The sequence below is a fragment of the Kribbella sp. CCNWLW201 genome (genome assembly GCF_037203805.1).
In the GTDB taxonomy this organism is placed as follows: Bacteria; Actinomycetota; Actinomycetes; order Propionibacteriales; family Kribbellaceae; genus Kribbella.
In genome coordinates this window covers 1-56,344 of the sequence record NZ_JBBCBQ010000001.1, presented here as the reverse complement: position 1 = coordinate 56,344, position 56,344 = coordinate 1, and the positions used below count along the sequence as shown (strand labels likewise).

The window sequence follows — 56,344 nt, the reverse complement described above, 5'->3', positions numbered from 1 at the left end:
CTGAAGCTTTGCTGCGCAGCAGCCTGACGCATCCGCAGGCCGGCGCGGCCCTCCGCGAGCAGGTCATGACACCAACACAGACTGCGGTTGCCGCGACGATCGGAGGCCAGGATGCCGAGTTGCGCGCCGCACTCCTCAACGCATGCACACTGGGCGTGACGATCTCCCGCTACCTGCTCCAGGATCCGACTCTCGCGCAGGCCGATCGCCAGGACATCGAACGAATCCTGCAACCCGCCCTTCAGGCCATCGTGGGAACGGTCAGCGACAGCCGACAGGCCAATGGGCGCTGACCAACGAAGATCGGCAGGCACCTGGGCGTCTGGTACAACAAGCAGCCCTTCGCCCCTCGCCCTCGCGGGTGTGGACTACTGCCGACTCGGCTGAACGCCAGGCGCCGCGAGACGGGTTGCTTGACCACCGACCGGCCGTGTGAGCGCTGCCAGAAGGAAGCCTGTGAGCATGCTGAGCACGACGACCCCGGCCCACATCTCAACGCCCCAGCCCAGTTGGCCGTCCAGTGCCAGTCCGACGAGCTGCCCACTCCAGACGACCGCTGGGACAGCAACACCCAGAGCTACCGCCGATGCACTGGGCCACGACCGAAGCGCCATTTCCAGAAGCAGACTCGCGACCACTGCCGCTACCGCGGGGGTGGCCCAGCGCATCTCGGACAAGGCCGCGGCGGGAATGGCGACAAAGCCGACCACGACCGCGACCGTTCCGGTCGAGAGCGGTCCCTGCCGGCGCACCAGGAGCAGGGGTACGGCGATCAGCGCCGTGCCGACGAGGTATCCGGCCAAGCCGACGGTGGCCGGCAGTTCCGCTTCGAGGTGGCCGGGGGCACCCTCCGGAATTGTTGTCAAGGGCAATGTCGCTGTGGGCTGCGTGAACACCGACAGGTAGCTCAGGAAGAAACCGGCCAAGGCAGTCACCGTCCCCAACGACACCATCGCCGGCCACGCCTCGGCGAACCGCCGTGGCAGTGCACTGTTGCGCCGGAGTGTGGCGCGCAGTGGGCTCGACAGCAACAAGGCGCCGCCGACGAGCAGCACGAGATGAGTTGGGCTGACGAGGGCATCGACTCCTGCCTCGATCCCGAACGCGAGGTGCCACAGCATGTCGCCGAGTCCGCCGGCGGCGAACACCGCGATGCCCGCGAGTCCTCGCCCGTATCCGTTCGGAACGGCGCTGAACAGACTCCGGCCCTGCCGCCGGCGCCGCCAGATCATCCAGCCGAGCCAGATCGCCGATGCGGTGAATCCGCCGTACAGAACGCCATGCCAGGGTGTGAAGAAGTCGTCCAGTCCACCCACGTTGAGGTGCGCCCAGCCATCGGCATAAACGCCGCCGATCAGCCACACACCCAGCAGTGCTGCGACGCCATCCTCGCCGGTACTCGAGCCTTCGGTCAGCCGACCGGTCCTGCTGCCACCTGTCCGCATCACACCACGCCCCTCTCCAGAAATACCCCCGCGGGGTAATTTCTATACACCCAGGGGGTATCTGTCAAGCGTACCGCCGGCCTGGTGGCCGTCAGGCTTTGCGGAAGACGGTCTGAAGGTCTTCACCCTGCCCGGTGCTCAGAAGTGACCTGGCGCGACGGCAAGCCGGTTCACCGTCGACGACTTGGTCTTCAGCGTTGAGTTCTGCCGCAATCACATGGAGGGCGACTGAGGCAGTGTCGGAGGGTGGGACCGGTGGCTGTTGTCGCGACCGATCCGCAGAACTCCTTGACAGCTCAGGTATCCCGAGATCGATAATCGATCACGATCTATTATCGACCGAACGGACAGCAGTGAGACTCATCAAGGATGTCGGGCAGCGGGACTCGGGCCGAACCTTCAGCGGTGAGGTCGTCGTCGACGGCTCGGTCTGCTACGACTTCGTCGTCAGCCTGCGCGCCCTCTTCAATCCACGGACGTTCACGAGGACTCGCCGTTGGAGCGCCAGCCAGCTCCCGCAACTGCCGGCGGCTCTGCTGCCGAAGGCCAAGTTCCTCTTCCAGGGCTTCGACACTTCGCTCGGGTACGGCGCCACGCGCCTCATCGGCCGGTTGCCGCCCGGGGCAAAACCTGCCGACCTGATCCGCGCCGTCGGCCAGTCGCCGTCGGCGGAGTTGGCGCTGTTCATGCTCGACACGGGCGAGACCAGCCAGGATCGACTGGACCTGTACCGCGCCGTGCTGATGGGCGACGACTCCCAGACGACTCGTGCTCTCGCCGGGCTGCCGGCGGGATGGGCCACTCGATGCCGTCAAGTCCTTCAGGATCCGGACCAGGCCCGATCCGATCTCGTCGACGTCCTCAGCGCATATCTGGACCGCATCTATTCACACCATCTCGAATCCGTCCAGGGCCGCATCACAGCCGCCGTTCCGGTCGCCGAGAAGATACTCGGCATCCTTCCGCCATCGGCGGCCATCGAGCAGCTCACCGGTGGATACACCATCGGCGCCGATCTGGGACTGAACAAGATCACCATGGCACCGTCGGTGTTCATTCACCCCTACATGTCGACACGGCTGGACGAGAGCACTGGTGAGGCCCTCGTCATCTACGGCCTCCCCAGTGACATCTTCGACGCCTATGACCCCGTACCGGTTCGCCACGAGCTCATCGCCGCACTCAAGGCGATGGCTGACCCCAATCGGCTGGCGCTGCTGGAGATCCTCAGTGGCGACGAGGTCTACGCCACCGAGCTGACCAGCCGGCTCGGCCTGGCCCAACCGACCGTCCACCATCATCTGGCCCAACTCCGAACCGCCGGGCTGATCCGCCAGGAACGCGACCGGCACGGCATGAAGTACTCGATCCGGCACGATTCCGCCGACGCGGTGCTGCGCTCGCTGCGCGACCTGCTCGGATCCCCACCCACGACCTGAATTCCCTGGAGGACCGACATGACCCGCCACCGTCATCGTCACGTATTGTTGCTCGCGGCAACTCTGCTCCCACTCGTCCTGTCCACCGGCTGCGGCAGCGGCACCCCGGTCGGCGTCGACAACCTGCCCGCGGCGGGACAGACACGCGACGGGGACGTCTTGGCGACCGCGCGCTCCAAGGGAGTGCTGCGCGTCGCCAACACGCAGGCGAACCCGCCGTACAGCCTGGTCGACAAGGCCAACCAGGTCGTCGGTTTCGACGTCGACGTCGCGAACGAGATCGCCAGGCGCATGGGAATCGGCAAGGTCGAATTCGTCGTCGGCACCTTCCAGACTTTCATTCCGGGTCTCCAGTCCGACAAGTGGGACGCAGTGATCGCCGGGCTGACGATCACCGACGAGCGGAAGAAGCAGGTCGACTTCAGCTGTCCGTACCAGGTCAACGGGGTGAGCATCTTCGTTGCCGACCGCAACACGACGATCTCCCAGGAGGCCGACCTGGCCGGGAAGCGAGTGGCCGTCAGCGCCGGGGGGACGCAGGAGCAGCAGGCGCGGGCGATCAAGGGCGCCAAGGTCCTCACCTATGACAACTCGACCTTGGCCCTGAAGGACGTGGCGACAGGCCGCGCCGATGCCTACATCGGTTCGAAGTTCACCGGCGCCTACCTGGCCGAGCAGAGCGGGCTCGCGGTCGAGCCCGTCGCGGAGTACCTGTCCAGCGAGCTGAACGGCATGGCTTTCCCCAAGGGACAGGAAGAGCTCACGAAGGCCGCCGACAAGGCGCTGGCGGACATGATCTCCGACGGCACCCTGAGCAAGATCTCCAAGCAGTGGCTCGGCGGCCTCGATGTCGCCGAGGACCTGCGCCGGCAGCCGGCCTGCTGACGCCCGTCAGCCCGCCCAGGACGGAGACCTTCGATGGATCTCATCTCGCGCACCATCCCCCTGCTCGGCCAAGCGGTGGTCATCACCCTGCTCCTCGGTGTCACGTCGTTCCTGATCGGATCGATCATCGGAATGATCGTGGCTCTGGGCAGGCTGTCCAGCCACCGCGTCCTCAGATATCTGGCTGTCGCCTACGTGTCGGTCGTCCGCGGTACCCCGCTGCTGATCCAGGTTCTGCTGATCTACTTCGGCCTGCCGCAGCTCGGGATCGTCGTCCCACCCATCCCCGCGGCGATCGCCGCACTGTCGATCAACGGCCCTGCCTACCTCAGTGAGAACTTCCGCGCCGGCGTACTGTCCGTCGACCGCGGCCAGCGGGAAGCCGCCCACTCGCTGAGCATGACCTACGCGCAGTCGCTGCGCCGCATCATTCTCCCGCAGGCTGCCCGGATCGCCCTGCCCCCGGTCGGAAGCCGATTCATCGCGATCATGAAGGACACGTCCCTGGCCTCGGTCATCACCGTCTTCGAACTCACGCGGCTGGCGAACATGGTGGGCTCGGCGACGTTCCGGTACATCCAGATGTTCGTCATCGTCGCCTTCGTCTACTGGGTCATCAACACTCTCCTGTCCGCCGGCCAGGAGGTGCTGGAACGCCGACTCGCCCGGCCGTACTGACCATCCCCACCGCAACCCGAGGGAGTCACCATGCCTGTCGCACCGACCGTCGAGATCACCGGCCTGCGGAAACGCTTCGGCACGCTGGAGGTGCTCAAGAGCGTCGACCTGACCGTCGCCCGCGGCGAGGTCGTGGTCGTCATGGGAGCCTCCGGCTCCGGCAAGACGACGTTGCTGCGCTGCATCAACCTGCTCGAGACACCTGATGCGGGCAGGATCATGGTCTGCGACTGCACGGTGGCGTGTGGACGCGGCGGCGTCAATGGGCGGACCTGGACGAAACTCGTCCGAACTGTCTGCCTCCACGCCGCGATGGTCTTCCAGCAGTTCAATCTGTTCCCGCACAAGACGGCGCTGCAGAACGTGATCGAGGCACCGATCACCGTCAAGGGCATGAACAAGGCAGACGCCACCGCGCTCGGAGAGCGGCTGCTCGCCCGCGTCGGGCTCGCCGACAAACGCGACGAATATCCCTCCAGGCTGAGCGGCGGCCAGAAACAACGGGTCGCCATCGCCCGAGCACTCGCGATGGAACCCGACGTCATCCTCTTCGACGAGCCGACCTCGGCCCTCGACCCCGAGCTGCACGAGGAGGTGCTCCAGACGATGCGCGATCTCGCCCGGGGCGGGATGACCATGATCGTCGTGACCCATGAGGTCCAGTTCGCCAGAGACGTCGCCGATCGCGTTGTTTTCATGGACGGCGGCGAGATCGTCGAAAGCGCACCGCCGGCCGAGTTCTTCGCCCGCCCCCGCCATGCCCGGGCCAAGCTGTTCCTCCGTCTGGTCGCGAGGGACGACGACGCGCCCGCGAATGACCCCACCAACGCGAAAGGGACCAAGGCCGAGCTGTGAACAGCTATCTGAGCCATCTCACCTGCGTCTACTGCGGTACGCCGTACCCGGCACAACCGATGCCCGAGGGCTGCCCCGCCTGCCGGTCCGACAGCTTCGCCTCGGGCCTGACGGCGGTCTACGACTACGACCGTCTGAAGACGGACCTCGGCGACGCCCCACTGTCAGAACGTGGAGAAGGCCTGTGGCGCTACCGCCGGCTGCTGCCCGTCCGGCAACAGGCCGCTGAGATCAGCCTGGGCGAGGGAGGCACTCCCCTGGTGACCCTGCCTGACCTTGCGGACGAGCTGGGCGCGGAACAGGTATGGATCAAGGACGAGTCGCGCAACCCGACCTGGACCTTCAAGGACCGGAACGCCGCGGTCACGATCAGCAAGGCCGTCGAGTTCGGTGCCGGCGCTGTCGTCGTCTCGACGTCCGGAAACCACGGCGTCGCGATCGCGGCCTACGCCGTCCGGGCCGGCGTCGAGTGCGTCGTCCTCAGCTACCCCGGCCTGCCGGAGAGCCAGCAAAGCCTCATCCGGGCCTTCGGTGCGCGCCTGGTCATCACCGAACCGGACAAGCGCTGGGAGGTCATGGAAGAAGGTATCCGTGAACACGGCTGGTACCCCGCGTCGAACTACACCAGCATCCCGACCAACGGTGCCTACGGGCACGAGGGGTACAAGACCATCGCCTACGAGATCGCGGACGTCCTGGGCACGACACCGGACGTCGTCTGCGTGCCGACGTCGTACGGCGAAGGGCTGTACGGGATCTGGAAGGGCTTCGACGAGCTCGAGCGCCTCGGCAGAGCCGACCGAGGGCCGAGGATGGTCGCGTGTGAGCCCGCCGGCGGGCCGCTCGGACTCGCCGTCCGCACTCCGCGGCAACCGATCGTCACGGTCCCTCGCACACCGACCGTCGCGCGCGGCATCGGCGGATCGGTCAACAGCTACATCTCGGTCGCGGCGCTGGCCGCATCCGACGGGCTGGTGGCCCAGCCGACCGACGCGCAGATCATGGCCGCCCAGCGCAGATTGTCGGCGGCCGGGTTCTTCGTCGAACCCGCCAGTGCGGCTGGACTCGCCGGCCTGCGTATTCTCGCCGCCGAGCGGCGGCTGCCGCCAGGTTCCCGCATCGTCTTGGTCAACACGTCGAGCGGCCTGAAGAATCTCGAGAGCATGCGCGACCAGCCTGCTGCGTTGTCCTCCGGGCCATCGACCGACCAGGAAGCCGTGTCCGCCTGACTGCCAACGGGCGAGGTCTCATGGGTTGCGTCCGTGCACACTGGTCGTAGTCTCCAACCCGTGCCTCCGGCAGGCGGGCGGTCCACTTCTCCGTTGCCGCCGTAGCGCCGTGCGGGGCACCACGAAGCAGCCGGGCCCGCACAGGTGCAGTGAGAGCACCGAGGCACCGCGACCGGGTGGGCTGACGCGACGGTGACCGGTTGCCTATGGCAATCCCGCGGCGGCAGTCAGTCCGAGCAGCGCCGCCGGTCGGACGATCGACCGCGGCGCTAGGGCGTGGGGCACCGTACGGCGGGTGATCCACTTTCCCCGCGAGGCGCGCAAGTCACGACCACAGCGGCGTAGACGAAAGGGCAACCGTGACGCTCATCGGCGGTTCGACCCGTTCCGAGGCGCTCGCCGGCCGCGAAGCGCCTTTCGCAGGGCCTCGGCCTCCTCGGTGGTCATCTCGTCGACGAATCGCAACAGTGTGGTCGCGTTGTCGCCACTGCTGTCCAACGCCTGGCGCATCAATTCAGCGCTGTACTCCTGCCGCGAGGAAACCGGACTGTAGAGGTAGGCGCGGCCGTCCAGTTCCCGTGTGACCCAGCCCTTGCGGTGCAGGTTGTCCAGCACCGTCATCACCGTGGTATACGCGAATTCACGGTCCTTGCGCAGATCGTCGAGCACCTCCCGCACCGAGGCCGGCCGCTCCCACGACCACAGCCGGTCCATCACGGCTGCCTCGAGCTCGCCGAAACCGCGCACCCTGCCCTCCTCAGCTCCACGTCGCTAGGGCACATGGTAGTCGTGTACGGCGACCTAGAGCGGGCCGCGCGGACCAGTCCAGTCCGAGGTGAGCAACTCGGCGTGGAGTTGCTGGCGCCCCGACCACAGCCATCAGCCCGGCTGCCGCCAGCCCGGCAATACTCACGATCGTCATCCGCCGATGGATGTCCACTGGTTCGAACGACACCGAGGTGCGAAGCCGACCGCCCGCCGTACCCTCTGAAGTGCCGTCGTGAGTCGACATACCTGACCTCTCACTGCATATGTACTATCGCCCCTAGTACTAACCACCATCGAACCACAATCGAAAGCCGGAGGGATGCCGGATGAGCCGACCGGCGCCGGGCGGGACCCGTCGTACTGGCGGGCCGAAGTCCAGGCCGTCGCCGAAGCCGACGCCTACGGTCAGGCGGCGGCTGAGAGTGGCGTTGCTGATCGGTTTCGCGGTCGTTCTGATCGCAATAGGACTGATCCGGATCCTTGGCTCGGGCGGCGACTCGCGCCCGGCGGCGGGTGAAGGCAACGATCCGGGCGTCGCGCACGTTCATGGACTAGGCATCGACCCACAGGACAAGACTCTGTACGCCGCGACCCATTTCGGTGTGTTCCGGATCCCCGCTGACGGCACGCCGAGCCGGATCGCGGACCGGTACCAGGACACGATGGGCTTCACCGTCGTCGGCCCACAGCACTTCCTCGGCAGCGGTCACCCGGACCCGATGGAAGGCAAGCCGGCGAACCTGGGCCTGATCGAGTCCACCGACGGCGGCGAGACCTGGCGTGATCTGTCCCTCAGTGGCCAGGCCGACTTCCACTCCCTCGAAGCCATTCACGGCCAGGTCTTCGGTTACAACAGCGGCACCGGCCTGCTCATGGTGAGTAGTGACAAGGTCACCTGGGATGAGCGCGCTGAGCTCCCCATGGCCGACTTCGCGGTCAGCCCGGCCAGCGCGGACGTCCTCATCGCGACGACCGAGAACGGGCCTGCGGCGAGTAACGACGGCGGCCGCACCTTCACAGTCGCCCAAGGAGCGCCACCACTGATCTTCGTATCGTGGCCGGATTCGGCGGCCTTGTACGGCGTCACCACTTCCGGCGCGGTGCTCCGCAGCGCGGATCAAGGCAAAACCTGGCAACAGGAAGGCGCCCTGGATGGCCGCCCGGCTGCGCTTACCGCCACGGACGCCATGACTGTCTACGCCGCAACCGACACCGGCATCTACCAGTCGACCAACGGCGGCAAGTCCTTCGAGCAGCGCTACCGCATCACTGGGTAGCGCCAGACGGACGCGTCAGCCGCCCGATCCGCATGCGTCAGGAGCGGACGAGGCGGGCGATGGCTTCGGAGGCTTCCTTGATCTTGCGGTCGGCCTCGCGGCCGCCAGCCGCCGCGGCGTCCACCACGCAGTGCGCGAGATGGTCGTCGAGCAGGCCGAGCGCCACCGACTCAAGTGCCTTCGTCATTGCCGAGATCTGGGTCAGGATGTCGATGCAGTACTTCTCGTCCTCGACCATGCGCTGCAGGCCGCGGGCCTGGCCCTCGATGCGCTTCAATCGCCGCAGGTACGCCTCCTTGTCCTCGATGTATCCATGTGCTGCCTGCCCGGCCATGCTCACCACTTCCTTCCTGGCGACGGCCGGACCCCAGCGGTCGGCGACGCCCCTCCAGCGTACCCAGGTAGGGTATAAAACTCGACAGGTCTATACGGAATACCCCTATGGGGTATATTGTTCTGCAGGGTGACGGCCGGGGCTTGCAGGCCCGGCGTCGTACCGATTCACCGAACGCTGAGAGGACACATCATGGTGAAGGCCACAGACCTCGGCCAGGACCATCAGCACGCCGGCGAGCATGCACATCCGGCACCGGATGGTCACCACGGCAACGGTGAGCACGGGTCGCACGCGGCACACGGCGGGCATGACCAGCACTCGGGGCACGGCGGGCACGACAAGCACGCTGGGCACGACCCGGAGATGTTCCGGCGGAAGTTCTGGCTCAGCCTGCTGCTGACGCTGCCGATCGTAGCGACCAGTCACATGGTGATGGACTGGTTCGGCTACACACTCGACTTCCCCGGCATGAGCTGGGTCGGGCCGGTTCTCGGCACGTTCGTCTTCTTGTACGGCGGCTGGCCGTTCCTGGTCGGCGGCGTCCGGGAGGCCCGGGACCGCGCTCCTGGGATGATGCTGCTGATCTCGATGGCGATCACGGTCGCGTACGTCGCCTCGCTGGCGACCAGCCTCGGGGCATTCGACCTCGACTTCTGGTGGGAGCTTGCCGCGCTGGTCACCATCATGCTGCTGGGTCACTGGCAGGAGATGAAGGCGATCGGCCAGGCACAGGGTGCACTGGCCGCGCTCGCGGCGCTGCTGCCGGACGACGCCGACCGCGTCACCGCTGACGGCGTCGAGACGGTCCCGGTCGCTGAGCTGCAGGTAGGCGACGTAGTACTCGTGCGGTCCGGAGCCCGGGTCCCGGCCGACGGCGAGATCGTCGAGGGCGCTGCCGAACTGGACGAATCGATGATCACCGGGGAGTCCCGGCCGGTCTCCAAGGCCGCCGGGGACCGAGTGGTCGCGGGCACGGTCGCCACCGACTCCGCGATCCGGGTCCGGATCGACGCCGTCGGCAACGACACCGCGTTGGCAGGCATCCAGCGGCTGGTCGCCGAGGCGCAGCAATCGAGCGGGCGGGCCCAGGTCCTCGCTGACCGGTTCGCCGCGATGCTCTTCTACATCGCCACTGCGGCCGCCGCGATCACCTTCTTGACCTGGTGGGCCGTCGGGGATCTCAACGAGTCCGTCGTACGAACCGTGACCGTCTTGGTGATCGCCTGCCCCCACGCACTTGGCCTGGCCATCCCGCTGGTGATCGCGCTCTCCACGGCGGTCGCAGCCAAGGGCGGGATCCTGGTCAAGGACCGGCTGGCGTTGGAGCGGATGCGGACCGTGAACGCGGTGCTGTTCGACAAGACCGGCACGCTGACCAAGGGGGAGCACGTCGTGACCGGCGTCGCTGGTGAAGGGATCGACGAGCAGCAGGTACTGCGGATCGCCGGAGCCGTTGAGGCCGACAGCGAGCACCCGCTGGCCAGGGCAATCGTCACGGCCGCCGACGAACGCGGCGACCGGGCCAAGGCGAGCGAGTTCAAGTCGCTGACCGGGCGCGGTGTCCAGGCGGTTGTCGAGGGCAACGTCTATGCCGTCGGCGGACCAGCGCTACTGCGTGAGCTGGACGCTACGGTGCCGAGCGTTCTCCGGGACCGGTCCGAGGAGTGGTCTGCTCGAGGCGCCGCGGTGCTCTACCTGCTGCGGGTCGAGGGCACCAACTCGGTGGCGACCGGAGCGATCGCGCTCGAGGACGAGGTACGGCCGGAAGCCCGCGAAGCGATCGAGCAGCTCCGTGCCGCGGGCGTCGAGAAGATCGTCATGATCACAGGCGATGCCAAGCCGGTCGCCCAGGCGGTCGCGGCCGACCTGGGATTCCGCGACGGCATCGACGAGGTGTTCGCGGAAGTGCTGCCGGCCGACAAGGACAAGGCGGTCAGCGAACTGCAGTCCCGCGGACTGACAGTGGCGATGGTCGGTGACGGCGTCAACGACGCACCTGCCCTGGCTCGGGCGGACGTCGGGATCGCGATCGGCGCTGGGACGGACGTGGCGATCGAGTCCGCCGGGGTCGTCCTGGCCTCGTCGGACCCGCGTGGTGTGACGGGAGTCATCCGGCTGTCCAAGGCGTCGTACCGCAAGATGATCCAGAACCTCACCTGGGCAGCGGGGTACAACGTGGTCGCAATCCCGCTCGCGGCGGGCGCGCTGGCCTGGGCGGGCATCACGCTCAGCCCGGCTGTCGGTGCGGTCCTGATGTCCGTGTCGACGATCGTGGTCGCCCTCAACGCGCAGCTTCTGCGTCGAGTGCGCCTGACCCCGAACCGCTGATCACAGCCAAGGCCCGGCTGCTGGCGTTGCACAGCCCAGCAGCCGGGCCTTGCCACGACTCAGAAGGCGTGGCGGGCCGCTTGCGGCGGCGGACGGCGAAGCGGGCCAGGGAAACATGGGTGGCGACGAGGAGGCCCTTCACGACGACGAGGGCAAGGATGACGTTGACACCCCACTTCGTCCACGGCGAATCGGCCACGCCGGCACCGAACACGCTCTGGCTGCGGCCGGCAGCCTGTACTCCGCAGCTGCGGTCCGCCGACAGGTCACGGTCACTCTCGACGGACTGCCTGCCCCGATCAGCTGAGGCTGCAGTAGTCCATGCCGGCGAGGACGAGGGCTGGGAGTGCCGCCACGATGGCTGGTGCGATCAGTACTGCGGCGACGAGGGCGCAGAGGATGCTTCGCGTGGCTCGGCGCATCGGTGGTCGCCGGCCGGTGAGTCGCTGCAGGCGTAGGTGGACGGCTTCTGCGCCTAGCGCGAGTGCGGCGGCCGGTGCCGCGGAATCGGCCAGTTGAAGTATCGCGCTCGCGATGGCGGATCGCGGGTGATTGCGGCAGGCCCGGTCATCGGCAACCAGTTCGACGAGGCGTCGTACCTGCTGATCGCCCCAGTTGAAGACCGGGACACCGGGGAACGCGCGAACCAGGCCATGCGAAACGGCGAGTAACAGATGGTGTCGTCCACGCAGGTGTGCTTTCTCGTGCGCGACTACGGCGTGAACTTCCTCCCGGCTGAGCACGGCCAGTGCGCTGCTGGTGACGACGATGTTCCGGTTGCGGCCGGGCAGGCAGAATGCGGCCGCCGTCGGGTGCTCGAGAACCAGTACGTCGAGTTCCGCGTCGCGTCGGGCCACGAGCTCAAGGATCCGCAGTTGACGCCGGCGCTGCCGGACCGCTTGCCTCAGTGTCGTGGCGACGCCCCACACCGCTCTGGTTGCTACCAGAACGAGGGCGGCGAGCGCGATGGTCGTCGTGGTAGCCCCGCCCGGTGTCGCGTAGGCGGCGCGCAGATTCGTCACGCAGAGGTGGAACAGCTCGGCCAGGTCGGTGCTGACCAGGTGCAGTCGTACAGACAGCGCGACCGCGCCGAGCATGACCGACAGCAGGACGGAGGCGGCCAAGGCTTGCCATACGGCGATCGCAAGACGCGGCGCCTGCGCGGGCCAAGCGGACTCCCGGAGCAGCCAGGCGCCGCCGGTCGCCATCAGGGCCGCGTAGCCGAAGAGGGTGATGGCGATGATCATCCGGACTCCCTTCGACTGCGGCCGCGCGTGCCTTGCCCGTGGAGCAACGTGCGCAGCCGGGAGGCCTCGCCGGCAGGCATCTGCTCGACGGAGCGCAGCAGGGCGGCCTTGGGATCGCCGCTGTCGGCGAGCGCTTCACCCATCAGCTCGGCGGCGTACTCGGCACGACTTCTGGTCGGCTGGTAGGCGTACGCGCGACCCGCACGTTCGCGAGCGAGGAATCGCTTGCTGTGCAGGTTGTCCATCACCGTCAGAACAGTTGTGTATGCCAACGGGCGCGCAGTCCGCGTGTCGTCCAGGACTTCCCGGACCGTCGCCGGGGAGTCCAGACTCCACAGCTGGTCCATGACCACCGCCTCGAGATCACCGAATCCGCGCATGACACCTCTCTCTTCTGCCAGCCGATGATGCCTCACCCACGATGATTTGGTCATGATCGGTTCGCCTGCCGGCTCGATCCTGTGCACCAGGTCTGCGCCGGTGCCGGGTATCGCCGCTGACAACTATCGTGCATAGTAGTCGCCGTGCAGTTCAGGGCGTGCGGAGGAGCGCGGTGAAGGCGTTGGCTGACGATGCCGCCGAGCGGAAGGTCGTCTCGGCCACCGTGGACGAGACAGCTGACGTCGACGTCAGTGCCGAGCCGGCGCCGCCGGGTCATGCCCGTCGCCCCGTCGTCGCCGTACGGATTGCTTTCGTACTCGGTCTCCTCATGCTGGGCGTGTTCATCGGGGCTGAAGCGGGCTTGTTCGGTCACGAAGCGGTGAAGCGTGGAGCCGTGCATGGTGCCGCCGAGGGCAGTGTCGCCACCGGTCTGACCCGGTATACCGCCGATCGACCTGAGTCTCCGCCGTTGCAGGGAACGACGCTTGACGGCGGCAGGTTCGACCTTGCGGCTCTGCGAGGCGAGGTCGTTGTGATCAATACATGGGGATCGTGGTGCAACCCGTGCCGGGCGGAGTCGCCGGACCTGGTCCGAGTGGCAAACGAGACCAAGCGGAGCGGGGTCCGATTCGTGGGCATCGACACCCGGGACAACGCGCCGGCGGCGCGCGCGTTCGCCCGTGGGTTCAAGATCCCGTATCCGAGTGTGATCGACACCGACGACCTGGTGTTCTTCGGGCCGTTGCTGCTCGCGATCCCCATCGCGATGGCGGCCGGTCTGGTCTCGTTCCTCAGTCCGTGCTGCCTACCTCTGCTACCGGGCTATCTCGCTTACGTGACCGGTAACGCAGGAGCCGAGGCGCAGCGGGCCTCTCGGCAGGGCGAGACAGCGGCCTCTGTCGACCGGCACCGGCAGCGCGGGCAGAGGCGCTGTGCTGTCGTTCGCCTACAGCCTCGGGCTGGGCATTCCGTTCATCCTGGCCGCGGCCGGGGTTCAGCGCGCGTTCAAGCTGTACGCCGTAGCGCGCCGGCATGCCCGCACGGTGATGCGCATCGGCGGTTGCTTGCTGATCCTGGTCGGTCTCCTCGAGGTCACTGGTGTGTGGGCACAGCTCATCTACCGGCTTCAAGGCGTGGTGGCGAACTGGCAGGCGCCACTGTGATCCTCAGTCGTCAAGCATCGAATGGAGCAGATGATGAGTGAGACCGATTCCCGCGGCCGGCAGAAGCGGACCGGGCCGCGACCGCGCTGGCACAGGGCGATCGGAATCGTCCTGCTCGTCGTCGGCTTGGCGATTGTGGGCCTGAATCTGGCTATGGAGTTTGGCGCGCCCAAGCTGCTGCCCTTCGGTCACAGCCTCATGTCCTTGGGCTTGGGAATCGCCGTTGCCGTGAGCAGCGCGTGGCCGTTCGGCCGGATGGATCGCTAGTTGTCCCCGCTCCCTACGCCTCCCGAGGTCTCTTTGTGACGCAGCCACGATCGGCCCGGGAGCACGCCAAGGATCGCAACCTGCCGAGTAGCCGCCGACCGCGCGGCGCTACAACCGCGCGACATCGGGTGCCTCGTCGTACTGCGCCGGGCAACGCGCAGCTGGTCGGATTGGCCGCCGCGCTGGCGGCAGCGGCGGGCAGCGTCGGCTTCGGGCCGCACCTCCTCGGATCGCCGGGATCCGCGAACTCGACGGTGGATGCGGCGGCGTCGAACGCGACCACTGGCGAGACCCGATTGTCCGCGCTGGCGACAGCCCGCATTCAGCGTCGGCAACTGGGCACCCGAGGAGATGATCGGCCTGAGCTGACGGATACTCAAGCCGGCGCCAGGCAGGCTGCTGCCGCCCGCCTGGCGGTGGCGAGGGCCGCGAAGCTCGACGTCTACCGGGTGCAGACCCTGCGGCGTGCAGTTGCACTCGCAAGAGCAAAGACAGCCGCAAAGCGCGCAGAGGCCGAGGCTGCGGCGCGGGCCGAGGCGGAGGCACGAGCGGCTGCGGCGGCCGTCGAGTTGCCCGTGTCCGGCTATCGCATCACAGCCGTCTTCGGTCAGGGCGGTGACCGGTGGGCACGCAATCACACCGGCACCGACTTCGCGGCCCCGACGGGTACGCGGGTCGGCGCGCTGATGCAGGGAGTCGTCATCTCGGCCGGTTGGGCCGGGCCATACGGCAACCAGATCAGGATCCGGCACGCGGACGGCACCGAGAGTTGGTACAACCACCTGTCCCGCATCACCGTCTCGTCTGGGGAGCAGGTGGATGCCGGAGAGCAGATCGGTGCCGTCGGCTCGACCGGCAACTCAACCGGCCCGCACCTCCATCTCGAGATCCGGCCCGGTGGGGGAGGCCCAGTCGATCCGCTGCGCTGGCTGCGCGCGAAGGGCCTCGACCCCTGAGCCGGCGCCCCGACGGGGGTCGCTCGGCGGCCATCTGCGACAGGGTTGCAGGTACGATCGCCATCGCGACCGGACCGGGCTTCTGAGGGGTGGCCTGGGATCGAGGTGAGGGTCGCGTCGCCGGAGCTGAGCAGGAGGTGCCGGTCGCGAGCACCATGGCAACGGCGAGCACGAACGTCGACCGGCGTGGAGACATGTGCACGCACATCCTTGTCAGCGACCGGCAACCGGTGGCACGGAGCGACCATCTACTATCGAGAATAGTTGACGGCTTGGAGGACCTGTGAGAGAGCGGCTGCGGCGATGGCCAGGAGTCGTGATGGCCATTGCCGGGGGCATCGCTCTCGATCTGGCGTTTCCCGGTGTCGGCTGGTGGTGGTTGCCGCCAGTTGCGGTCGCAATGCTGGTGATCGCTCTGGACGGGCGTGGGATCCGGTGGGGCGCGTTCGTAGGCTTCGTGTTCGGAGCAGCGTTCTTCGTGCCTCACCTGGCCTGGTCAGGCATCTATGTCGGAAAGATGCCGTGGCTAGCGCTGGCCACGTTGGAGACGCTGTACTTCGCCGTGTTGGGAGCTGCCGCGACGGTGGCGCTGAGGTGTAGCCGTCGGAGCGCCATGCAGGCGGTGGCCTTCGGGTGCCTCTGGGTCGGCCAGGAGGCAGTGCGGTCCCGCACTCCATTCGGTGGGTTTCCCTGGGGGCGCCTGGCGTTCTCCCAGTCAGATGCCCCGAGTGTGGGACTGGCTGCCATCGGGGGAGCGCCTCTCGTGTCGTTCGCCGTCGCGGTATCCGGAGCTCTTCTTGGGCAGACGATTCTGGTCGTGTCGCGGCGCGGCCACCTCACGGCCTCAACGGTTCTGGGGGAGCGCGCCGGCGCCGTGGTGCTGCTGATCGCTGCGGCCGTGGTATTCAGCGCTGGTGGATTGGTGCCCCGCCCGGGCGCAGGAGACGCAGCAGCGGGGGATCGGCGTGTCACGGTCGGGGCAGTTCAGGGCAACGTGCCGACCGCAGGCCTGGACTTCAACGCGGAACGCCGTGCGGTGCTGCGGAACCACGCCGACGCGACCGGACGCCTCGCCGCGGACGTCGCCACCAGCGCGATGACACGGCCCGACCTAGTGCTGTGGCCTGAGAACGCCAGTGACATCGATCCGCTCCGCGACACCGCTGCGGCAGACATGATCTCCGAGGCGGTTGACCAGGTCGGTGTACCGGTCCTAGTGGGCACTGTCCTCCAAGAGCCGGCGCCGAAGATCAGCAACACGAGCATCGTCTGGAACCCAGGCACCGGGCCGGGAGAGCGGTACGTGAAGCGCAGGCCGGTGCCTTTCGGTGAGTACATTCCCTACCGATCCTTCTTCCGCAAGATCACGGCCAAGGTGGACTTGGTCAAAGCGGACTTCACCGCTGGACGCGGGCCGAACGTGCTGAAGGTCGGTCCCGCGACAGTGGGCGTCGGCATCTGTTTCGAGGTGGCCTTCGACGACCTGCTCAAGGATGCCGTGGACAACGGCGCCGACCTGCTGGTGATCCAGACCAACAACGCGACGTTCGGCCGGACCGATGAAAGCGTGCAGCAGTTGGCGATGTCCAGGCTGCGGGCCGTCGAGTACGGCCGATCGGTGGTCCACATCTCCACCGTTGGTGTCAGTGCCTTGATCGGCCCGGACGGAGCGATCCAGCAGAAGTCCGGCCACTTCACACAGGAGATCCTGACCGGGACGTTGCCGTTGCGCACGGACCGCACGATCGCGACCCGGATCGGAGCGTGGCCCGAAGCGCTCCTGATCGCTATTGGCCTGATCAGTGTCGCGGCCGGTGGTTTGCGCATCGCGGCACGCCGCCGCTGAGGAGCGCGGACTCGTTGTCAGGCGGTCTCAGATCAGCCGCCGAACTCGTCGTCGCGCCGTTTCGGTGAACATGGCGATCTCGCCGATGCTCAGGACACGGGCCGAGACGGCAAACATGACGAGGAAGCCGAACGACCCAGCGACGACCGCAAGCAGCGACGCCGAGGCGCCGTAGCCGATCCATGCCGCGACTCCTCGTCCGATCGCGAACGCTGTGAGGGCCGGGACCATGCCGGCGAGTAGGAGCAGGGCGTGATGGCGCACGGCATCGCCGACTCCGAAGCCACCGATACGGGCGTGCAGTTTCCGGGCCGTGATCGCCAGCCCGACGGCGTAGGCGATCCCGTATCCGGCGGCCATACCAGTGACTGCCCAGCGAGTCGGCAGCGTCATGAAGGCGAGGATCGTCAGCCACCCGTGGACTGAGGTCGTCACGACCGCGATCGCCAGGGGTGTCTTGGTGTCGTGCAACGCATAGAACACCCGTACCAGAATGTACTGCGCTGAGAACGGGATCAGACCGAGCGCGAACGCCATCAGCATGTACCCCATCGCCACGGTGTCCTGGACGGTCACGTTGCCTCGTAGGAACGCCGCCGTCGTGATCTGCGGGCCGAGCGCGAGGAAGAACAGGGCCGTCGGCACGATCACCGTGGCAGTGATGCGTACGGCGTATGCAACATCAGCGCGGACGGTCGGGAAGTCCTGGTCTGCGACTGAACTGCTCAATTTGGGCATCAGCGCCGTAAGCATCGACACGGTGACGACGCCTTGCGGAATGAGCCAGAGCAGGTGCGCATTGCTGTAGGCGGTGTAGCCGACGCCGTACGGGATGCCTTGCCGGTCGGCAGTCATCGAGACGTTTGTGGAGAGCAGCGTGACGACCCAGTAACCGATCTGGTTGACAACGACGACCAGCACCGTCCAGATGGCCAGTTCCGCGACCTGTCGTAGGCCGCTGTCGCGCCGGCGCAGACGAGGTCGCCACTGGAAGCCGGTCGCGCGGAGCGCGGGTATCAAGATCAGAGCTTGCACGATGACGCCTGCCGTGGTGCCGGCCCCCAGAAGCCGGATCTCCAGGGTGCCGAGTTCCGAGGCGGCGCTGTCATCGCCGGAGACCAGCAGGTAGATGCACACGGTGGCGATGACGATGAGGTTGTTCAGGACTGGGGCCCACATCATCGGGCCGAAGCGCCCGCGCACGTTGAGCAGTTGCCCGAGCATCGTGAAGAGGCCGTAGAAGAAGATCTGCGGCAGGAAGAAGCGGGCGAAGGTGATGGTGAGCGTCCTTTGAGTGCCGGTGAAGTCCGAGTAGAGATCGACGATCTGGGGAGCCAGCAGCCATGAGGCGATGGTGATCGCGAGCAGGAAGAGGAGGGCTGCGGTCAACAATTGGTTGGCGAATTCGGCACCGTGGTCGAGGTCCCGGCGCGCCGCGGCGGTGAGTTGCGGGACGAAGACTGCGTTGAGTGCGCCTCCCAGCAGCAGGATGTAGAGGATGGTTGGCATCGTGTTGGCGACGTTGTAGGCATCAGCCAGCAGCGCCGTACCGAGCGCTGCGACGAGAGCTGCATTCCGCGCGAATCCGGTGATCCTGGATACGATCGTTCCCACCGCCATAATGGCGCTCGAGCGCAGCAGCGGTGGGCTTTCTGTGGTCACGTCAGCCGCCGGGATGCGAGGTACAGGTTGAAGGCGTGGTACAGGGAACGGTTGAGTGGGTAGTCCCACTCGCCGAGTCGTTCGACAGCTCGTCCGCCAGTGCCCAGCTTCCATCGGAGGAGTCCGCTGCGACGGTCGCTTTCGTCGAGTGTGGTGTTGAATCCGCGCATGTCGTAGACGGCGCAGCCCGCCGCGTGAGCGTCGCGGATCATCTGCCACTGCAACGCGTGGCTGGGGCGCAGCTCTCGGCGGTGGCCCGCTGACGCGCCAAGGTGGTACCAGGCGCGGTCGCCGACGATGTTCATCGTGTGCGCGGCCAGCGTCTCGCCGCCGTGGTGCGCCAGATATAGCCGCATCCTCCGCGGATGTTCAGCGGCGAGCGCCTTGTACTGACGCTGATAGTAACCGAGTGACCGACCCAGATCGAAGCCGTCGCGCTCCTGCGTCACCTTGAGCAGTTGGTAGAAGACCGGCAGGTCGTCGTACTCCCCGATGGACACCTCGACGCCTTCGCGCTGGGCTCTCCGGATGTTCCGGCGCCATTGTTGACTGAAGCCACGCCAGATGTCGTCGAGCGACCGGTCCGCCAGTGGGAGTTCGAAGATGACAGCGGGCTGTACGGCGGCGCGGGTCAGCCGCCCGCTGCTGCGCCATCCGAGCGACCGCAGCTGCTCTGCGGTCGCCGTACCGCTCTCGTCCACCTCATCTGGCGGGAGGTCGTGAAGGTCGAGGACTTGGTCACTGTGGAGTGCGGACTTGAGGGTAGGTGTGTTCCATCGACTCACGTCGACCGGCGGCCCCATTCTGACTGCGAAGGCCCGTCGACTGCGGAGATGGGCGATCAGTGGCTCGAGCCACAGCGACAGATCGTCATGGCTCCAGTCGATCAGCGGGCCTTCAGGCAGGTAGGCGAATCGGTGCCCGGTTGCCCGAACCGGTCGGTAGAGCACGAGGGCCGATCCCACGAGTGCTCCCGTAGGGTCGGCCCATCCGATCGTCTCGGATTGCCACCCTGCCTTCACATCGGCCCAGGATGGGCACTGCAGGAAGCTGGCACTAGGCAGGGTTCGGATGTAGTCGGCGTGCAATTCAGGGGTGATGGTCAGAACCTCGAATGGGTCCTGCTGCCGTCGCGGCTGCTGTGGCGAAGATGACCACGTTGAGGGATGGCGCGAGATCGGGCTGGCCATGCGAGTACTCCTTGAAGGCTCCTGGCGTGACCGGTCGCGGACCCAGCGGGGCTGTCACTCGGAACGCGGCGCGTTGCCGCCGGTCGTCCGGCCACAAGTGGAATGGGAGAAGCCCTGGCTGCGTCGAGCTGCCTGGGGCCTACGGGCCGCTCAGGATGGAAAGGGATACGACACAGCAGGGCCGCCGTGGAAACGGCGAGATGAATCCACGGTCGGCCTACAGCAACAGCCGTGAACAAAGGGCCAGCCGTCGGGCTGGTAGACACCAAGCGGTTCTCGGCCGGAGCACGGGAATGGTGGACGGCGGAGGCAGGATCCAGCGTCGCGACGGCAGCGCTCGCAGGGCGAAACCGAGCAGAACGCCGACGGCGATCGCGATCAAGACTGCCAAGCAGGCCCCCGGCATCGGATGCGGCTCGTTGTCGGCGGCGCTGCCGGACATGGGGCCGGTTGCCGGCGTGACGACCGGGTTGCTGGCGGTGGCCCGATTCTCGACGTGACTGCCGTGGATGACAACCCGTACGGATTCGAGCGTCGAGGTGCAGCCATGCAGGTAGGACCCGACCGAGTCGGATCGGCTGCTCGAGGAATGCGGCGAGCTATGGGTGAACAGAGTCAGGAGACCCAAGACGACGGCCAACGCGATGACCGCTGGGATGCCGGCGTGTCCGCGCGTCACCGTGGCCATGCGCCTCTTTCGGATCGGGCTGGGCGGCACCCAGCCATCAGCTACTAGGCAGCATAGTAGATCAATGCCGGCTCACTGCACTCCGGATTCGGATCGCTTTCGATCAACTAAGGTGCATAGTAGTCGCGGCCGTACGCGGCGTCACAACTCCGGTTGTTGCTAAAGACAACGAAGTTGACCTGGGTCATGGATGGTCCTGCACGGTCGTTCCGCGATCCCGAATCTGATGGTTGTTCGGTCACCGCTCGACGAGTGTGACCGCGGGACGCGGTGAGGGGGTGGCCCTCACCGCGCGCCGTTGTCAGCTACGAGTGGACGGCGACTGGGCTGTCGGCGGGGGTGAGACGGCCGGTGCGGTGCAGTACGGCGAGCATCGCCGCGCTGAGCAGGCCGAGGGTGATGAGTGACAGCCAGGGAAGAGCCGACAGGCCACGAGCACGGGCTTCGTCGAGGGCTGCACCGGTGAGGAGATTGCCGACGGTGATGCCGATGCCGCAGATGGTGTTGTAGATCCCGTAGTGAGTTGCGACGAGGCGGCCGCCCGCCAGCGCGACGATCGTGTCCATCTCGAAGGGGAAAGCGAACATCGTGCCCACGGCAAGGAGTAGTGCGGCGGCAAGGCAAGGCAGGACTGCCGATGCCATGAGACCGCTTGGACCTAGCGTACTGGTGACCAGCAGCGGCACGAACGCCGAAGCCATCAGCACCAGGCCCACCGCCAGGGCGTGACCCGCAGGAATTCGAGTCTTGCACCACGCGGTGATCCGCGTTTGCGCAAGCACCGTGAGGAGGCCGGAGGCGACGAAGAGTGCGGCGACGCCGATGGTCGTCGCGTTGCCGTCGCCGCCGACCCGTCGTACTTCCAGTGGAAGTGCGAGGTAGACCTGGAACGACAGGACGTAGGAGCAGATCATGGCAGTGGCGAAGAGGAGGAACGGCCGGTTCGCGACGACGGTCCGCCACTGCGCCAGGATGCTGTTCTCACTGCGTGTGCTCGCTTCTTGTGGCGGCAGGGCGCGGAACTGGACGATCGACAGTACGGCGAAGACGGCAGCGGCAACGGCACAGGTGAGACGGAAGCTCGCGCCGGTCAGTGCCAGGCCGACGAGCGGCCCGGCGAGGATGCCGGCCTGGTAGAACACGTTGAACAAGGCGAACGCTTCGACCCTTCGGTCCGCGGAGTCGAGTGCCAGGTAGGCGCGGACGGCGGGGTTGAACAACGCGCCGGCCAGTCCGGTGGCCGCGGAGGCGATCACCAGAGCGGGAACGGATTCCACCAACGCAAGCATGGCGAACCCGGTGGTGCGCAGTACACAGCCGGCCACGATCAGCGGCTTGTAGCCGAATCGGTCCGCAAGTGCGCCTCCGACGGCGAACATCCCTTGCTGGGAAAGGTTCCTGACTCCGAGGACGAGACCGACCAGCCAGGCGGCGAGCCCAAGCGTTCCGGCCAGATGCTGGGCCAGATACGGCATCAGCAGGTAGAAACCGAAGTTGATGCTGAACTGATTCACCAAGAGCAGCCGCGTCACATTCGGCATCCCTCGGTACTGGGCGATCAGCTGTCCCATCACCCGACCACCGCTCCTGCCGACATGCCCGGCTGTCCGGCGGCGGCCATCCGTGGATCAACGACTGTGGCGCAGCGAGTCCAGCGCTGCGGTACGGCGGCGGCCGGGTGCGGAAGCTCGTCCGGTCGCAAGGCGGGTCGGATGTTGTCGAGATCGTGCTGTCGGCAGTAGTCGTCGCTGAAGACTGTGTCCCAGTATCGCTGTGGGCCGTCCGGGAATACGGCCGCGATCCGCGTTCCGGCAGGTGAGGTCCGGGCAACCCAATCGGCTACCAGCGCGACCGCGCCGACGCTCCAGCCGCCCGTCGTACCGGCGTTCGACGCAAGCCGTCGACAGGCCCAAACGGCCTCGCCGGGGGCGACCCAGTGGACCTCGGCGAACGTCGAGTAATCCACGTTGCCCGGGTGGATGCTGCTGCCCAACCCTCGCATCAGCCGTGCCCCGGCCGGCTGCCCGAAGATGGTCGACCGGATCGAGTCGACCCCGACGACTCTCAGCTCTGGGCAGTACTCACGCAGAGCTCGGGATACACCGGCGGAATGACCGCCGGTGCCGACGCTGGCTACCAGGATGTCGATTCGGCCGACCTGCGCGAGGAGTTCGGTGGCCAGTCCGGCATAGGCGTCGACGTTGTCGAAGTTGTTGTACTGGTCCGGGCACCACGCATCCGGATCGGCGTCCAGGAGTTGCCTGACGCGATCACGGCGCGACTGCTGCCACCCGCCGACTGGATCGGGGGTGTCGACCATGTCGACCTGAGCCCCGTAGGCGCGCAGCGTATGGACCACCAGCGGCTCCATGCCCGGATCGGTGACGACAGTCACGGGATGCCCGTAGACGACACCGGCCAGTGCGAGGCCGAGCCCCAGCGTTCCACTGCTGGATTCGACGATCCGGGCGCCCGGCAGCAGGTCACCGCGGTCGCGGGCGCGACCGACCATGTGGAGGGCGGCGCGGTCCTTCATTCCGCCAGGGTTGTGCCCTTCCAGCTTGGCCCAGTAACCCTGTTCGGTGCCGGTGCCGTGCAGAACGTCGCCGATCCACATGGTTGGTGTGTTTCCGACGATGCCCGCCGGGGTACGCCAGGCGACGCCCGCGGACACCGCCGCGATCCCCGTGCCGGCGGTTCGATCGAGATTCTGGGCGCGGAGAAGCGCACCAGTAGTGCTGTTCACGTTGTGTCCCTTTCGACGACCCTCGCGTGGCGGGCGCGAAGGGGCAATCCACTGACCAAGGTCTGTGTCCGGCCATGGCCGGGAAGGGACACCTATATGCGCAGTTGGCAGGTCCGAATCAGAGCATGAGAGGCGAGAGGTACGGCGGACGCGCGGGCGTCGGCCGGCCGCATCAGGGTGGCCGCGTGCCAAGTCGGTGGCGTTGAGCCGGTGACCATAGGCCCGGGGGCGTCGGGGGCCTGGGCGCGGATGGCGGTGTCGGCAGGTCGGGTGCTGGAGCAATGCGATGCGGCGTCATCAGACGGTTCACCCACGACCGGTTCTACGGCGGTGGGCGAGCCTGAATGCCCGGCATGATGGTCCGTTTGCAGGGCGCACCACGGAGGGCTCGCCAAGACCAGGGTACAGATGACCATGACCACGAGAACCAGCCGACGGCGGCCGGTCGCTGCAGTCTCGGTCACGATATGCAGCATAGCGGATACTCTTTGTGACTCAAGGAATGCTTGGCCGGTGGTTGCTGCGGTCACCTAAACTGACGTCGATGCCGACGATCACCACACCCCCGGAGCGGGGGACGTCCAATCGGCCGAACTCACGCTCCTGCGCAGCCTGGTCAGAGGTTCACGCTGAAGATCCGCGGATCGAACGACGAGGTGGGTGAGACGGCGATGATGAGGATGGCGTCCCGCGGACTGCTCGCCCTGTGTGTTGCGCTCGCCGTACTGGTTCACCATGCCTCGGCGGGTAGCGCCGTGTCCTCATTGCATTCGCCCGGCCATTCGATGGTGGCCCAGGTCGTGTTGCCGCAGGGCGGTGCTGCACACCTCTCGATGCCCCAACGCGCTGATCACGATTCGGGCCACGGGTTGGGACCTTGTGGCTCGTCCGGCATGCAACTGTGCGCGGCGCCGAGTGTCGACATCGTGGCAGCCGTGCCACCCTCACCGGCGGTTCCTGCGTGGGAAGGGATGCTGCGCCCGCTGCGCTCAACGACTGTCGTCGGTCGCACCATCGCTCGGGGTCCGCCGGACCTGTCTCGGCTCTCGGTGTCACGCATATAGGTCGCCGCGTGACGGCTCATGTTGCCGTCGCACGGACCTGACCTGCCTCTGTTCCTGAGGCGTTGCATACATCGAGAGAGGACTTTGACATGAACACCATCAATCGCCGTACTGTGCTGCTGGGAGGCCTTGCCGCTGCCGCGACCGGCGTCCTTGCCGGCTGCAGCAAGTCGGGCGGCAGCACACCGTCCACGCCGTCGCTGGTCGCACCGACCGGAGCGGAAGTAGCGCGGGCGGAGGACGCCCGCAAGGGGACCGGTCGCGAGCACAAGGTGGCGCTGACGGCCGTGCCGGCCACGATCGGTTTGGGCGCCGGCCTCCTGGCAGCGACCTGGGCGTTCGATCGGCGTACGCCGGGCACGCCGATCCGGATCCCGGCCGGCGACACGCTGGTCGCCACGCTGTCCAACCGGCTCCCGACCGGAAGTGCGACGTCGATCCACTGGCATGGTGTTGCCTTGCGCAACGACATGGACGGGGTTCCAGGCGTGACGCAGAAGCCGACCGCGTCGGGAGATTCCTTGACCTACCGCTTCGTCGCCCCCGATCCCGGCACCTACTTCTTCCATCCGCACGTGGGCGTTCAGCTCGACCGCGGCTTGTATGCGCCGCTGATCGTCGAGGATCCCAAGGAGCCGCTGTCGTACGACGACGAATTCATGGTCGTGCTCGACGACTGGGTCGACGGTCTCAACGGAACACCCGACGATGTGTTCGCCGAGGTGAAGCAAGGCATGGGCGGGATGGGCTCGATGCCTGGCATGTCGATGCGGTACCTGCTCATGGACGCTGAGAGCGAGCTGCTCGGCGGAGACGCGGGCGACGTGAAGTACCCCTACCACCTGATCAACGGCCGGGTGGCGGCGGATCCGGAGGTGTACACGGCCAAGCCGGGCACAAGAGTCCGGCTGCGGATCATCAACGCCGGCTCCGACACGGCGTACCGAGTCGCGCTCGGCGGTCACAAGCTGACGATCACCCACACCGACGGGTATCCCGTCGAGCACAAGCAGTTCGACGCACTACTGATCGGGATGGGCGAGCGGTACGACGTACTCGTGACACTGGCCGACGGCGTGTTCCCTTTGGTGGCCTTGGCCGAAGGTAAGAACCAGACCGGCATGGCGATGGTCCGCACCGGGGCAGGCACACGTCCGCCGGCCGCTGCACGACCGGCTGAGTTGAGCGGGTCGATTGGGATGGCGTCGCAGCTCGAGGCGGCCGAGGAGGCGCGACTGAAGCAGGCAGAACCAGACGTGACTCACCAACTGAAGCTGACCGGTGGAATGGACGAGTACGACTGGTCGGTCAACGGCAAGCGGTTCGACATGGAGGACCCGGCGGCGACTCCGCTGCTGATCCGCGCGGGACAGCGGGTTCGGCTCGAGTTCGTCAATGACACCGACATGTGGCACCCGATGCACCTGCATGGTCACACGTATCAGCTCGGTGATGCCGGTCCACGGAAGGACACGGCGATCGTGCTGCCACGGAAGACACTGTCGGTCATCTTCGATGCGGACAACCCGGGGCAGTGGTTGCTGCACTGCCACAACGCCTACCACGGCGAGGCGGGGATGATGGCGCTGGTGGCGTATCAGGCATGACAGTGGATCAATGCGGCACGACACCGTCGGCGAGGCCCCGGCGGTAGGCGGCGATGCGGTCCTCGGCAGGGTCCAGGCAGCAACTGGAGCACTTGGTTGCCTCGGCGGAGGTGTAGTAGAGGCAGCACGTGTTGCGGAGGTAGAACAGCCCCTCACGGTCGTTCTCCCGCAGCCTGACGACCTTGCCGAGGGCATCGATTCCGCCGGTCGACGCGGCCAGGAACTTCTGGTAGGCGCGTTCCAGCAGGTCCACGTCGCCACCTCTTCGGCTGGCGATGCAGAACGCCGCCGCGCAGCCGTGCGCCACGCCGCCGTTGAGCTGACGCAGACCGGCCCTGGTGCGCGCTCGCATCGCCTCCGCGAGCGGGAGGAGGTGTTCGTCGAGGACCCAGGAGACCAACGTGTCGACAGAGGCGTCGACGAGGCGCGGCTCACGGAGTCCGACCGCCTCGAAGCCATGGTGCGGAGAGAGCCGGATAGCGACATTGGACGGACGCATGTCGACGACCACGTCCTCCAGCGCCCAGGCCAGGAGTGCGGATGCTGTGACCGTGCCGGCGTACACAGCCATCACTGTCAGCGCGGTCGCGTGATCCGAGACCTGGCCGCTGGCGTGCCGCTCGGCCTCGAGCACACGACCCAACTCGTCCGACCAGGGATCGAGCAGCGTGTCGCATCCGATCCAGTCGGTTCCCGAGCTCAGGTCGGTCTCGAGCCGATAGCGGTTTCCGAAGGATTCCAGTCTGGCGAAGACGTCGGGCATCCGTTGGTCCTTCATCCGGTGTGCGCTGCCTGCAGGAGTTCGGCGGTGTAGGGGTGCTCGGGCGATCGGCACAGCACGGCTGATGCGCCGTGCTCGACGATCGTCCCGGATCGAAGTACGACGATCCGGTCGCAGGACTGCACCGCTTCGCCGAGGTCGTGCGTCACGAAGACGACGGCGAGGCCTCGTTCGGTGGCGACCGACCGAAGGGTGGTGGCGATGCCGGCCCGGCTCGAGACATCGAGCATCGATGTGGCTTCGTCTGCGATGAGCAGCACTGGATCTGCGACCAGGGCGCGAGCGATGGAGACCCGCTGCCGCTGTCCGCCGGACAGTTGGTCGGGAAAGCGTTGCAGGAGGTCGTCCGGCAGACCTGCGGCCGCCAGTGCGGCCTTGACACGGGGGGCTCGGGCAACGCGCGGTACCCCGGCGATCACCAGCGGCTCGGACACGATGCTCACCACCCGCATGCCCGGGTGCAGCGCGTCGTACGGGTCCTGGTGTACGAACCCCAAGCGCTGCTGGAGTTTCCGGAGTGCTCGGCCTCGCAGGGCCGTGAGGTCCTGATCCGCGACCTCGACTCGGCCGCCGGTCGGCCTGATCAGGCCGAGGACGATCCGGGCCAGGGTGCTCTTACCCGATCCGCTCTCGCCGACGAGTCCGACGATCTCGCCGGCCCGGATGTCGAGGTCGATGCCCTTCAGCGCCTCGACGGTGCGCGTCCGGCTCCGATAGGTGTGACGGACTCCGGAGAGGCGGGCGACCGTCTTACCGGCTGATTCGCAGGCCCGCGGGACCACGGGATAGGTCGGCCGATCGGTCTCGGCATGTCGGTGGCAGGCGACCAAGGCGTCGCCGTACTGCCGGAGCTCGGGGGTCTCGTCGCGGCAGCGCTGGATCGCGAGCGGGCATCGCGGTGCGAACCGGCACCCGGTGGGCAGGTGGTCGAGAGGCGGCGCCGATCCGGGGATGCTGCCCCAGGAGACTGCCCGGTCGGCCACAGGTGCCGCGGTGAGCAGCCCCGCGGTGTAGGGATGCGCGGTGTCGCGGGACAGCGTCGATGTCGCCCTGACCTCGGCCAGCCGGCCGGCGTACATGACCGCGACTTGGTTTGCGTAAGGCATGAGTCCTGCGAGGTCGTGCGACACCACGAGAGTGCTGATTCGCAGCGATGCGAGCAGCTCGAGTACCTGTCGCTGGGTGATCGCGTCCAGGCCGGTCGTGGGTTCGTCCGCGACCAGCAGTCGTGGTTCGCCTGCCATTGTCAGGGCGATCGCGACCCGTTGTCGCTGGCCGCCGGACAGTTCGTGGGGAAAGCAGCGCAGCATGCTGCGACTGAGGCCGACCCGATCGAGCAGCCCAGCCGGAGTGGAGCTGCCGCCGTGGAGCTCGATCATCTCTTCGAGCTGGACGCCGATCCGATGCACCGGGCTGAGCCCGGTCATCGCGCCCTGAGGGACGATCGCGACCTGCTTACCGCGGATACCGGTCCAGTCGGCGCGGCCGGCGAGTTCGTCTTCGCCGAGGCGTGCAGATCCGGTCGTCACCGCGGTGGCCGGGAGCAGACCGAGCAGTGCGCGGGCGAGCGACGTCTTTCCACAGCCGCTCTCGCCGACCAAAGCGAGGATCTCGCCGTCGGCGACGTCGAGGTTGATCCGGTCGACGGCAGTGAGGCCTGAGTACCGCACCGAGAGGTCGCGCACGGTGAGCGTCATGAAGCCTCCTTGAGCGCCGGGTTGAGCCGGTCTTCCACCGCGATACCGATGAGGGCGAGGGCGAGAACAGTCAGCGTGATGGCCGCGCCCGGTGGCAGTGCCCACCACGTCCAGGCGTCGGAGAGGAACACGCCGTTGACCTGGACCCAGTACAGCGTCGTACCCCAGCTCGGCGCGGTCGGATCACCGAGACCGAGGAACGACAGCGTCGCGTCGTAGATGATCGCCCGCATGGCGGTTCGCACGAAGATCGGAACGAGCAACGGGCCGATGAGGTACGACGCATGCCGGGCGAGCAGCCACCACCGCGCGGCCCCCATCGCGCGAGCGACCTCCAGGTGGCCGCGCGACCATGCGGTGAGCACCGCGGCACGTAGTACCCGGGAAGGGACAGGCCAGAGGATCAGCGACAGGATCGCGACGCGAATCCCGAACGACTGACCGAGGAACGCGGCTGCCAGGATATAGAGGATCAGCTCAGGCAGGATGAGCATGACATCGATTCCGCGCATCATCGTGGTCGACAGCCAGCGTCGTCCGAGCCCCGCGGCACCGCCGACTACAGCGGCGATGACGGTAGTGATCGCGGCGACGACGAAGGCCAGGCTCAGGGACGTGCCGGCTCCGACGACGAGCTGTTCGAGGAGGTTACGGCCGAGGTCGTCGGCACCGAGCGGGATCCCAGGTCCCGGCGGTGCGTACGGTTCGGCTACCCGGTCGCGACCGGCGCCGGGCGGCAGTGTCACACCGTAGATTGCGATCCCGACGATGGTGGCCAGCAGGCCGGCACCGATGGTGCCCTGCCTGCCGAGCAGGTTACGTGGGGCCACACGTTGGAGCATCATTCATTGCCTCCGGTCCTGGCGCGGGGATCGAGGAGGGGATAGGTCGCGTCGGCCAGCGCGTTCATCAGGACGACCATGACGGTGAGAACGAGGAATGCGCCCTGCATCAGCGGGTAGTCGCGCGCGGAGATCGCGTCGAAGGTCAACCGTCCGAGCCCGGGGTAGGCGAAGACGGTCTCCACCACGATCGAGCCCGCCGCCAGGAAGCCGATCTCGAGCATCAGGATCGTGTGTACCGGCAGCAGAGCAGGTCGCAGTACATGCCGCCTGATCAGCCGTCCAGGCGGCACACCTCGGGCATGGGCATGCTGGACCGGTGCGCTGGTCAGCACGGTCAACAGTGACGATCGGGTGTACATGAACAGGTAGCCCATGCCCGTGATCACCAAGGTCGTGACCGGCAAGATCAGGTGCTGCAGGACACCGCCCACCGTCACACCGTCGATGCCGGACACTCCGAACGTGGGCAGCAGCCTCAGCTGTACGCCGAACACGACGATGAGCAGCATGCCCAGCCAGAACTGAGGGAGTGAGTCGACGACGATCGCTGTCGCGAGCAACCCAGATCCCTTACCGCGCCGGCGTCGCAGTGCCCCCAGGATGCCGAGCGTCACACCGAGCGCAGCGGTGATGACGATGCTCGTTCCGACCAGCAACAAGGTCCACGGCAGTGCACCGCCGAGCGCTTCGGCGACCGATCGGCCGTCGGAGAGGGAAGTCCCCAGCTGCAGGGTGAAGATGCCCTTCAGATAGCTCGCGAACTGCTCTGGCAATGGCTGGCCGAACCCGTACTGCGTCGCGATCTGAGTGCGCTCGTCCTCGGTCAGCCTCGCCAGCGCCTCGGGGCTGCCGAAGAGCTTGAGCGGCCCGCCTGGCAGCGCCCGAGGGAGGGCGAAGTTCAGCGTCAACGCGATCAGGAGCACGACGCCGTACTCGATGAACCTGCCGCTGAGATAGCGCAGGTACGAGCGCCGCCCGGTGACCTTCGCCCCGGACGCCACGGCCTCCGTCATGAGAGTTTGTAGTCGACGAGCGAGAACTTGTTCAGCACGGCCGCCCCGTTCTGCCAGGTCCAGCCGTCGTACACGTCCCTGCGGAAGGCGTACGCGCCGTTGCGGTAGTACAACGTGACGAAAGGCATCTGATCGACGATCCGTGCCTGCAGCTTCTTGGCGGCCGCCGTGCGTCCCTCGATCGTCGGCGCGGATCGCAGCTCGTCGAGGATCGTGTCGGTGGCCGGGTCCTTGAGCCCGACGATGTTGAGCGAGCCGTCATCGGGATCGGAGTCGAAGAGCTGCGCGATCGTTCCGCTGCTCAGCATCACCGGCGCCGACCAACCCCACATCGTCATGTCGTAGTTGCGGCCCTTGCGTACGTCGTAACCGGGCCAGACCTTCGCGTCGACGGAGTCCGAGTCGAGTGCGCTGATCTTCACCGTGACGCCGACGGCCTTGAACATGTCGCGGATGAGCTCGGCGCTGCGCAGTCGGTCGGTGGACGTGCTCTGCACCAGGAGTTCGAAGGACATCGGCTTGCCGTCGAGCACTCGGGTGCCGTTCGGGCCTGGCTGGGCTCCGAGCGCGTCCAGGTCGCTGTTGGCCGCCTCGGCGTCGTACAGGGATGCTTGCTGGTCCGGCTTGACCGGGGACTCCGGGTGGATGAAGCCTGGGTTCCCGGCCTTGCCCTGTCCCAGCAATGAGGTCTTGACCAGGTCGTGGACGTTGACGGCCTTCGCCAGGGCACGCCGTACCTCTGGCTTGTCGAAGGGCGGCCGGGTCGTGTTGAACGCCAGCAGGGTCGAGGCGAACTCGGTGCCCTTGACGACGCCGATGTTCGGTTGCTTCTCCAACGCGGCCAATTGCTGTGGTGGCACGATCCGCGCCGACAACTGAATCTCACCGGTTCGCAGCGCCGCGAACTGGGTTGACTCCTCCGGGATGACGACGACCTTCACGGATTCGACGCGCGGTGTGCCCAGCGCGTACGACGTGTTGGCCGTCAGCGTGTAGCCGCGGGCGTTGTCGTACTTGGTCAACTTGTAAGGGCCGGTGCCGACGGCCTTGTCCGCGCCCGCGGTGCTGACCTTGGTCACCGACTGCCAGATGTGCTTGGGAAGCATGGCCATGTCGGCGAGGATGCGCCGGGGGAATTCAGGATCGGCCGTCTTCAGCGTCATCGTGACCGTGTCGCCGTCGGCGGTGACGGCCTCGATCGGCCGGACGTCGATCGCGGAGTCGCCCTCCATGTTCTTGCGGTAGAACTCAACGCTGAACACCACGTCGTCCGCCGTGAACGGCTTCCCGTCGTGCCAGGTCACGCCCGACCGCAGCGGAAGCGTGAAGACCTTGTTGTCCGTGGTCTTGATCTCCTTGGCCAGCAGCGGTACGACGTCGTCCCCGCGGACGACCGCAAGCGGGTCGAAGATCAGCTTCACCAGGTTGTTGCCCGGATATCCGGTCTGGTTGGTGAACGGTGTGAGCGTCCCCTCGTCAGAGGAGATCGCAATGGTGACGGCCTTCGCGGTCGCCTTGCCCTGTGCGTTCGGTGCCGGTTCGGCATCGGCACTGCAGGCGGCCGGCCCGAGCGCCAGCGCTGCCGCCACCATGAGCGGCCGGATGACAGTTCTGCGCATGATACCTCCGGTAGGTATACCCGCTGTGGGCCCTGACTGTATAGATCTGGCGGCAGGACTCAAAGAGGTAAAAGAAAATCCCTACGAAGTTTCTTAGTAGGTGGCAGAGTCCGCTGACCGCTGCTACCTTAGGGGGGTATCGTGTCCGGAGCTGAGGCATGGCGAGGCCCCGGGGCGCGGCCAACGTCATGCGGCCACACCCCGGGCTTGATGGATCACACCGCCGCCGAGCTCGTGCTCCTGGCCTGAGCCGAGGCGTCCGGCTTGGGCATCCGGAGGGTGATCGTCGCCAGCACCGCACCGACAGCCGCGATCACGGCCGCGCCGACGAAGGCCGCGGAGTACCCGCTGGTGAGAGCAGTCGGTACGCCGAGCTCGTCAGCACCGTTGGCCGCGGCGAGTGCCGTGATCGCGGCCAGGCCGAGGGCGGAACCGATCTGGTAGCTGGTGTTCACGATCCCCGACGCAAGGCCGCCTTCCTCGGGACGGGCCGAGGAGAGTGCGATGCCGAGGCTTGGGATGAACGCCAGTGACATACCCGCCGCCGCGATCAACGAGGCCGGCAGTACGTCGGTCCAGAACGAGCCAGTGGAGCGGATCAGGGACAGCGCCACCAGTCCGGCGGTCAGGATGGTCATCCCTGTGACGAGGGTCTTCTTCGGGCCGATCGCGGCGATCAGCCGTGGCGCGACCACGATCATGCCGAGCATGATGAACGTTGTCATGGGCAACAACGCCGAGCCGCTCGGGAACGCGCTCAACCCCAGCACCTGCTGCAGATAGAGATTCAGGAAGAACCACATCGGCACCCAGGCCGCACCAAGGAGCAACTGCGCCACGTTCGCCGCCGCGAGGTTCGGCGACCGGAAGATCGCCAACCGCATCAGCGGTTCACGACGGGCGGCCTGGATCGCGACGAACACACCGAGCAGCAGCACCGCCGCGGCACCCACCAGCAGGGTCTGCGCCGACGACCAACCGACCTCGGGAGCCCGCACGATCGCGTACACCCCGGCCGCCAGCCCGGCGGTCACGGTCAACGCGCCCAGCAGGTCGACCCCGCCCCGCCGAGCAGTTGCGACAGGCATCAAAGCCGGCGTCGCGATCAACGCCACCAGCGCGATAGGGATGTTCAGGAAGAAGACCCAGGGCCAGGACATGTACTCGGTGATCACGCCACCGAGAAACACTCCCGCCGTACCGCCTGCCGGCGCGGCGGCGCCGTACAGGGCGATCGCCTTGGTCAGCTCCGCTGGGTTGCCGCCGAACAGCATCATCAGCAGCGTCAAGGCCGCCGGTGCGATCAGCGCCGCCCCTACGCCCTGAACCGCGCGGCCGGTGAGCTCCAGCCCCACTCCGCCGGCGACGCCGGCCAGCACCGACCCAGCGAGCAGGATCGCCCAACCGGCAGCGAAGATCCGGCGCGCGCCGAGCAGGTCCGACAACCGGCCGCCGAGTAGCAGCAGGCCGCCGAACGCGACGACGTACGCATTGAACACCCAGGACAAGCTTCCCGGAGTGAAGCCGAGATCGGCCTGCATCTCCGGTAATGCCACCCCGATGATCGAGGTGTCCATGATCACCATGAACTGTGCGGCGGCGATCAGCCCCAGCGCCCACCAGCGCTTCGACGACACCGGCACGGATGTCTCACTCATTTCTACCCCTAACCCGTAGGGGGTATGCGATGAACGCACGAACCCCTGCACCTAAGAATTGGCTGTGTGCCGGATACCATAGGGGGGTATTGTAATTTTCACAAGGGCAGGCGCCCAGGTTGCAGGATCAGGAGCTGTGGAGCAGGGATCGCAGCGAGGCGATCACGACGTCGGGCGCGGCCTCCGAGGTCAATCGGCCGGCGTCTACCTCGTCGGCGGCCGCGTGCAGGACGGCGTAGAAGGTGGCGATCAGCCACTCGCGGGGGAGGTCGGTGCGGAAGACGCCACCCTTCTGGCCGCGGATGAGAAGTTCCTCGAGGTGGCGCAGAGCGGCGTCATGCTGGTCGCGCAGAGTGCTGGGGCCGAGATGGTCGAGTGCGGCGAGCCGGACCTTGCGGTGCCGGTCGAGGATCGGCCACGAGCTTTGCACCAGCCGCTCCAGTGCCTCGTCCACGTCGCCGGTGCCGAGTTCCAGGCCGGACAGGATCTGGTCGGTCTCTTCGATGGCACGCCGTACGACGGCCTCCAGCAGGAGCTCGCGGGTCGGGAAGTGTGCGTACAACGTCGGCCGGGTGACGCCCGCCGCGGCCGCGACCTCGCTCATCGTCGGCACTGGGCCGGCGACGAGCAGGCCGCGGGTCACGGTAAGGATCGTCTCGGCGTTGCGTTCGGCGTCCGAGCGACGGCGTGGCTGGTTCACTGCCATGTCGGAAGACTACGGACCGGGCTCCAGCTAGTGGCCGTGGCCATGCCCGTGGCCGGCGACCGCCTGGGGCTTGCCGCCGGGAACCAGGAGCAGAGCAACGATGCCGGCGACCGCCGCGGCGATCGCGCTGGCCAGGTAGCCGTCGGTGAACCCGGCAATGTCCCCAGCCGCGTTGGCGGACAGGCTCGCTGCGGCGATGGTCGAGACGACGGCGACGCCGATGCTGCCGCCGAGCTCATGGAACGTGTTCACCACACCGGACGCGACCCCGGATTCCGCCGGAGGCACGTTCGCCAGCGTGGTAGTGGTGGCAGTTACGAAGACCGGTCCGACGCCGAGTGCCGCCAGCAGGAAGCCGGGCAGGACCGAGGTTGCCACGCTGTCACCCGGCGAGATCTGCGTCAGGAGACCCGCTCCGATCGCGACCAGCGCGAAGCTGACCACAGCCACGATCCGGCCACCGACATGGCTGATCAGATGCGCCGCCAGTTGCGCTCCGACGGTGATCGCCACAGCCACCGGAAGGAACAGTAGACCGGTCTTCAGGGCGCTGAAGCCCAGCACATGCTGGAAATAGAGAGACGTGAGGAAGAACAGGCCCAGCAGCAGCCCGGTCGCGACCAGCATCAGGAACGTCCCCGACACGACCGGCCGCCGCGCCAGGGTCTGCGGCCGCATCAACGGTACGGCGACCTTCGCCTCCGTCAACACGAAGGCGGCGTACCCGACAACAGCTCCGGCGATCGCGCTGAGGGTGCCCGTCGACGTCCAGCCGGCGTCACCCGCGTGGACGAGCCCGTAGATGAGTGCGGCGGTTGCCGCGGTGACCAACGCTGCACCAGGTACGTCGAGGCTCTGGCGCTCCCGCGGTTGATCCGCACCCACCAGGCGTGGGATGAGGACCAGAATCACGACACCGATCGGCACGTTGATGTAGAACACCCACGCCCAGCCAGGCCCGGCGGTGAGCAGGCCGCTCAGCAGTACGCCGATCGCCGCACCGGCACCGCCGATCGCCGCCCACACCCCCAGGGCCCGGTTGCGCTCACGGCCATGGAACGTGGTGGTGAGGATCGACAGCGCGGCCGGTGACATCAACGCCGCACCGATCCCCTGACCGGCCCGGCCGGCGATCAGGACCTCCGCGTTGCCCGCCAGCCCGGACGCCAGCGACGCCACCGTGAAGACGGTCAGCCCTGTCAGCAGGGTCCGGCGAGCGCCCAGAAGGTCGGCCAGCCGGCCACCCAGGATCATCAAGCCGCCGAAGACCAATGTGTAGGTCGTCACCACCCAGGTGAGCGCCTCCCGTTCCAGCCCGAGGTCGTCGCCGATGCTCGGCAACGCGACCTGAACCACCGTGATGTCCACGATCAGCATGAATTGCGCGAACGCCAGCAGCACCAGCGTCAGCCAGCGCCGCCGATCCGTCGTTCGCTCTGCCTCGCCGGGAACAGTTGTGTGCTGGCGACTCATCAGAACCTCCAAATTTGACACTCGTGTATAGTTTTATACCTTAGAGGGGTATGGCACACAAGGCGGATTTCTCAGGGAGGTAGGAGCCATGTCCGATCGGAGGGCTGTGATCGCAGGGGCGGGCCTGGGCGGTCTGGCTGCCGCGATCGCGCTGCACCGGCGCGGCTGGCAGATCACCGTTCTCGAGCGTGCCCCGGCGTTGCGCGAGGTCGGCGCCGGCATCTCGCTCTGGCCGAACGCCGTACGTGCCCTGGACCTGCTGGGTGTCGGCGATCAGGTCCGGGAGCTCGGCGGCATCGAGGCGGCCGCCGGGTTCCGTGACGACCGCGGGCGGTGGCTGTTCCGGTCCGACATCGTTGCGATCGAGGAGCTTTACGGGCCGAGTGTGATGATCAGGCGGCCGGTCCTGCTGGACATCCTGAAGTCCGCCATATCGGCTGACGCCATCGTTCTCGACGCTCTCGTCGACGGCGTCGAGGCCGGCGACGACCAGGTGACGATCGAGCATGACGGCGTACTGCACACGGCCGATCTACTGGTCGGCGCCGACGGCGTCCGCAGTACCGTTCGGGCCAAACTTTGGCCGGAGGCCAAGCCGCCGGTCTATGCCGGCTACACCACGTGGCGCTTCATCACGCCGCCCCTCCACCTGGAGGTCGCCACCAGTGAGAGCTGGGGAGCCGGTGAGCGGGTCGGAATCATCCCGCTGGCTGACGGTTCCATCTACTCGTATCTCGGCGCCAGCACACCGCCTGGCCAGACGTACGCCGACGAACTTGCTGAACTGCGGCGCCGGTTCGGGCACTGGCACGACCCGATCCCGGCCATGCTCGACAGCGTCAGCGGCACGGAGATCCTGCGCCACGACATCTACCGGCTGCCTCCACTGTCCACCTACGTCAGGGGCCGGGTCGCCCTGGTCGGTGATGCCGCACATGCGATGACGCCGGATCTCGGTCAGGGTGGTGGCACTGCTCTCGAGGACGCCGTCGAACTCGCGGAAGCCCTCGACGGGACCGACGATGTGCACGAAGGTCTGCGTAGGTACGACGTACGTCGTCGCAGCCGCACTCAGGCCATCGCCCGGCAATCACGCATCTTCGGCGCGTTCGCCCAGTCGTCGGGCCGTCCTTCGGTCCTGCTTCGCAACGGCATCGCAAGACTCTTGCCGCCTAGCTTGCTGCTGCGATCGCTCCGCCCCATGCTGACGTGGCGGGGGTGAATGCGGTCGGCCGGCCGTGGCCTCGGCGTACCTGTCTACATCTTGCGGAACACGAGCAGTTCGCACCGGCCGCCACTAAGGGGCTCGAAATGGCTGCCGACCAAGGTCAGGCCGTGGCGCGCCAGCAGCTCGATGGTCCAGGCGCGCGGAGTCACCCAATAGATCGCCGCGTTCTCTGCGACCCAGGTCTTGGTCGCATCCTCGTCCAGGCAGTCCTCCGTCACGATGTCGAAGGCGACCACGCCACCTGGACGGACGACGCGCGCCATCTCCCAGAGGTATCCGACGGTTGTGGTGAACGGAATGTAGACGAACAACTTGTACGCCTGCACGAGATCGACCGATTCCGATGCCGTGGCCGACAGCGTGTGACCGTCCGCGGGCCGTTCCACCAGATTCGGCAGCCTGCGCAGGTACGGACGCCAGTCTGGCGCAGTCTCGTAGATCTCGTAGTGCTTGGGCGACAGCGCTGCGATGACTTTCTCGGCGTACCGTCCCGAACCGGGGCCGATCTCGCATACGCGATCGAGCTGGTCACCCAGGCCACTCAGGTGCAGCATTGCCTCAACCGCTGCAGCGGTTGCCTGTGGCTCCGCGCTGAACTGATCGAGATAGTCGCCGACCGACAGACCGGCGCGCTTCGCGGCAGCAATGGTCTTCCTCGCCGGCAGGAACGACTGAATCGCGGGATCGGTGCTACGGCCGCGGATCACCTGAATGCCGAAAGGCCGCAGCGCGCCGTTGATGCCGCGGCGCGCCAAGCTGGCAACTGACATGCCCCTCCCCGTGACTGATGATCCCCTTCTCGACCCCAACTACTATCCGCGATAGTAGCTTCGTATCCACATCAGGACAAGGAACTCCGGTGGCCCACGGTTCCGGGACAGACGGTTGCCCCCGGCCCTGAAACGGACGCCCGGCTACAGCCTGCGGCTGCTTGGCGGCATGGCGTAGCCGGCGGCGGACTGTCCGCGAAATCCGAGCGCACAGGGCGATGCTGTGGCATGGACATGGCCAGCGGCGGTTCCTAGCATCGGCGGTGTACGGCGGGTGGAGGCCGCCGGTTCGGAGTGGGGAAACATGTCCAGCACAACCCGTACAACGCTGTGCAGGTCGATCGCCGTGCTGCGAGCCGCCACCTCGGCAGCGGGCTCACCTATCTCAGCGACCTCAACGTCGACCTCCACGTCGTTGGCGTGCGCTGACGGATGCAGGTTCGTGTGCACAAGCGGCGCTTGAGGCAGCAACCTCTCGACGCGTCGCCGTCGGCATGCGATCTCGGTCTTGTCGACCACGCGATCCCCATTGACATTGCGGGTCGTCGGGGATCCAGACGCCCGCTACAGCGGGCCGGAGCTCAGGGGGCATCAATGCCCAGAAGATCGCACCGAGGTCTCGTCTGCGCCGTAGTGAGCGCGCTGGCGTTGACAACCATGGGCGGCATCGCAGCCGCGCATCCCGAGCCGGAGGCCGACGGTGGCCTGCACGTGTCTGACGGACCGCGCGACGCGCATCAGCACGGAGAGACCGCAGGTCATCTGCCCGGCAGCAGGACGGCCAATGTCGACCTCGTCAGCAAGCTGAAGCTGAAGAACGTCGTACCGGAGAAGATCGCCGACGTCGGTGTCCTCGGCAACTATGCCTACCTTGCCGCGTGGGGCTTCGTCACCTGCAAGTACAACGGCGTCCACGTGGTCAACATCGCCGATATCGCCAACCCACGTGAAGTTGCCTTCATCCAGGCCAAGGAAGGCAGCTACCCCGGCGAGGGCATCCAGGCGTTGCACATCGACACACCGTATTTCAACGGCGACCTCCTGGTGTCCAACAACGAGAAGTGCAGAGCCAATGCCGGCTTCGGCGGGATGAACCTGTACGACGTCACGAACCCGGAGCGCCCGACGCCGCTGGCAGAGGGAGTCGGCGACTTCACCGTCAACGGGCAGGGCAAGAAGGCAGCCAACGAGATCCACAGCGTCTTCGCCTGGGACGCGGGCGAGAAGGCCTACGCCGTCATCGTCGACAACGAGGAGGGCATGGACGTCGACATCATCGACATCACCAACCCGAAGAAGGCGTTCCTGACCGCGGAGTACGACCTGGACCAGAGGTTCCCACAGATCCTCCAGTCTGTGCCGGCCAACCTGGTCGAGGTGTTCCTGCACGACATGATCGTGAAGGAGATCGGCGGCAGGCAGGTCATGCTGCTGTCCTACTGGGACGCCGGTTACGTCAAGGTCGACATGACCGACGTACACAATCCCGTGTATCTCGGTGACACCGACTTCACCAATCCGGATCCGGAGGCGGCCGAAAGCGGCTTCATCGTGCCCCCGGAGGGCAACGGGCACCAGGCGGAGTTCACCCTCGACAACCAGTACGTCATCGGAGCGGATGAGGACTTCGGACCGTTCGCTGTGAGCGCCCGTAACGTCACCGACGGCACGGAGATCAACGCCGGCCAGGGGAACAACACGCGCCAGCTGGAAGACGGCCAGATCATCACCGGGCAGGCCAAGTTCGTCGGCCGCGCATGCAACACCGACCCGGCGGTGCCCGCGGGCAACGGCACGCAGATCGCCGTCGTCGAGAGGGGAGTCTGCACCTTCACCGAGAAGGTCGCCAACGTGATCAGGGCAGGCGGATACGCGGCGGTCCTGATCTTCAACCGGACCGCATCGGACGCGTGCAACCAGACCCCGGGCATGGACGTGGTAGGTGACATCCCGACCTTCGGGGTAGCACCTCGCGAACAAGGCTTCGCCATCTTCGGGGCAGCGTACGACGACGCCGCCTGCCTCGCCGGCGACGGAACGCAACTGGCCCCGATCGTCATCGGATCGACCGGTGACACGCTCACGTTCTCGTCGTACTTCGATGGTTGGGGTTACGTGCACCTGTTCCGGAACCAGAACGGCAAGATGGCCGAACTCGACACGTACGCCATCCCCGAGGCGCACGACCCGGCGTTCGCGAACGGCTTCGGCGATCTGTCGGTGCACGAGGTGGCGACGTCGCACCAGGTCGCGAATCGCCTGTACTTCTCCTACTACTCCGGCGGCTTCCGCGTCGCGGAGATCGAGGGCAACGAGATCGTCGAGAAGGGTCACTACATCGACCCTGCCGGCAACAACTTCTGGGGCGTCCAGGTGTTCCAGCGCAACGGGCAGGAATACGTCGCAGCCAGCGACCGTGACAGCGGCCTCTGGATCTTCAAGTTCAACGGCTGATTCAGCCGATCCAATACACCGTGGACCCGGTCACCTCGGTGGCCGGGCCCGGTCGAGGTCGGGCACAACGATCCGCACGGCGCGAACACGTGGTCGTCGCACTGACGCGCAATAGCTGGCGTCGATCAGGGACCCCAGCCGTTGACATCGCGGAATGGTGTGCGGATCGTCGGTAGAGGTCGGGGCTCGGTGAGTCCGCGAGCGTTTCTCTCGGTGGGGTGGGCCGCCGACCGCCGACCGGCCTCGGGGGAGACCAGTCCATGTCGGCCTGTCGGCCGACCACTCCAGGGGGTGGGGGCGGAGCACCTCACAGGTTGACCCTTGTCGCAATCGCATCCACCCTTCACGGGCAGTGGCGGCAGCGCTACTGCATGTTCGGAAGGAGCGAACATGAGGCGGCGATGGCGCCTCCTGACGATCGGGACGGCGGTGGCGGGCTTGATGCTCGTCCCGATCTCAGCCGGCGCACATGATCCGGAACACGATCTCGGGACGCATCCGCCTACAGGCGGTGGTGCCCCGGATCTGCACAGCGACAACATGACGTTGCTGAAGAACCTGCCCAAGGTCGATACGGCGACCCAGTCAGATCTGGCGTTCGAGGGCCGGTACGCCTATGCGGGGACGTTCACCGGCTTCCGCATCATCGACATCTCCAACCCAGCGGCCGCGCAGCAGGTCAGGTTCTTCCCCTGTAACGGCGGCCAAGGCGACGTGTCGATCTACAACGGCCTGCTGTTCTCGTCGGTCGACACGCCGCAGACCAAGCCCACCTGCGACAGCGCCAACACCACGGCCGCCAACCCGGCCGCCTGGGAGGGCGTGCGAATCTTCGACGTACGGGACCCGGCCAACGTCAAACACCTCGCGTCGGTCCGCACGGACTGCGGGTCGCACACCCACGCGCTCGTTCCGGCCGGCCGGAACAGCGTGTTCATCTACGTCGCGTCGTACGGCCTGACGCCCGGCTCGATCGGGCCGCACTGCCAGCAGGACCACGGCAAGATCTCAGTGATCCACGTCGCGGTCAACAACCCTGAAAAGGCCCAGGTGGTCGCGACACCGCCGACGACCGACGTGCCGACGTTTGATCCGTCTCGTCTGGAGCTCGACGATCTGCTGCCGCCGGGCTCGCTGCTGGACACCAGGGGCTGCCACGACTTCTCCATCCTCAAGCCGCTTCAGCTCGCGGCGGCGGCATGCCTCAGCGTGGGCCAGATCTGGGACATCAGCGATCCCACCAGCCCGAGAGTGCTGCACACCCTGACGACCGAAGAGGTCCGTGCCTGGCACTCGGCGGCGTTCACCTGGGATGGTGAGCGGGTCGTGTTCGGTGACGAGGCAGGCGGCGGCGTCATCCCGCGGTGCCGCGCACAGGACCCGCCGACGACCGGAGCGGTGTGGATCTACGACGTCGCATCCGGTGCGGAACTCGGCCACTACAAGCTGCCACGCGCCGAGACGGGCGTCTGCACGATGCACAACTTCAACCTGGTACCCGGTGTGGACCGGGACATCCTCGTATCGGCCGCCTACACAGGCGGTACGACGGTCGCCGACCTGACCGATCCGGCGAACCCGGTCGAGATCGCCTTCTACCGGGCCGGCGATCCGATCGCCGCGAACACCTGGTCGTCGTACTGGCACAACGGGTTCGTCTACGCAAACGACATCAACCGTGGCGTCGACGTGTTCTCGATCGACCATCCGGCGCTGGCCGGTGCGGCGAACCTCAACCGCGACAACCCACAGACCCAGGAAGTCCTCTTCCGCTGACTGAACGACCGCAGGCCGGCTCCGGACAGCCGGAGCCGGCCTTGCCGGCCTGTGCCTGACACCTCTACCACCACGTCAGGAGGCATCCAGCCATGTCACGGCACACTCGTCTCGTCCTCGGCGCGCTACTGAGCGCCGGAATGTTGATCGTCCCGGCCACCGCGGTGGCCGACCATGGGACCAACCCGCACACTCCGAACATGCACGCCCTGGGGCACAGCCCGCACCCGGCGACGTTCCTGGGAGACCCGGACGGCGTGCGTCACATCAGCTCCGACATCGCGTTCCGCGGGAAGCTGGCGTTCCATGGCAACTACGACGGCTTCCGGGTGATCGACATCTCCGACCCGGAGGCACCGCAGGAGCTCCTGCACCAGCGGTGCAACGGGGACCAGGGCGACATCTACGTCCGCGGCGACATCCTGGTCCGGTCGTGGAACTCCAAGAAGACCACGCCCCGCCTGTGCGACGGCCAGACCGTACCGGCCGGATGGGAAGGCGTGCACGTCTTCGACATCAGCAACCTCGCCGATCCCGCGCTCGTCGCCTCGGTCTCGCTTCCTTGTGGATCGCACACCCTCACCGGCGCGGGGGTCTCACAGGGACGCCTGATCGTCTACAGCAACAACTCGAGCAGCGCGGGCTGTGTCGACGGCACCCGGGCGCTGGACGACCCCGTCGGTGACTTCATGGACGTCATCGCCGTACCGGTCGACAATCCCGCCGCCGCGAGCCTGATCCATCGCGAGCCGCTGGCCGGGCCGACGACGGACGTGCGGACCGGATGCCACGACGCCGGCGCGATCCTCGGCAGCGTCAACAAGGTGGTCTGCGCAAGCGCCGACACCATCAACGTCTTCGACATCGGCGCGAACAGCACGCCGGGCGGCAGCCCCGAAGACCCCGAACTCCTGTTCACGATCACCGAACCAGGTGTCGGCCAGGCGGGCACGAACGGCCGCTGGCACTCGACCATCTTCACCTGGGACGGCAAGGTCATCGCGGCGGGATGGGAGCCCGGTGGCGGCGCCGAGCCGGAGTGCCAGACCACTGACCCCGCTGTCGACAAGAGCATGTTCTTCTACGACGGCACGACCGGTGCGAAGCTCGGCCAGTGGACGCTGCCCCGAGGCCAGGACGGTGTCGGCGAGAACTGCACGATCCACAACTACAACATCGTGCCGCTGCGCAGCGGCCGGTACGTCGCGGTCGGTGGGCACTACCAAGCCGGCACCTGGGTGACCGACTTCACCGATCCGGCCAACCCGGTCACCGTGGGCTGGTCCGACCCGCCCGCCATCTCGCCGCCCGACCTGGGTGGCGCCTGGTCGTCGTACTGGTACAACAACTTCATCTACGAATCGAGTATCACCGAGGGCCTGAACGTCTTCCGGCTCAGCGGTGACACGACGGCCGGCGCGATTCGCCTCGGCCACCTCAACCCACAAACGCAGGAGTTCTCACTCCCGTGATCCCAGTCAACCGGGCCCGCCGCACCGCGGGCCCGGCCGCCCACAGCTAACCGAGGCAGGCCTCTTCCATCCATGAATCCGCCATCAGGTCGACGGCCGGCCGCAGACGTTGGGCACCGGACGTCGAGGTGCGGTGCGTTCTAGGGGGACTGTGCCGTCGGCGGGTGCTCGGGCCGATCGAGGAGGAAGGTCTGCATCGGACCTTTTCCCTTGACCTCGATGGTGCCGCGTGGGCGTACGGCGAACTCCGGGCCGACGGCGGCGGCCACCCGCGCGGTCACCTGGATCTCCCCGGGCCGTCCGTGGGACTCCATCCGGCTCGCGATGTTCACGGTGTCGCCCCACAGGTCGTAGATGAACTTGCGCCGTCCGATCACGCCGGCAACTGCTGGTCCCGAGTCGATCCCGATCCGGATCGCGAGCCAGCCGTGGCCCGGGCGGGCGGCGATCCGGGCGATCTCGTCGCGCATCGCGAGCGCGGTACGGGCGACCGCCGCCAGGTGATCCGGCCGCGGCACCGGCAGCCCGCCGACCAGCATGTACGCGTCCCCGATCGTCTTGATCTTCTCAACGCCTGCGGCGTCGGCGAGCCGGTCGAACGCGGAGAACACCTCGTCCAGCAGCGCCACGACATCCTCCGCCGCCATCGCCGCAGACCGAGCGGTGAAGCCGACGATGTCGGCGAAGAGCACGCTCACCGCGTCGTGGCGCTCCGCGATCACGCCCGGCTCGGCTTTGAGGCGCTCGGCGATCGGCCCCGGCAGCACGTTGAGCAGCAGCCGCTCCGACCTCTCCCGCTCCAGTTGGAGCTCCCGGGGGTCGCGGTCCCGCTGCTCCACGAAGTAGCCGAGCATCACATACGCGCTCACCATGACGCCTGCGATGTTCAGCACCAGGAACGTGACCACGAAGCCGGTCGGTAGCGCCGCTGGGGAGCCTGCGAGCCGGGCGTCGGCCAGGCCGAGCAGGACCAACTCGACCAGGCACACCGCAAGCCACGGCACGGAGCGCCGGAGCCCGAGCATCGCGAGCGCCACCAGCGGCGTGACCACTGCCCACAGGATCATCCCGCTCGAGGCCACGAAGCCGCCGAGGGAGACCTGCAGCAAGGCAGGCAGCACCAGGAACGCCGCGAGCTGGGTGGTTCGGAACATGCCGAAACGCCGCGTCCGAGCCAGCACGACCAGCCCGATGACGGTGATCACCTGATAGCTGCCCGGAATCGCCGCCGAGACCGGGTCGCCGTACGCGAGGTACGTGCTCACCCAGACCGTGGAGAGCAGGGCGATCACGACCGACCCGAAGATGAGCGTCCCCTGCCGGAGCCGCTCGTCCTGGGAGTCCTCCCGCCGGGCGCCGAGATCGGCCAGCCGCTCCAACCGGCGGACGACAGCCCGCCCCGGGCCGCGCCCGCGGACACCAGCCTGGAACCAGGACCCGGTCACGGAAGGATCGTATGCGTGCGATCGGCTGGCGGCATCCTCCGCAACAGGCACCGCGAGGACCTGCCCAGTGCTGCACCGCTGGACGTTCCTCTTTCGCCGATCAAGTCGCGGCGAACAGGCCGGTGAGGTACATGACGAGAAGGCCCGCTGACAGGGCGCCGGCGGTGGCCGGGTCGAGGATCCGGCCGGCCTGGTTTCTCAGACTGGGAGCCCCCGCGATGCTCACCAAGCGCGACAAGGCGCGGGTATTCGCCGAGGCCGCCCGGGTGTTGAGGCCAGGCGGCCGGCTGGCGGTCGCCGACATCGTCACCGGGCGGCAGCTCAAGGAGTCGATTGTCTGCGACGTCGATCTGTGGGCCGCGTGCATCGGCGGAGCCGCGCAGGAGGACGCGTATCAGCGGATGATCGAGGCCTCCGGGCTGACCGTTACGGCGATGTGGCGCAACCCCTACGAGTTCCTCTCCGAGCGGGCTCGCGATGCCAGCGTTCGGTACGGCGTGAAGAGCATCTCATTGCTCGCAGAGAAACCTGCCGACTGAGGTGCTGAGCCCGGCCCGCAACGCCGGGGCCTGAGCAGTCTCAAGGTCTCCGGAGACCTTGAGCGCTGTGAAACCAAGGTATCCGTCCAATTCCCGACTCAGTAGCTTGTTGAGATGCCTCCTCCGTGCCGGGTCTCCGGAACGTCGTACTGCGAGCAAGAGTCAGTCGGCCGTGGGGTCTGCTACGGCGATGCCCCAGATGTCGGTGTTGCCGAAGGTCGGCGGGCAGGCGGTGCCGGCGACGCCGTCGATGGTGAACCGGCCCTGCACCGGGTCGAACTGCCCGATGTTCGTCGCTGTCGGTCCGGATCGCGCAGCCCTGCCGGCCACCGGTCTGGGCGTTGTTCGTCGCGGGAGAAAGCTGCTTGGCCCGCCAGGTCAGCCCACCGTCGCTGGACGCCGCGAACAGCACGGGTTCCGGCGCGCTGGAACCAACACCCCCGGAAGCCGACGTTGCAAACGTACACGTTGCCGAAGAAGTCGCTCGAGGCGGCGTTGTCGGCCCAGATCTGCTCCTTGTCGGAGAACAGCGCCGAGTTCTGCCTGGTCACGATGACCGGATCGGACCACGCGGCGTGGACGCCTGCCAGGGACGCGACGGTTCGGCGACGCGAACAACCCCGCTGGATGACTGGTGCACCACTGCGTGGTTCGGTACGGCGCTTTCACTGAGTTCTCATGAACTCGTCGGCAGGGTTGATTGCGACGCCGTACCCGGCGTCGACCCGAAGGAGCAGACCATGCCAACAGCCGATCCCGCGACCGAGCGGCACCCGTTCAGCCGGCCACCGGCCTCTTCGACTCCCGATGACGAACGGCGGTCCTCGCCCCCGCCGGCGCCTGGCCGGCATTGGCGGCCCTGGCACTTCATCGTTGCCCTGGGCCTCTTCGCGGTGCTCTTCTTCGGGCCTGGAGTGATCGCCGCGGCACAGACGGAATCGCTGACCTACAGCGCGTTTCTGGCGGACGTCCAGGCCCACAAGGTGTCCGCGGTCGCCGTGGGCACCGACGGGCAGATCTCCGGGACGCTCACGGGTGGCGCGCGTTTCGCCACCCAGGCGCCGACGTGGGCGCTGACCACTGACGATCTGGCCAACCGCCTGGAGAACGCCGGCGTGCAGGTGTCGGCCGAGCAGGCTACCGACACGCTGCGGCAACTGATCGATTCCCTGCTGCCCACGCTATTGCTCATCGGCGCCTTCGTCTGGTTCGGTCGCCGGACCGGACGGAGCCTGGGGTCGGGCGGCGGGCTGGGCGGCCTCCTGCGGGGCAAGCCGGCCCGGGTGACGGAGGCCGAGCGGCCAAGCACGCGGTTCGACGACGTCGCCGGCTACGACGGGGTGAAGGAGGAGGTGCGGGAGGTTGTCGACTTCCTGCAGCATCCGGAGCGTTACCGGCGCGTGGGCGCGAGAGGTCCGCGCGGGGTGCTGCTCGTCGGCCCACCCGGAACGGGCAAGACGCTGCTCGCGCGGGCGGTGGCAGGGGAGGCGGAGGTCCCGTTCTACGCGGTCACCGGCAGCAGCTTCGTGGAGATGTTCGTCGGTCTCGGCGCGTCCAGGGTCCGCGACCTGTTCGCCGATGCCCGGCGCAACGGTCCGGCCATCATCTTCATCGACGAGATCGACGCCATCGGTGGCCGGCGCGGCGTGACCGGCTTCGGCGGACAGGACGAGCGCGAGCAGACCCTCAACCAACTGCTGGCGGAGATGGACGGCTTCACCCAGGGCGGTTCGGTCGTCGTCCTGGCCAACACCAACCGGCCGGAGATCCTCGATCCCGCGCTGCTCCGGCCCGGCCGGTTCGACCGGCAGGTGCAGGTTCCGTTGCCCGTGCTGGCCGAGCGGGCACAGATCCTCGGCGTCCACACGCGCGACAAGGTGCTGACCGGACACGTCGATCTGATGGATGTTGCGCGCGGTACGCCGGGCTTCAGCGGCGCTGACCTGGCGAACCTGGTGAACGAGGCGGCGCTCCGGGCCGCTCGGGACGGTCGCGGTGAACTGCGGCCGGCCGACTTCGAGGACGCGCGGGAACGGCTCATCCTCGGTCGTCGTGACGGTGCCGCGCTGCTTCCCGAGGAGCGGCTGCGGGTTGCTGTGCACGAGGCCGGCCATGCCTTGGTGGCGGCCCTGTCGCCGACCGCGGACCCGGTCTCGAAGATCACCATCCTCCCCACCGGTCTGGCGCTGGGCGCGACCCATCAGCTTCCGGCCGACGAACGCCGGCTGTACACCGAGCAGTATCTGCGGGAGTCGCTGGCGGTTCGCCTGGCGGGCCGCGCGGCCGAGATCCTCGTGTTCGGGGAGCCTTCGACCGGAGCGGCGGACGACCTCGCCGGGGCGACCGACCTCGCGCTGCGAATGGTCCGGGACTACGGCTTCTCGAAGGATTTCGGGCCGGTCGCCTATCCCACCGCGCCGTCGGCTACCGGCAGCGCCGAGGGCGGAGACAGGCCGTACGCCGAGGCGACCCAGCGGCAGGTCGATCTGGAGGTGGCGCGTGTGCTGCGAACCGCCGAGGACCAGGCCGATCTGCTGCTCGAGCGCCATCGCGCATCACTCGACCGACTGAGCAAGCGGCTGCTGCAGGACGAGACAGTCGACGGCGCGGTCGTCTACGACATCGTCCGCCGTCCGCCGACGCGAGTCGCCTGAGGCGAGAGGAGAAACCATGAGGATCATCACGCTCGGCCGGAGAACGATTCGCTGGCTGCCAGTGCTGCTGGCGATGCTCACGTTGGCCGGCTGCGGCTGGTATCCACCCTTCCAGGACCTTCCGGGCGGCGGGGTCGACGCGAAGTCGGCGCGGGTCGTCATCGACGACCTCTGGATCGACGGACCACACGGAATCCCCGCCGGGGGCAGCGCGCCGTTGCGGCTGGCGATCACGAACACGTCCGCGACGACCGCCGACGCTCTCGTCGGTGTCTCGGCCCCGATCGCCGAGCGAGCCGTGCTGGAGCAGGACGGTCACCCGGTGGCCGGTATCGCTTTGCCGGTCGACGGCTTCGTCGATCTCGAGTCGCACACCGGTGTCGAGCTCGAGAGTCTGCGTACGTCGCTCACCGCCGGCACGTACATCCCGGTGACCCTGCGGTTCGCCCGGGCCGCTCCGGTGACCGTGCGGGCAGTCGTCGGGCCCCTCGCCGTACCAGAGCCGCAAGACCCTTCCACCTCGGCCTGAGCCGGCCGTAGAGAGGAGCGAGATGAGTATCGCGGAAACGACAGCCACCGGTCCGGTTCGGAGTCTGGTGCCGGCCCGGCTGGATCGGTTGCCATGGTCAAGGTTCCACTGGCTGGTGGTGATCGGGCTCGGTGTCTCCTGGATTCTGGACGGGCTGGAGATCCAGATCGTGTCGCAGGCGGGCTACCAGAGCACGCTCGGTCTGTCCGCCGGCGCGGTGGGCGCCGTCGGCTCGGTGTACCTTGCCGGCCAGGTGCTGGGCGCGTTGTTCTTCGGGCGGATCACCGACCGGCTCGGCCGCCGGAAGCTGTTCATGGTCACGCTGGGCGTCTACTTGGTGGCGAGCGGGATCGGCGGTCTGTCCTTCAGTCTGTGGTTCCTGCTGGTCTTCCGGTTCATCGCCGGGATGGGAATCGGCGGTGAGTACACGGCGATCAACTCCGCGATCGACGAGCTGATCCCGTCGCGTTACCGCGGCCGGGTCGACATCGCGGTGAACGGCACGTACTGGGGTGGCGCGGCGCTCGGTGCCGTGGCCAACCTGTACCTGCTGTCCGACCACCTTCCCACCAACGTGGGCTGGCGGATCGGCTTCTTCCTCGGGCCGGTGATCGGCCTGGTCATCATCTTCCTGCGCCGGACGCTCCCGGAGAGCCCACGCTGGCTGATGACCCACGGACGGCAGGCAGAGGCGGAGCGCACGGTGGCGGAGATCGAGCGCCGGGCAGCGTCCCGGGGCGCCGTGCTCTCGCCGGTCCCGGAGCGGCTGGCGGTGGAGATCACGCCCGTCGACAGGGTTTCCTACCTGCAGATCGCGAAGGTGTTCCTTCGCGACTATCCGTCGCGGTCGTTCCTCGGCTTCTCGATGATGGTCACCCAGGCCTTCCTGTACAACGCGATCTTCTTCACCTACGCCCTGGTCCTGCAGCACTTCTACGGCGTGCCGAAGGCGCACACCAGCTACTACTTCTTCCCGTTTGCCCTCGGCAACCTTCTCGGGCCGCTGCTGATCGGGCACCTGTTCGACACGATCGGCCGGCGCCGGATGATCCTGTTCACCTACGGGGTCTCGGGATTGTTGCTACTGGCATCGGCGTATCTGTTCCAGGCGGGACTCCTCAACGCCACCACGCAGACCGCCCTGTGGTGCGCGATCTTCTTCCTCGCCTCGGCCGGCGCGTCGTCGGCGTACCTGACCGTGAGCGAGATCTTCCCGCTGGAGCTCCGTGGCCAAGCGATCTCGTTCTTCTTCGCCATCTCACAAGGTGCCGGGGGAGTCGTCGCGCCGTTCCTGTTCGGACACCTCATCGGCACCGGCGACAGCGCGGTCCCGGACCGGAACCCGCTGACCTGGGGGTACGTGATCGGAGCCGTGATCATGATCGCGGGCGGCGTCATCGCCTGGTACTTCGGCGTCGACGCCGAGCGCCGGTCGCTCGAGGACATCGCCACCCCCTTGTCGGCAACCACCAACCATCGGGAGGTCACCTCATGAGTGGATTCATCGTCGTCGCGGTCGATCCGGCGACAGGCTCGAAGGAGGCGCTGAGATGGGCCGCCGACGAGGCCAGGCTCCGCCACGCGCGCCTGCGCGCCGTGATGGCGTGGCGAGCCGCGCGGCCACCGGCTGCTCCCGCCGCCCGGCCGCCGGTGGCTCTGAGCCTCAGTCCCGCCGACGCCCAGGCCGATGCCGATGCGAAGCTCGCCAAGCTGGTCGCCGATGCCCTCGGCCCCGGGAACGCCGCCTGCTGTCTCGCGGTGCATGGGCCGGCGCTCGCGGTCCTGCTGACCGCTGCACATGACGCCGACCTGCTCGTGCTCGACCCGCCTCGCCCGACCGACCTGACCCGCGCCAAGGCCAGCCTGCTCGCGCCCCAACTGGTGTTCCGGGTGCCCTGCCCAGTCGTGGTCATCCCACCCAGGGCCGCGTAACCGGCTACCTCATCGGCGGTGCCGGCGTCTGATGATCAGCGCGACGATCACGACGACCATCGCGATCAGTACGCCGGACCAGCCGAGGTAACGTTCGGCTCGCGCGTAGGCCGCACCGGCGAGGAACCCGATGCCGGCTACGGTGACGGCCCACAGCGTCCCGCCGGCCACGTTGTACGCGACGAAACGCCGGTAGGGCAACCCGCTGGCGCCTGCGACCGAGGGGACCAGCGCCCTCAGTAGCGCCACCCAACGACCGAGCAGTACGGCGGGACCGCCGTACCTCTGGACGAACGCCTGCGCACGGTCCAGACGCCGCCGCGTCGTGTCGGACGCACGAGAGAACAGGCGCGGTCCCAGCTTCGTGCCGACGGCATATCCGATGCTGTCGCCCACGACCGCGCCGAGCGCCGCGGCCGCCATCACGGCGAGCAGCGGCACTCGTCCCTCGTGTGCGAAGACTCCGCCGAGCAGTACGGCGATCTCCGCCGGTATCACGACACCCAGCAGAGTCGAGGCCTCGAGCGCGGGCAAGGCGAACACCACCAGGAGCAGTGCCCAGGGCGGCACTCTCGCCAACTCGCGGAGTAGGCTGCTCATTCGGCGTCGGCATCGAGTCGGTACCCCGCGCCGCGGACGGTGTGGATGGTGTCCCGGCCGAACGGGCGATCCACCTTGTCGCGGAGGTAGCGGATGTAGACGTCGACCAGGTTCGACCCGCCGTCGTACGCGAAGTCCCAGACGTGGTCGATCAGGTAGGTCCGGCTGAGTGCCTCGCCCGGCCTGCGCATCAGTTCCTGGAGAAGCGCGAACTCCTTCGGGGACAGTGCGACCTCGACCTCACCTCGCCGGACGATCCGAGACACCGGATCCAGGGTCAGATCGCCGACCTGGAGGACGACGGGACGTTCCAGCGGCCCTCGCCGGGTGAGCGACCGCACCCGGGCGAACAGCTCCGCAAGAGCGAACGGCTTCGTGAGGTAGTCGTCGGCACCCGAGTCCAGGCCACGGACACGGTCCGGTACGGCGTCCCGCGCGGTCAGCATGAGGACGGGCGCCCACCGGCCTTCGGCCCGCATCCGGCGACAGACCTCGAAGCCGTCCGGTGCGGGGATCATGGCGTCGAGCACCACGGCGTCGTAGTCGTTCTCGAGCGCGTTCCACAGTGCGTCCGCCCCGGTGGCCGCGGCATCGACGGCGTACCCCTCCCGCTGCAGGCTGCGGACCAGCAAGGCGGCCATGCCGGGATCATCCTCCACCACGAGCAGCCGCATACCTGTCAGCGTAGAACTCGGTTGCCTCATGGCTGCGGCTCACCCGCCTCGTCGAACGGCCGCACCGAGGTCTGCACCCGGGCGGTGAGCCGCGCGAGGTCACCACGCAGTCGCTCGACCTCGTCCCGGAGTTCCTCGATGGCAACAGCCGCCCGGCGGTCCGACTCGAGACCGTACAGCGCGACTTCGGCCGCGGTGTCGTCGAGGCGTTTCGAGGTCATCAGCACGATGGACAGCGCCACCACCACGAGACCGGACAGTACGACGGTCGTCCCGGTGGCGGCGTCGCGTCGTACGGCGAGCACGATCCCCACCCCGGCCAGACCCGCGCCTACCGTGGCGGCGGTCCATGATCCCAGCAGGCCGCGGGCCAGGTCCGTGGCCCGTTCACGCCGGGTCAGCCCGTCGTACGACCGGACCCCGGGGTGCAGACTCCAGGTCGGTTCGCGGCTGCGCAACCGCGCTGGGCGAGGCGAGTGGGTGGTGTCCGGGGTCACGGTGCCAGGATCGGGCCGAGAGGATGAGAGGACGGTGAAAGGGATGCGACTGCTGCCGGGCTCGTTGCGGGGCCGGGTGATCTTGGTGTTCACGGTCGGCGCGGCCGTCGTGCTCAGTGTGTGCCTGGCTCTGCTGTACGTCGCCCTGGACAACCAGCTGACGTCCGCTCTCGACGAGGACCTGTCGTCGCGCAGCTCCGACATCTCGGCCGCCTTGCGAGCGGGGGACACCGGGGTGGTCGCTCGTGACCCGATGGCGCAGTTGTACGCGTCCGACGGCACCCTGCTGGCCGGCTCAGCATCCCTGGGTACGGGCAGACTGCTCAGCGCGGCGGACGTCAGGGACCTTCGACGCGAGGTCGCCGAGACGCGATCGCTTTCGATCGGCGGCGACGCCGAACGGTCGAAGGTTCGGATCCTGCCGCGGCGGCTGGGATCGGGCGAGGTCCTGGTGGTCGGCGTCTCCGCGGAACCCTTGCAGGCGGCCCGCGAGCGCTTGGTGGCCCTCCTGCTCGTGGCCGCACCGCTGCTCATCGGCCTGCTCGGCCTCGCCGGATGGCTGGTCGTCCGGGCAGCACTCCGGCCGGTCGACATCCTGACCCGTGAGGCGGCCGCGATCTCGTCGGTCGAAACCGATCGCCGGCTGCCCGCCGTACCCGGCAATGACGAGATCGCCCGACTCGCACGGACCCTCGACGGAATGCTCGGCCGGCTCCGGGTCGCCTTCGAGCGGGAGCGCGCCTTCGTCGACGACGCCAGCCACGAGTTGAGGACCCCGATCGCGGTGCTCCGGGGGGAGATCGAGCTCGCCTTGTCCGCACTCGGCGAACCGGCCGAGGTCGAGCGCTCGCTCGTCGCGGCGCTCGGCGAGACCGAACGACTGACCCGGCTCGCCGAGGACCTGCTGCTCCTCGCACGCGAGCGAGCCGGCTCTCTCGTCATTCGCCGTGAGCCGGTCGACTTGCTCGACCTGGCCACCGGCGAGGCGCGGCGCCTGGGCCCGGTGCTCGGATCGCGGATCGAGGTTCTCGGCCAGCCCGTGGTCGTTGACGGGGACCCCGATCGGCTCCGCCAGGTGCTGACCAACCTGCTGCACAACAGCGCCGCTGCCGGAGCCAGGACCGTCCACGTGCGGGTGACCAGCGATGCGACGACCACGGCACTGGAGATCGCCGACGACGGACCCGGGTTCCCACCCGCCGTCATCGACTCAGCCTTCGAACGGTTCGTCCGAGGCGACAACGCCCGCACCCCCGGGTCGTCCGGAGCTGGCCTGGGTCTGGCGATCGTCCGCGCAGTGGTTGCCGCCCATGGTGGCACGGTCGAGGCACGCAACGGCGAGCCGCTCGGCGGCGCGGTGATCACCGCGCGACTACCGCTCGGTTAACCCGCGATCAACCATCGGACGGGCCTTCAGCGCGCGCTCTGGCGCGCAAGCGGATCACAGGTGACGACCGGCTGAGCGGTCCTTGGGTCAGCCGCCGTACGGCTGACCCAAGGATGTCAAGGCGGCCGAACACGTACCCGCGGGCTCAAAGGTCGCCTAGCGCGCATCGGCCGGGGCAGCTGGTCCCTGACCTGTGTTGGTAGGCCCCGTGGGACTCGAACCCACAACCCGCGGATTGGGAATCCGCGGTTAGCAGCGTGTTCCGAGTCTTGCCAAAACCACAGCCTGACCTGGGCATATGCCGTTGTGGTGATGCTCGGCGGTACCCGTCGATTGGCAATCTTTTGCGTCCATACAGGTGGGCAATCTGGTGGGCTGTTGGGCACACAGTCTCTCCGTGCGCAGGGGGTTCTTCATCGACATTCGCTACGCTCAGGCGAGTCGAAGGAGGGGCATGACGCTACCCAGGAAAGGCTCACGGCGGATCACTGTCGACGGTGTGACCTATCGGTGGCATTTACGTGGCCGGCCGACCTACAGCCAGGGCCTTTGTTGGTCTCCGTGCACCTACGCCGTGGAGCGCCTAGAACACCCTGGGGCGACACTCGTGGTCAAGACGAATCAAGTGCACCCCGCCAACTTCCTCGGTCAACAGCCCGTGGCGGTCCTGCCATCCGACGTTGCTCGGTCCATTCGGTTCGCCGTCGAGCGCGGGTGGCACGCCGAGAGTCCAGGCCCACCATTCCTGATCGACCTCTCCGAAGGGTTCACCCCGTCTGGCTAACACGGCCGAGTCATGCGCGACCGTCCCCTCAACTGTGGCTGCCGCGCCGGGTCCCGGGACTCCAATGCGTTGCGGCCACGAGGAGCTTGGTCATCAGTCGTACGGCCCGGTTCGCGAGGGTACGGAGAGTCCTTGTTTACAGGGCATCGAACGGTTGCGGATGCTGTCGACCGCCTCCGTACTGCAACCACTCCTGCAACCCCGTGTGAACCCCTCAACACCGCTTTCTGCGCAGTCGGTTGCTGTTATGACCCGTTGATGCCAAGATCCCTTGTCATACAGGGGTCTGCGGCTGCTACGTGGTTCGCTATCGGTCGGCTTCTGGTGTCAGCTCGCATTGAAACCCATGGGCCAACCATGGTTGCAGGGGTGTGGTCCGCGCGGCGGCCTAGTGCCGTACTTCTCGATCACGAAGCGCCAGAGGAGCGGTACGGCCTCCGAGGGCGTCCGTCGATGGAGTCGCTGTGACCGGTGCTGGACAGATGCGCGATGCGAATATATGGCCGGCTCCGAATGTTTTGATCGCGATCAACGCGGCACGCACGCGGTCCGGTAGTGGCCGATTGCGATAATCTGAGCTGCGTGTGTGAGCTACGAACTTAGGAGATCTGATGCCGCCTGAAGACCGACAGTCGGATTGGGACCTATTTATCTCATATGCGAGCGAAGACCGAAACGAGTTGGTCGGGCCCCTAGTCAACCTGCTCTCACAGTTCGGGCTTAAGACATGGTGGGATCAGTTTGAGCTGAAGGTCGGCGACAGCCTGTCGCGAATCATAGATATAGGCCTCTCGCGATCCAGATTCGGCGTGGTCGTGATATCCCCATCGTTCCTGGAGAAGAGGTGGACCGATTATGAGTTGAGAGGGCTGACTGCACGAGAGCTTGCTGGACGAGAGGTGGTCATCTTGCCAGTTTGGTACAAGGTAAACGCCGACGACATTCTCGCATACAGCCCGACCTTGGCAGAAAAACGCGCAGTACTAATACCCTCACCTCCGACTGACGAGCACATACTTGACGCGTGCGTCGAAATTCTGGAGGTTGTAAAGCCTGAGCTTTTGACACGGATCCATCGACGGGCAGCCTATGAACTCAGCCGCCGCAGCGCCAAGAAAGGGACGATGCGCGTCACTGAGGCGATGATTGCGCCGTATCGACATGACACACTTCCTGACAACCTTATCGGCCGAATTCGCCTGATTCGGGCAGCCCTGCTGTCGGTATACCCCATGACGATGAACCTGTGGATCGATGGCTTCAAAAGAGATGCGCAGCCATCAAGCGAAATCGAGATATGGGAGCACATAGCAGCGGCGTTCCTAGAGGTCTTTCAGTATCTTCCACTCGAAGGGGATGAGCCTGAATCCATTTTCCAATTCATCCTATTGGCTTCGTCGGGAGTCGAGGATCCCCCCCTGCTTGAGTCTTTGGAAGAACACCGAGAGATGCTCATGCACATTGTCGCCTCGATGCTTCCCGTGGTTGAGATCAGATCCCCTCTCGGTGATACGTACGGCGAGGGAACGTTCGAAGACTCGGATTCGATTCACGTCGAGGACTTTGAAGACCGCATTTCCCCGGAGGTGGCACAACGCCTGGCCGACCGGCTGGCCAACCGACTCGATGACGGCCAGAAGTGAACTCCCAATACATCGAATAGGGGTCGATATGCACGTCCAGCAAACGTTGCGTGGAAGCATCTCTGACGGTTACGTGTCAAGACGGCGGGCAGTCCTCCCGCATCGCCCCG

At 67.1% G+C, this 56,344-nt stretch carries 50 protein-coding genes, 1 tRNA gene and 2 pseudogenes (1 of these 53 cut by a window edge); 29 read left to right on the top strand and 24 right to left on the bottom strand.

Annotated elements, in window-relative coordinates; all coding sequences use genetic code 11:
- Positions 1–293, top strand: the 3' end of a protein-coding gene (locus tag V9K99_RS00260) for a TetR/AcrR family transcriptional regulator (RefSeq protein ID WP_337008234.1). It extends 316 nt beyond the left edge of the window; the window shows 293 of its 609 coding nt (coding positions 317–609); the start codon falls outside the window, past its left edge; the stop codon is at positions 291–293.
- Between the two features lie 75 nt (positions 294–368).
- Here V9K99_RS00260 and V9K99_RS00255 read toward each other — a convergent pair whose 3' ends face one another.
- The gene (locus V9K99_RS00255; protein WP_337008236.1) at positions 369–1,448 is read right to left on the bottom strand and encodes a hypothetical protein; all 1,080 of its coding nucleotides are present in this window, start codon (positions 1,446–1,448) and stop codon (positions 369–371) included.
- Positions 1,449–1,798: 350 nt separating this feature from the next.
- On the opposite strand from V9K99_RS00255, the gene V9K99_RS00250 reads away from it, so the two are divergent.
- The 5 genes from V9K99_RS00250 to V9K99_RS00230 are packed head-to-tail and all read left to right on the top strand — an operon-like array spanning position 1,799 to position 6,531.
- Positions 1,799–2,884 (top strand): ArsR/SmtB family transcription factor, encoded by a 1,086-nt coding sequence (locus tag V9K99_RS00250; RefSeq protein WP_337008238.1) that lies wholly within the window; start codon positions 1,799–1,801, stop codon positions 2,882–2,884.
- 18 nt (positions 2,885–2,902) lie between these two features.
- The gene (locus V9K99_RS00245; RefSeq protein WP_337008240.1) at positions 2,903–3,769 is read left to right on the top strand and encodes a transporter substrate-binding domain-containing protein; all 867 of its coding nucleotides are present in this window, start codon (positions 2,903–2,905) and stop codon (positions 3,767–3,769) included.
- Positions 3,770–3,802: 33 nt separating this feature from the next.
- Positions 3,803–4,447, top strand: coding sequence for an amino acid ABC transporter permease (locus V9K99_RS00240; protein ID WP_337008241.1), 645 nt, complete (start codon positions 3,803–3,805; stop codon positions 4,445–4,447).
- A 30-nt stretch (positions 4,448–4,477) separates the two neighbouring features.
- Positions 4,478–5,302, top strand: a complete 825-nt coding sequence (locus V9K99_RS00235; protein ID WP_337008243.1) for an amino acid ABC transporter ATP-binding protein — start codon at positions 4,478–4,480, stop codon at positions 5,300–5,302.
- Positions 5,299–6,531 carry a threonine synthase gene (locus tag V9K99_RS00230; protein WP_337008245.1) on the top strand — a complete coding sequence of 411 codons (1,233 nt, stop codon included), beginning with the start codon at positions 5,299–5,301 and terminating at the stop codon, positions 6,529–6,531. The genes V9K99_RS00235 and V9K99_RS00230 overlap by 4 nt, the downstream gene beginning before the upstream one ends.
- 366 nt (positions 6,532–6,897) lie before the next feature.
- Here the strand turns inward: V9K99_RS00230 and V9K99_RS00225 are convergent, their stop codons facing one another.
- On the bottom strand, positions 6,898–7,278 hold the full coding sequence (locus tag V9K99_RS00225; RefSeq protein WP_337008247.1) for a BlaI/MecI/CopY family transcriptional regulator: 381 nt from the start codon (positions 7,276–7,278) through the stop codon (positions 6,898–6,900).
- 347 nt (positions 7,279–7,625) lie between these two features.
- On the opposite strand from V9K99_RS00225, the gene V9K99_RS00220 reads away from it, so the two are divergent.
- Positions 7,626–8,576, top strand: coding sequence for a F510_1955 family glycosylhydrolase (locus tag V9K99_RS00220; RefSeq protein WP_337008249.1), 951 nt, complete (start codon positions 7,626–7,628; stop codon positions 8,574–8,576).
- Positions 8,577–8,613: 37 nt separating this feature from the next.
- On the opposite strand, the gene V9K99_RS00215 is transcribed toward V9K99_RS00220, so the two are convergent.
- On the bottom strand, positions 8,614–8,910 hold the full coding sequence (locus tag V9K99_RS00215) for a metal-sensitive transcriptional regulator (protein WP_337008251.1): 297 nt from the start codon (positions 8,908–8,910) through the stop codon (positions 8,614–8,616).
- A gap of 192 nt (positions 8,911–9,102) precedes the next feature.
- Between V9K99_RS00215 and V9K99_RS00210 the strand changes: the two genes are divergently transcribed.
- Positions 9,103–11,241, top strand: coding sequence for a heavy metal translocating P-type ATPase (locus V9K99_RS00210; protein ID WP_337008253.1), 2,139 nt, complete (start codon positions 9,103–9,105; stop codon positions 11,239–11,241).
- A 115-nt stretch (positions 11,242–11,356) separates the two neighbouring features.
- Positions 11,357–11,548, top strand: a complete 192-nt coding sequence (locus V9K99_RS00205; protein ID WP_337008255.1) for a hypothetical protein — start codon at positions 11,357–11,359, stop codon at positions 11,546–11,548.
- Here V9K99_RS00205 and V9K99_RS00200 read toward each other — a convergent pair.
- Both V9K99_RS00200 and V9K99_RS00195 read right to left on the bottom strand, forming a co-directional pair.
- Complete coding sequence (locus tag V9K99_RS00200; RefSeq protein ID WP_337008257.1) at positions 11,541–12,488, bottom strand: M56 family metallopeptidase; 948 nt, start codon at positions 12,486–12,488, stop codon at positions 11,541–11,543. The two genes, V9K99_RS00205 and V9K99_RS00200, sit on opposite strands and share 8 nt — an antisense overlap.
- Positions 12,485–12,868, bottom strand: coding sequence for a BlaI/MecI/CopY family transcriptional regulator (locus tag V9K99_RS00195; protein ID WP_337008259.1), 384 nt, complete (start codon positions 12,866–12,868; stop codon positions 12,485–12,487). The genes V9K99_RS00200 and V9K99_RS00195 overlap by 4 nt, the downstream gene beginning before the upstream one ends.
- A gap of 329 nt (positions 12,869–13,197) precedes the next feature.
- Here V9K99_RS00195 and V9K99_RS00190 point away from each other — a divergent pair.
- The 5 genes and pseudogenes from V9K99_RS00190 to lnt form a co-directional block, all read left to right on the top strand.
- Positions 13,198–13,533: pseudogene (locus V9K99_RS00190) on the top strand (TlpA disulfide reductase family protein); the annotation flags it as partial.
- A 102-nt stretch (positions 13,534–13,635) separates the two neighbouring features.
- Positions 13,636–14,032: pseudogene (locus tag V9K99_RS00185) on the top strand (cytochrome c biogenesis CcdA family protein).
- Positions 14,033–14,065: 33 nt separating this feature from the next.
- Positions 14,066–14,299: a hypothetical protein gene (locus V9K99_RS00180; protein ID WP_337008261.1), complete on the top strand. Its 234-nt coding sequence runs from the start codon at positions 14,066–14,068 to the stop codon at positions 14,297–14,299.
- A gap of 35 nt (positions 14,300–14,334) precedes the next feature.
- Entirely contained in the window at positions 14,335–15,255 is a 921-nt protein-coding gene (locus tag V9K99_RS00175; protein ID WP_337008263.1) for a M23 family metallopeptidase, read from the top strand.
- 319 nt (positions 15,256–15,574) lie between these two features.
- Positions 15,575–17,101, top strand: coding sequence for an apolipoprotein N-acyltransferase (gene lnt, locus V9K99_RS00170; RefSeq protein WP_337008265.1), 1,527 nt, complete (start codon positions 15,575–15,577; stop codon positions 17,099–17,101).
- A 27-nt stretch (positions 17,102–17,128) separates the two neighbouring features.
- Here the strand turns inward: lnt and murJ are convergent, their stop codons facing one another.
- Both murJ and V9K99_RS00160 read right to left on the bottom strand, forming a co-directional pair.
- Entirely contained in the window at positions 17,129–18,877 is a 1,749-nt protein-coding gene (murJ, locus tag V9K99_RS00165; protein ID WP_337008328.1) for a murein biosynthesis integral membrane protein MurJ, read from the bottom strand.
- Positions 18,760–19,953, bottom strand: a complete 1,194-nt coding sequence (locus tag V9K99_RS00160) for a lipid II:glycine glycyltransferase FemX (protein WP_337008267.1) — start codon at positions 19,951–19,953, stop codon at positions 18,760–18,762. The genes murJ and V9K99_RS00160 overlap by 118 nt, the downstream gene beginning before the upstream one ends.
- A gap of 293 nt (positions 19,954–20,246) precedes the next feature.
- Here V9K99_RS00160 and V9K99_RS00155 point away from each other — a divergent pair, with 293 nt between their 5' ends.
- The gene (locus V9K99_RS00155) at positions 20,247–20,453 is read left to right on the top strand and encodes a hypothetical protein (protein ID WP_337323613.1); all 207 of its coding nucleotides are present in this window, start codon (positions 20,247–20,249) and stop codon (positions 20,451–20,453) included.
- A 493-nt stretch (positions 20,454–20,946) separates the two neighbouring features.
- On the opposite strand, the gene V9K99_RS00150 is transcribed toward V9K99_RS00155, so the two are convergent.
- On the bottom strand, positions 20,947–22,212 hold the full coding sequence (locus tag V9K99_RS00150; RefSeq protein ID WP_337008271.1) for an MFS transporter: 1,266 nt from the start codon (positions 22,210–22,212) through the stop codon (positions 20,947–20,949).
- Positions 22,212–23,387 carry a PLP-dependent cysteine synthase family protein gene (locus V9K99_RS00145; RefSeq protein WP_337008273.1) on the bottom strand — a complete coding sequence of 392 codons (1,176 nt, stop codon included), beginning with the start codon at positions 23,385–23,387 and terminating at the stop codon, positions 22,212–22,214. Before V9K99_RS00145 ends, V9K99_RS00150 begins: the two co-directional genes overlap by 1 nt.
- 671 nt (positions 23,388–24,058) lie before the next feature.
- Between V9K99_RS00145 and V9K99_RS42680 the strand changes: the two genes are divergently transcribed.
- The gene (locus V9K99_RS42680) at positions 24,059–24,451 is read left to right on the top strand and encodes a DUF6153 family protein (protein WP_443137104.1); all 393 of its coding nucleotides are present in this window, start codon (positions 24,059–24,061) and stop codon (positions 24,449–24,451) included.
- 89 nt (positions 24,452–24,540) lie between these two features.
- The gene (locus V9K99_RS00140; RefSeq protein WP_337008275.1) at positions 24,541–26,058 is read left to right on the top strand and encodes a multicopper oxidase family protein; all 1,518 of its coding nucleotides are present in this window, start codon (positions 24,541–24,543) and stop codon (positions 26,056–26,058) included.
- Positions 26,059–26,065: 7 nt separating this feature from the next.
- On the opposite strand, the gene V9K99_RS00135 is transcribed toward V9K99_RS00140, so the two are convergent.
- From V9K99_RS00135 to V9K99_RS00100, 8 genes are all read right to left on the bottom strand, one after another.
- Positions 26,066–26,821 (bottom strand): (2Fe-2S)-binding protein, encoded by a 756-nt coding sequence (locus tag V9K99_RS00135; protein ID WP_337008277.1) that lies wholly within the window; start codon positions 26,819–26,821, stop codon positions 26,066–26,068.
- Positions 26,822–26,832: 11 nt separating this feature from the next.
- Positions 26,833–28,536, bottom strand: a complete 1,704-nt coding sequence (locus V9K99_RS00130) for an ABC transporter ATP-binding protein (protein WP_337008279.1) — start codon at positions 28,534–28,536, stop codon at positions 26,833–26,835.
- Positions 28,533–29,366, bottom strand: coding sequence for an ABC transporter permease (locus V9K99_RS00125; RefSeq protein ID WP_337008281.1), 834 nt, complete (start codon positions 29,364–29,366; stop codon positions 28,533–28,535). The genes V9K99_RS00130 and V9K99_RS00125 overlap by 4 nt, the downstream gene beginning before the upstream one ends.
- Positions 29,367–29,377: 11 nt before the next feature.
- Positions 29,378–30,394, bottom strand: a complete 1,017-nt coding sequence (locus tag V9K99_RS00120; protein ID WP_337008283.1) for an ABC transporter permease — start codon at positions 30,392–30,394, stop codon at positions 29,378–29,380.
- Positions 30,391–32,013 carry an ABC transporter substrate-binding protein gene (locus tag V9K99_RS00115; RefSeq protein ID WP_337008287.1) on the bottom strand — a complete coding sequence of 541 codons (1,623 nt, stop codon included), beginning with the start codon at positions 32,011–32,013 and terminating at the stop codon, positions 30,391–30,393. The genes V9K99_RS00120 and V9K99_RS00115 overlap by 4 nt, the downstream gene beginning before the upstream one ends.
- Before the next feature lie 215 nt (positions 32,014–32,228).
- A complete protein-coding gene (locus tag V9K99_RS00110; protein WP_337008288.1) occupies positions 32,229–33,671 on the bottom strand; it encodes an MFS transporter in 1,443 nt (480 codons plus the stop codon).
- Between the two features lie 127 nt (positions 33,672–33,798).
- Positions 33,799–34,377 (bottom strand): TetR/AcrR family transcriptional regulator, encoded by a 579-nt coding sequence (locus V9K99_RS00105; RefSeq protein ID WP_337008290.1) that lies wholly within the window; start codon positions 34,375–34,377, stop codon positions 33,799–33,801.
- A gap of 27 nt (positions 34,378–34,404) precedes the next feature.
- The gene (locus V9K99_RS00100; RefSeq protein WP_337008292.1) at positions 34,405–35,850 is read right to left on the bottom strand and encodes an MFS transporter; all 1,446 of its coding nucleotides are present in this window, start codon (positions 35,848–35,850) and stop codon (positions 34,405–34,407) included.
- Between the two features lie 88 nt (positions 35,851–35,938).
- On the opposite strand from V9K99_RS00100, the gene V9K99_RS00095 reads away from it, so the two are divergent.
- Positions 35,939–37,072 (top strand): FAD-dependent monooxygenase, encoded by a 1,134-nt coding sequence (locus V9K99_RS00095; RefSeq protein ID WP_337008294.1) that lies wholly within the window; start codon positions 35,939–35,941, stop codon positions 37,070–37,072.
- A 35-nt stretch (positions 37,073–37,107) separates the two neighbouring features.
- Here V9K99_RS00095 and V9K99_RS00090 read toward each other — a convergent pair whose 3' ends face one another.
- Entirely contained in the window at positions 37,108–37,848 is a 741-nt protein-coding gene (locus V9K99_RS00090; protein ID WP_337008296.1) for a class I SAM-dependent methyltransferase, read from the bottom strand.
- A 594-nt stretch (positions 37,849–38,442) separates the two neighbouring features.
- Between V9K99_RS00090 and V9K99_RS00085 the strand changes: the two genes are divergently transcribed.
- From V9K99_RS00085 to V9K99_RS00075, 3 genes are all read left to right on the top strand, one after another.
- Positions 38,443–40,302, top strand: coding sequence for a PA domain-containing protein (locus V9K99_RS00085; RefSeq protein ID WP_337008298.1), 1,860 nt, complete (start codon positions 38,443–38,445; stop codon positions 40,300–40,302).
- 390 nt (positions 40,303–40,692) lie between these two features.
- Positions 40,693–42,078, top strand: coding sequence for an LVIVD repeat-containing protein (locus tag V9K99_RS00080; protein ID WP_337008300.1), 1,386 nt, complete (start codon positions 40,693–40,695; stop codon positions 42,076–42,078).
- Between the two features lie 92 nt (positions 42,079–42,170).
- Positions 42,171–43,550, top strand: a complete 1,380-nt coding sequence (locus V9K99_RS00075; RefSeq protein WP_337008302.1) for an LVIVD repeat-containing protein — start codon at positions 42,171–42,173, stop codon at positions 43,548–43,550.
- 140 nt (positions 43,551–43,690) lie between these two features.
- Here V9K99_RS00075 and V9K99_RS00070 read toward each other — a convergent pair whose 3' ends face one another.
- Positions 43,691–44,995 (bottom strand): adenylate/guanylate cyclase domain-containing protein, encoded by a 1,305-nt coding sequence (locus V9K99_RS00070; protein ID WP_337008304.1) that lies wholly within the window; start codon positions 44,993–44,995, stop codon positions 43,691–43,693.
- 218 nt (positions 44,996–45,213) lie between these two features.
- On the opposite strand from V9K99_RS00070, the gene V9K99_RS00065 reads away from it, so the two are divergent.
- Positions 45,214–45,534 (top strand): hypothetical protein, encoded by a 321-nt coding sequence (locus tag V9K99_RS00065; protein WP_337008306.1) that lies wholly within the window; start codon positions 45,214–45,216, stop codon positions 45,532–45,534.
- 162 nt (positions 45,535–45,696) lie between these two features.
- On the opposite strand, the gene V9K99_RS00060 is transcribed toward V9K99_RS00065, so the two are convergent.
- Complete coding sequence (locus tag V9K99_RS00060) at positions 45,697–45,864, bottom strand: hypothetical protein (RefSeq protein ID WP_337008308.1); 168 nt, start codon at positions 45,862–45,864, stop codon at positions 45,697–45,699.
- 123 nt (positions 45,865–45,987) lie between these two features.
- On the opposite strand from V9K99_RS00060, the gene V9K99_RS00055 reads away from it, so the two are divergent.
- The 5 genes from V9K99_RS00055 (at position 45,988) to V9K99_RS00035 (ending at position 50,649) form a co-directional block, all read left to right on the top strand.
- A complete protein-coding gene (locus V9K99_RS00055; RefSeq protein WP_337008310.1) occupies positions 45,988–46,206 on the top strand; it encodes a hypothetical protein in 219 nt (72 codons plus the stop codon).
- A 68-nt stretch (positions 46,207–46,274) separates the two neighbouring features.
- Complete coding sequence (gene ftsH / locus V9K99_RS00050) at positions 46,275–48,188, top strand: ATP-dependent zinc metalloprotease FtsH (RefSeq protein ID WP_337008312.1); 1,914 nt, start codon at positions 46,275–46,277, stop codon at positions 48,186–48,188.
- 16 nt (positions 48,189–48,204) lie between these two features.
- Positions 48,205–48,717, top strand: a complete 513-nt coding sequence (locus V9K99_RS00045; RefSeq protein ID WP_337008313.1) for a copper chaperone PCu(A)C — start codon at positions 48,205–48,207, stop codon at positions 48,715–48,717.
- A gap of 22 nt (positions 48,718–48,739) precedes the next feature.
- Positions 48,740–50,212 carry an MFS transporter gene (locus V9K99_RS00040; protein ID WP_337008314.1) on the top strand — a complete coding sequence of 491 codons (1,473 nt, stop codon included), beginning with the start codon at positions 48,740–48,742 and terminating at the stop codon, positions 50,210–50,212.
- Positions 50,209–50,649 (top strand): universal stress protein, encoded by a 441-nt coding sequence (locus tag V9K99_RS00035; protein ID WP_337008316.1) that lies wholly within the window; start codon positions 50,209–50,211, stop codon positions 50,647–50,649. Before V9K99_RS00040 ends, V9K99_RS00035 begins: the two co-directional genes overlap by 4 nt.
- 9 nt (positions 50,650–50,658) lie before the next feature.
- Here the strand turns inward: V9K99_RS00035 and V9K99_RS00030 are convergent, their stop codons facing one another.
- From V9K99_RS00030 to V9K99_RS00020, 3 genes are read right to left on the bottom strand one after another with little or no spacing between them, the layout of a single operon-like run.
- Complete coding sequence (locus tag V9K99_RS00030; RefSeq protein ID WP_337008318.1) at positions 50,659–51,249, bottom strand: DedA family protein; 591 nt, start codon at positions 51,247–51,249, stop codon at positions 50,659–50,661.
- The gene (locus tag V9K99_RS00025; RefSeq protein ID WP_337008320.1) at positions 51,246–51,923 is read right to left on the bottom strand and encodes a response regulator transcription factor; all 678 of its coding nucleotides are present in this window, start codon (positions 51,921–51,923) and stop codon (positions 51,246–51,248) included. Before V9K99_RS00025 ends, V9K99_RS00030 begins: the two co-directional genes overlap by 4 nt.
- Before the next feature lie 26 nt (positions 51,924–51,949).
- Positions 51,950–52,420, bottom strand: a complete 471-nt coding sequence (locus V9K99_RS00020; RefSeq protein ID WP_337008322.1) for a hypothetical protein — start codon at positions 52,418–52,420, stop codon at positions 51,950–51,952.
- 43 nt (positions 52,421–52,463) lie between these two features.
- Between V9K99_RS00020 and V9K99_RS00015 the strand changes: the two genes are divergently transcribed.
- A complete protein-coding gene (locus V9K99_RS00015; RefSeq protein WP_337008324.1) occupies positions 52,464–53,807 on the top strand; it encodes a sensor histidine kinase in 1,344 nt (447 codons plus the stop codon).
- A 197-nt stretch (positions 53,808–54,004) separates the two neighbouring features.
- Here the strand turns inward: V9K99_RS00015 and V9K99_RS00010 are convergent.
- A tRNA-Gly gene (locus V9K99_RS00010) sits at positions 54,005–54,094 on the bottom strand.
- 1,108 nt (positions 54,095–55,202) lie between these two features.
- Between V9K99_RS00010 and V9K99_RS00005 the strand changes: the two genes are divergently transcribed.
- Positions 55,203–56,234, top strand: a complete 1,032-nt coding sequence (locus V9K99_RS00005) for a toll/interleukin-1 receptor domain-containing protein (protein ID WP_337008326.1) — start codon at positions 55,203–55,205, stop codon at positions 56,232–56,234.
- Positions 56,235–56,344: the final 110 nt, after the last annotated feature.

What these genes read in the sequence shown, in the direction of transcription:
- V9K99_RS00095 (WP_337008294.1), top strand. Translation starts at nt 35,939, where the DNA reads ATGTCCGATCGGAGGGCTGTGATCGCAGGGGCGGGCCTGGGCGGTCTG.
- V9K99_RS00200 (WP_337008257.1), bottom strand. Translation starts at nt 12,488, where the DNA reads ATGATCATCGCCATCACCCTCTTCGGCTACGCGGCCCTGATGGCGACC.
- V9K99_RS00235 (WP_337008243.1), top strand. Translation starts at nt 4,478, where the DNA reads ATGCCTGTCGCACCGACCGTCGAGATCACCGGCCTGCGGAAACGCTTC.
- V9K99_RS00245 (WP_337008240.1), top strand. Translation starts at nt 2,903, where the DNA reads ATGACCCGCCACCGTCATCGTCACGTATTGTTGCTCGCGGCAACTCTG.
- V9K99_RS00035 (WP_337008316.1), top strand. Translation starts at nt 50,209, where the DNA reads ATGAGTGGATTCATCGTCGTCGCGGTCGATCCGGCGACAGGCTCGAAG.
- V9K99_RS00085 (WP_337008298.1), top strand. Translation starts at nt 38,443, where the DNA reads ATGCCCAGAAGATCGCACCGAGGTCTCGTCTGCGCCGTAGTGAGCGCG.
- V9K99_RS00120 (WP_337008283.1), bottom strand. Translation starts at nt 30,394, where the DNA reads ATGACGGAGGCCGTGGCGTCCGGGGCGAAGGTCACCGGGCGGCGCTCG.
- V9K99_RS00150 (WP_337008271.1), bottom strand. Translation starts at nt 22,212, where the DNA reads ATGGGACAGCTGATCGCCCAGTACCGAGGGATGCCGAATGTGACGCGG.
- V9K99_RS00130 (WP_337008279.1), bottom strand. Translation starts at nt 28,536, where the DNA reads ATGACGCTCACCGTGCGCGACCTCTCGGTGCGGTACTCAGGCCTCACT.
- V9K99_RS00220 (WP_337008249.1), top strand. Translation starts at nt 7,626, where the DNA reads ATGAGCCGACCGGCGCCGGGCGGGACCCGTCGTACTGGCGGGCCGAAG.
- ftsH (WP_337008312.1), top strand. Translation starts at nt 46,275, where the DNA reads ATGCCAACAGCCGATCCCGCGACCGAGCGGCACCCGTTCAGCCGGCCA.
- V9K99_RS00140 (WP_337008275.1), top strand. Translation starts at nt 24,541, where the DNA reads ATGAACACCATCAATCGCCGTACTGTGCTGCTGGGAGGCCTTGCCGCT.
- V9K99_RS00210 (WP_337008253.1), top strand. Translation starts at nt 9,103, where the DNA reads ATGGTGAAGGCCACAGACCTCGGCCAGGACCATCAGCACGCCGGCGAG.
- lnt (WP_337008265.1), top strand. Translation starts at nt 15,575, where the DNA reads ATGGCCATTGCCGGGGGCATCGCTCTCGATCTGGCGTTTCCCGGTGTC.
- V9K99_RS00075 (WP_337008302.1), top strand. Translation starts at nt 42,171, where the DNA reads ATGTCACGGCACACTCGTCTCGTCCTCGGCGCGCTACTGAGCGCCGGA.
- V9K99_RS00015 (WP_337008324.1), top strand. Translation starts at nt 52,464, where the DNA reads ATGCGACTGCTGCCGGGCTCGTTGCGGGGCCGGGTGATCTTGGTGTTC.
- V9K99_RS00105 (WP_337008290.1), bottom strand. Translation starts at nt 34,377, where the DNA reads ATGGCAGTGAACCAGCCACGCCGTCGCTCGGACGCCGAACGCAACGCC.
- V9K99_RS00090 (WP_337008296.1), bottom strand. Translation starts at nt 37,848, where the DNA reads ATGTCAGTTGCCAGCTTGGCGCGCCGCGGCATCAACGGCGCGCTGCGG.
- V9K99_RS00180 (WP_337008261.1), top strand. Translation starts at nt 14,066, where the DNA reads ATGAGTGAGACCGATTCCCGCGGCCGGCAGAAGCGGACCGGGCCGCGA.
- V9K99_RS00025 (WP_337008320.1), bottom strand. Translation starts at nt 51,923, where the DNA reads ATGCGGCTGCTCGTGGTGGAGGATGATCCCGGCATGGCCGCCTTGCTG.
- V9K99_RS00100 (WP_337008292.1), bottom strand. Translation starts at nt 35,850, where the DNA reads ATGAGTCGCCAGCACACAACTGTTCCCGGCGAGGCAGAGCGAACGACG.
- V9K99_RS00030 (WP_337008318.1), bottom strand. Translation starts at nt 51,249, where the DNA reads ATGAGCAGCCTACTCCGCGAGTTGGCGAGAGTGCCGCCCTGGGCACTG.
- V9K99_RS00040 (WP_337008314.1), top strand. Translation starts at nt 48,740, where the DNA reads ATGAGTATCGCGGAAACGACAGCCACCGGTCCGGTTCGGAGTCTGGTG.
- V9K99_RS00205 (WP_337008255.1), top strand. Translation starts at nt 11,357, where the DNA reads ATGGGTGGCGACGAGGAGGCCCTTCACGACGACGAGGGCAAGGATGAC.
- murJ (WP_337008328.1), bottom strand. Translation starts at nt 18,877, where the DNA reads ATGGAAGCTGGGCACTGGCGGACGAGCTGTCGAACGACTCGGCGAGTG.
- V9K99_RS00065 (WP_337008306.1), top strand. Translation starts at nt 45,214, where the DNA reads ATGCTCACCAAGCGCGACAAGGCGCGGGTATTCGCCGAGGCCGCCCGG.
- V9K99_RS00240 (WP_337008241.1), top strand. Translation starts at nt 3,803, where the DNA reads ATGGATCTCATCTCGCGCACCATCCCCCTGCTCGGCCAAGCGGTGGTC.
- V9K99_RS00005 (WP_337008326.1), top strand. Translation starts at nt 55,203, where the DNA reads ATGCCGCCTGAAGACCGACAGTCGGATTGGGACCTATTTATCTCATAT.
- V9K99_RS42680 (WP_443137104.1), top strand. Translation starts at nt 24,059, where the DNA reads ATGATGAGGATGGCGTCCCGCGGACTGCTCGCCCTGTGTGTTGCGCTC.
- V9K99_RS00045 (WP_337008313.1), top strand. Translation starts at nt 48,205, where the DNA reads ATGAGGATCATCACGCTCGGCCGGAGAACGATTCGCTGGCTGCCAGTG.
- V9K99_RS00195 (WP_337008259.1), bottom strand. Translation starts at nt 12,868, where the DNA reads ATGCGCGGATTCGGTGATCTCGAGGCGGTGGTCATGGACCAGCTGTGG.
- V9K99_RS00135 (WP_337008277.1), bottom strand. Translation starts at nt 26,821, where the DNA reads ATGCCCGACGTCTTCGCCAGACTGGAATCCTTCGGAAACCGCTATCGG.
- V9K99_RS00110 (WP_337008288.1), bottom strand. Translation starts at nt 33,671, where the DNA reads ATGAGTGAGACATCCGTGCCGGTGTCGTCGAAGCGCTGGTGGGCGCTG.
- V9K99_RS00160 (WP_337008267.1), bottom strand. Translation starts at nt 19,953, where the DNA reads ATGGCCAGCCCGATCTCGCGCCATCCCTCAACGTGGTCATCTTCGCCA.
- V9K99_RS00215 (WP_337008251.1), bottom strand. Translation starts at nt 8,910, where the DNA reads ATGGCCGGGCAGGCAGCACATGGATACATCGAGGACAAGGAGGCGTAC.
- V9K99_RS00080 (WP_337008300.1), top strand. Translation starts at nt 40,693, where the DNA reads ATGAGGCGGCGATGGCGCCTCCTGACGATCGGGACGGCGGTGGCGGGC.
- V9K99_RS00115 (WP_337008287.1), bottom strand. Translation starts at nt 32,013, where the DNA reads ATGCGCAGAACTGTCATCCGGCCGCTCATGGTGGCGGCAGCGCTGGCG.
- V9K99_RS00155 (WP_337323613.1), top strand. Translation starts at nt 20,247, where the DNA reads ATGGTGGACGGCGGAGGCAGGATCCAGCGTCGCGACGGCAGCGCTCGC.